This window comes from Mesorhizobium sp. WSM4810 (assembly GCF_055811235.1).
This window is the reverse complement of the sequence record NZ_JBVVQV010000023.1, coordinates 1-56954: the sequence shown is the minus strand read 5'-3', so window position 1 is coordinate 56954 and position 56954 is coordinate 1. Positions and strand designations below refer to the sequence as shown.

Genomic DNA, 56954 nt, shown 5'->3' with positions numbered 1-56954 from the left:
ATTTCCCCGGCTCGCTGATCGGCTGCGCGTCGCCATCGGAGTAGCGCGATATTCGGTCTGTCGACATCGCGCACAAAGATCTCGGCGTCTTCGATACCGAGCGATTTGAGGATGCGTTGCTGCATCTCTCGCCCAGCGGTCGCGGTGAACGCCAAGACGGGTGGCGCACCTAGCTTTTCGCGGACCTCCTTGAGGCGCCCGTATTCCCGCCGAAAGTCCCTACCCCATTGATCGACACAATGGGCCTCGTCCACGACGATGAACGATGGCCGCGTCTGCTTCAGGGAAGCACGTTCGTCCTCGCTCCTGACAAAGAAGCGCTCGGGAGCCAGATAGAGCAATTTGATCGCGCCCCGTCCCAGCAGCGAAAACCGGGTTTGCTTTTCGTCGACGCTCAGGTCGCTATTGATAAAGGTGGCCGGGATCTTCTTGGCCAACAGATCAGACACCTGTTCCGACATCAGAGTTTTCAGAGGACTAACAACCATGGTCAGACCGCAGCGAAGCACAGCAGGTAGTTGGAAGCAAAGGGTCTTGCCCGATCCAGTGGGACTGACGACCAGGACCGATTTTCCAGAGAGAGCTGCCAGCACAATCGGCAACTGGCCTTGCCGGAAGCGATCCATCTCGAACAGACGGAGGACCGGGCCGAAATTGCCGACGCCTTCTGAAACCTGGCCTTCAGTATCCAACCAACGGGCAAGCCTGACCGCCCATCGCTCAATAACGCGTCTCGCAAGACCACCCGCCAGGTTTGGGTGATGGACTGCATGGCAGCCATCACAGAGGGTAACCAGATTCGCGAGTTCGTCCGTTCCACCCATCGATCTGGGTAACAGGTGATGGACATCCGCTTGGGCCGACTTCACCGGGGTCGAGCACGAGACACAACGGTAGTTGTCACGCTTGAGAACCTGAAGGCGTATCTCCTGCCATGAATCGGCGGCAATAGGTTGATCCATTTCTACTCTTGTCCAAGTCCCCGAAACAACAGGAGTAGCAGAACAGGTTTATGAAAGTTTTATGAAAGGCTGACCATTGCTGCATTGATCAGGGGGGGAAGTTTGCTACAGAGTGCTTTGGGCAAAGGGGCTTGGGCTATGTGGCGGATTCTGTTCTGCGCTTTCGCGTTGCTGGTAACGGTGACCTCGGCAGAGGCAGCCGAGATCGAATTTCTCGATATTCCAGGTAATGTCGGGTTCATCAGCATCAAAGGCGAAATCGCCGGCGGCGATGGCGACCGCTTCTACGATCTGATCCAGGGTCATGATCGGATTTCGGTTATCCTTCAGAGCCCAGGCGGCCTTGTTAAGGAGTCTCTGCAGATCGGGGCGGAAATCCGGCTCCACAACTATGCGACTATGGTTTTACCGGATAGCGAGTGTTTTTCCGCCTGCGGCCTGATCTGGGTTGCGGGTGCCCGGCGATATATGTCGGCTTCTTCAAAGATCGGCTTCCATGCCGCCTACCGGGAGGAGAACGGCGAGTACAAGGAATCCGGAGTGGCCAATGCCGAGATCGGATCTTACCTGACGCACCTCGGTCTGCGCATCGAAGCGATCCGATTCTTCACGATTGCTGGGCCGAACGATTTCCTACTCCTGACGCCGGATCGAGCGCGGGCACTCGGAATCGACATCTTCGAACAAGACGGTTTGAAGGTTACCACACCAAGGGATGCACCGACGGTTGACATCTACGCGGATCGATTTGTGTCTTACGGCATGCTCCGCTCACGTTGCGAAGGATTCTTCCTATTCGACAAAGGAATCGTCGAGCGGGAGAACATGGAAGCGATCAAGACGGGTCAGCAGGTCGCGGGGAACGACATCTGGATCGATGTCTGGACGCCGATGCTCGAAGAAGCAAAGACGGAGCTGAACACCAAGGGAGCGCTCACGGTCTGTTTGGAGACGGAGGCTCATCTGCGAGACCAGGGTTTGCCGACAGGCATCGAAGGCCCGAGTTTCGATTGCCGGAAGGCGGTTACGCTAACGGAAAAAGTCCTATGCCGAGATGCCGGATTATGGGCGAAAGACCGAGCGATGAACGCGATCTATCTCTTCATGCGGAGCTACGACAACGCGAAGGTTCGCAAGGCACTGCTGGCAAACCAGCGCGATTGGATCAAGCAACGGAATTCCTGTGGCGGCAATTTGCTCTGCCTGAACCAATCCTATGACGACCGCTTCCAGCTGATGAAAGCCGTCGATGTCGGCCAGCCCGCAAACGGTGGCTAATCGGGCATCACTGCCTGCAGAACGAAAACCGCTCGACCTTGTAGGTCTCCTCGGAGACTTTCGTCAGGTTTCCCGATCCGATGTCGTAGTAGCTGCGGATGCACGTGTCGTAGTCGCCAACGGTCGTGTCCATCCAGTCCGCCTGCAGCAGGGTGCTGTCGATCCCGTATTTCATCTGGAGCTGGTAGTTCTCCTCACCGCCGAGCGGGAAATCGACCACCCTACCGTCCCTGGCGTCGATCAGAAACGCGAAGATGCAGGATGTGCCGCAGCCGATTTCGATCAGGGTGAAATGACCGCCGAAATTTGGCCCGGCCTTCATCTCGTTCCGGATGCGCGTCCTATAGTGAGCGCCGGAACCCGTGAATTTCGGCAATACGGATTTGCCCTTCAGATAAGTTTTCGTGGGATAGTCCGCGAAATGCGGTTCAGCCGATGCCGATGTCGCCGCAAGAAAGGTGGCGGCCAGCACCGCCGAAATCAGTCTCTTCATATTGCCCAAGTCCCGTTGATGGGACGGCAATGCCTCCGGCGGTCCGTCGTGTCAACAATGCCGCCCTACGAAGCAAAGCGAATGGCGGCGGGCCTGAGATCAATGTCTGCTCATCCGCTGCCACAACCTCTATGGTCGCTTAGGATGGCGGCTTCGGGAGGCGGCAAAATTGACCTCAACGTCCGACATGCTGCGCGAGGTGGCCCTCGCCCTGCGGAGCTCGAAAGTCGCATGCGGGTCACTTCGTTCCCTTGACCTCCCATCGGGGATGGTCCGCAAGGGGATCGACTCCCGTCGATTGGAAGCCCGCCACCTCCCTACTCAACGCTCCCGATCGTCGTCCAAAGAGCGTTGCGTGTCGCGGTTTTGACGTTCGACACGATCCGCCTGCTGCTCGGCCTTCTTTCCCGCTGTGGAGCCCGGTGCGGCCTGTTTGTCGGGCTGCCGTGGGTTCTGCTCGTTTGCGCGATCCTGCGTCTTGGCCTGGTGCTCTTTTTCGCCAAGAGAGCGGCCTTCGTCTCGCACCGTGTCCGTGACCCCGGTACCGCCAGTAACCGCCTGCACGCGCACATCATTCAGCCGTTCGTTCAACAGGCCGTTCATTTCCCCTCGTATGCCCGCGAGCTCCTGCTTGTCCTCCGGCTTCGACAAGGAGCTGTCGATCCGGTCGAAGGCCTTGTTCACATCCGCGATCCTCCGGCGAAGTTCGAGCGGCGACAATTCCATGCTCATGATCTCCTGTATACGGTTGGTCAGATCAATTAGAGTAACAACTTTTTCGACCGACGGCGATAGCGATCTCCCCTCCCCGCCTGACGCCGGCGCCGCGCGAAGTTCGGACCTCTGAACGGCCGCGACTTCGGCGATCGTGGCCGAAAACGCTGCTGCGCCGGCGTCCGCCTGCAACCCTGGCATAGCCTCGCGCACCATGGTGGCGGTCAGCTGCCAGCCGCGCGAGATCCGTGCCCCATAGGCGGCGATCGTCTTTGCCTCAAAAACGGCCTGGCGCTTCGCTTCGACGCGTTGCGCGATCGTCGGCGAAACAGAGTAACGTGTGTCCCGCTTCGATCGTTCGTACACACCGACCTGGCGCATGTTGAACGGCCGCGAAGCGGCAACGTCCATGCGGCTGGTCGCCACCATAGCAATCCCCTCCTGGCGGGCTTTTTCGGCGTAGGCCGCACGCCACTCGTAAAGGTCGGCCTTGCTGAAATGCAGCTGCCGGCCGCTTTCCGAGCGCGCAAGGATCATCGCGTGCACGTGGACGTGCCCGGTCTCCGGATGATGCGCGATCGCCCATTTGTGGTCAGGGACCTTTTCGGCAAGCACGTTCTCGGCCACGCGCAGCAACGCACGCGCGTCTGTGCCGGTCTTGGCCGAAAAGACGACGTGATAAACGTTGCGTGGCTCCACCGTCTTGAAATCCGTCTTCCACGACGCGTAGAGGGCTTGCGCGGCCTTGTCGGCGCGCTGGCCAGCGGACAGCTCGTCGCCGTCGGACTTGACCACGCCGGCATTGGCGCGAATGAATTTCTGCAGAAAGTATTGCCCGCCTCTCTCGGTCGAAACGGCCGCTTTGATCTCGGCCTTGCCGACAACACCGGCGCCCTTCAGCCGGGCAGCAATCCCGTCATCGGCCCATTGCAGAACACCTCCCCTGCCGTTTTCGTGGTCGAGCTTCTGCAATGCCTTTGCAAGTGCTGCCGCTTTCATGTCGGTGTAGGCATAGACCTTCACGGTGGTGCCTGCGCGCGCATAGACGAAGGGCCTGCTGCCGAACGCGGCATTCAACGCATCGTGCAGTTCCTCCCGCGATGGATCACTGGCGAGCTCGACGTCGACCTCGATAAAATTCGTGTTTTTGAACGGCTCGCGAAAGTCTTCCTGCCACTCCTCCAGAAGCGCCCGTCGCTGCTCGCGCGTTTCGACACTGAGCCCCGAGCTCGTGAAAACCTCGATATCGTGTTTCTTGCCGTCCTCATCGGGCCTGGTGCCGAGATATTCGAGCAAGGCGCCGGCAGCACCGTTCGTCGCGGCAGTCGAAACGACCTTGAACACCGCTGGCTGCGCGCCGGCCGCGATTCCCGCGCGCGCCGCGATTGCCTGCGCATGGCTTGGTCCGCGCGTGGCCTTTGCAACAGCGGTCGAAACCGGGTGGCCACCACCGCCACCACTGCCACCACCACCACCCCCTCCTCGTCGCCGTCTTTCATCCTCGTCATTGGCGACCGCCATTGCGGCGACTTTGGTGAAAACGGCGATCGGGTCATTTTGCCCGGTAAACGGCCGCAGAGCGGCAGTGATGGTTGCAGAGTCCATCGCGCCGGCAACTGCCGCCGCTGTGAGCGGCCCTGCGCTTGCGCTTGGCGTTGAATTTCCGGTAGCAGCGAATTTCACGGCCGCCGGCGCGGCCGGTTTCGCTTGCGCTGCAGCGGCTGGCCGCTGCGTGGATGAAATTTTTGCGCTGCCCTTCCCTATTCCCGCTGCACGCCCGGACGATCGCGTCGCCAGAGCATTGTCGGTGCCCAGTGTCGCTACCGGTGAGCTCCAGGCTGCCACAGTAGTGGCATAGGCCCGTCGCCGGATCTCCTCTGCCGACGACAGCTCGTCCGTTATCCCTGCCTCGACGGCCGGCGCGTTACCGCCAAGCATCTCATCGATGCTGAGCGCCAGCTCGGTGAAATACCCGCTCATGGATCCCGGCTCCGTCGTGCCCGGGCCGGCCGCGCCATTTCAGCAAGCCGCTTGTTCATCGGCTGCATCATTCCGAGAAGTGCTGCGAGGCTCTTGGCGAGCGCTGGTTCGTAGCCAACGCGGCCGGCATTCATGGCACGAACGGCCTGATTGAGATTGCCGCCGATCTTGCGCAACTGTTCTTGCAGCCCTTCGATCGCGGGTCGATCGACAGCGGCCACCGGCAGAAACAGCCCCGTTTCAGCACGCAGAAGACGGCGGACGACCTCGGATTCCGGCACGCCTTCGCGCTCGCTGACGGCGGCGAGCGCCGCCTTTTCGTCGGCACTAACGCGGAACCTGACAACTTCTCCGTAGCTGGCGGCTTGACGCGGCACGGTCTTGTTTGTCCCCCATGTTTTCCGACCTAAGCCCGCAACGCGGGCGCGCAAAAGGGATTTGTTCCACAAATCTCGCTATCCTGCCAAAGACGAGATACCTTAAACATGGGGGAAAAACAAGATCATGACATTGCCACCGTCAGAGCAATTCATTCTTTATCCAGTGCGCCGCTGCGCGCGCATTCTTTATAATTGAATGATGCTGTAGCTCTATAGCAGTATTACTCTATGCCGTTGTAGCGGAACAGCAACACGCCATCACAATGGCACAGCGTTACGACGGCACAACGCTGCAATTCATGGCGGCGTAACGTCATGCCGCCAAGGCTTCGCAGCGGCATAAATTAAAGTATCAAATTGCTTGAAAGTCGCAGCGCCGCAACGTTATAAATCAGAACGCTATAGCGCTTTCAGCGAAGGACGGAGCCTGATGATCATCACCGTTGCCGTGGCAAAAGGCGGCGTCGGAAAATCCACGCTCGTGCGTGCCTTGGCGAGTGTCGCCGCGCACCAAGGCCACCAAGTTTTTGTCATCGACGCCGACGAGCGCAGGAATATCGACCGCTGGTCGATGCTGCTCAATCGCTTCGGCAACAAGCCCGAAAATCTGGAGATCGTGGCGGTCACGACGCCCACCGACATCCTCGCGCTCGCCCAGGAACAGGATAGAAAGGGCAAGCTGGTCATCATCGACACCGAAGGCAAGACCAACGATGAGCTGACCGCTGCGCTTTTTGCTGCCGACATCGCCGTGGTGCCGGTGCATCTTGCGATGGACGATATTACCGCCGCTCATCAGCTTGTGAACGGCCACATTCCCCTGGTCGCCGAGAACCGCGGCTTTGCCCTGCCGGTGATGTATGTGTTCACGAACAACACCTTTATCGACAAGCGGGCAAGGGCGCTTGCCGACTTGCGGGAGATCATACAGCAAAACGGCACACGAATTGCCGGAGATGAAATGCCCTACCGCATTGCTTACAAGGACATGCAGACCGGCGCGACGCTCTACGCGGGCGGCCGAGTGGACCCGAAGGCGATAGTCGAATCCGAGGCGATATTTGCCGAGATTGTCCAGTATGTGATTGAGGCAAACCGGTCGGCCGCAGCGGAGTGACGTGATGGACAACAACGCCAAAAAGGACGCCCTGCTGAGCGTGATGCAGCCGGCTTCGCCTGCGCTTCCCAAGCTGAGCCGCCCGAAACTGGAACTGAGCGGCACCGATATCCGCAAGGTTAAGGAAGCGGGCGAAAAACGTGATCCTGTCGCTGGAAAATCGCTCCGGGAGGACAAGAAGGAGCCGACGACCATCTATGTCGCCGCCAAGGACAAGCGGCGCCTGCGCTTGCTCGCTGCTTCGGAAGGCAGGCGGGTCAACGACTACTATGTTGAAGCAGTCAACGATTTTCTCGAGAAGCACGCCGACCGCCTGCCGAAACTGTGACCGCGTTTCGCGCTGTCAAGGCAACCGATTCGCGGCGCACTGATCTGCGGCGCAGGTCCGCGCGACCTTGACAGTGCTCAAGCACGGTCACCGGGGCTTGGGAGCATCGACGGGCCATTCTGCCCGTCGATGTGGGCCGCACCTACAGCGCCAAAACCATATCTTCGCGCTTGACGCGTCGTTCGCCAACCCCAGGAGATCAGCGCAGGGCTGGTCGACCTTGGAGATTTCGGAAGCTGCTGGTGTACATCCGCCTCTTGTCAGAGCATGGAAGATCCTGAAATTGGTATCCGCGGCTATTTCCAGTGGATTGCCGACGAAATCCCACGATCCGTGAGTTCCATTGGCATGTTGTGATTGCCATAGGTAGGCGAGGATGATGCAGCAGAGGATATGCAGATCATGACGACAACAACCGAAATCGCCGACAAGATTGCCGCGGAGCAGAGCCTGAGCAAGGCGCAGGTCAAGGCTATCGTGGAAAGCGTGTTTAAGGAGATCTCGGACGCCGCCCGATCGGGGGCGGAAACCAGCATACCGGGCTTCGGCAAGTTCAAGGTCAAGGACACGCCGGCGCGTGAGGGACGCAACCCGTCGACCGGCGCCACGATCAAAATCGCCGCCTCGAGAAAGCTCACCTTCGCGCCGGCGAAGGCGGTGAAGGATACGTTGAACGGCTGACCGCTCTGGCGGCTCGTTTTCGGTGGGCCGAGATCGTCGAGAAATCGAAGGCCCGGTTCGCGAACTGCACCGAGTGGCGGAAAGCCGATGTTGTCAACCTCGGTGCCTCGGGGCGTGTGCCGGTCCCACGACCCTTCACGGGAATGAATCGATCCGGGTCCACCGATTCAAAGCTGTCATTGGACGGCGGACTCTGCCTGCGCGATCCTGTTGGCATGGTTGCGCAACGCTATCGCCTCTATATCGAACGCATGGACGTGAGTCGGAACATGGCCCGGTTCTACGCCATGTCTATCAATGAGACACTGTTCGGTCAGACATGCCTGATCCGCCGTTGGGGACGGATCGGGACGCGCGGACGGATGGTTCAGCACTCCTTCGACGAGGAGAGGGAAGCCGTCAGGTTGTTCCTGGAGCTGTTGCGCAGCAAGAGAAAGCGTGGCTATCGTCCGAGGCCGGCATCTCGACATGCAATAGCGGCCCCGTCTGGCGACGGGGCCGCTATTGGTGTCCGATCAGTCGCGGTTGGGCCGGGACCAGATGAGCTGGAGCCCTTCCTCGCCTTCCACCTCGATCAGGGTGGCGTAGATCGGAGCGGGGAAGCTCGGGTCGTCCAGCTTGACCGAGAGGTAGTCGCGCTCGGTTTCCCTGGAGACCTTCTGCCAAGCCGCACCCAGCTCGACATTGCCTGAGAAGATGCGGAAGTGCGGGCCCTTGTCGGAGGGGCTCTCGATGCGGACCAGCTTGGCCTTGACGTTGAGGTTGAGCGTCTTGATCGTGCCCGCAAAACCGTTGCCCGAGGAAGTGAAGGTGCCGATGGTAGCCATGATGTCGTCTCCGTGAGTTTCTCGGGCCGCGACCATCGCGACCTCGATGGCGGTCGACAGACCGGAGGCGATCGGCCCGCACCCCGCAGGGGACGCAACGCAGTGGAGGGCAGCCAGGGCGAGGCTTTCTTGTTCCGCGCGGAATGGCGGCGCAGCCGTCAGGGGAAGAAAGTCGCGACCGGCTGTTGCGGGTTTGAGAACGAGGCGTAGCGAAGCGAAGACGGCCTTCGGTCAGACAAGCCACATCGAGGACGCAGGTGGTGCGCCCTTTCATGAAATCGCCGGCCAGACGACAGGCGAACCCTATCGGCATGATCAGCGCAACCGGAGCCACGGTGAGGCGTCATCAAACACGTCCTCCCCGTCAGGCGCCATCGCATAACGACAGACCGTCCAACCGGAAGGGACGCACCGCCGCCTCCTATCCGGTCAAAGGACGACCGGCCGGCTGGCGAAAGTCCGGGTCCGGCGTCTGCCCTTCAAGATGGATGGCCGCTACACGGTCATGGAAATACCCGTCTCGGGCTGGACGTCGGCACGGGCCGGCTGATCCGACTCGGCCCGCTGGGCTACTGCCCGAAACTGACCGGTGCCATGGCGGGTCTTCAGCCTGGCTGCAGGGCGCCGGTGTGCTTGAAGCCACCGACGTGTGCCAGGCGGGACATTACAGACCGCACATGCCCTCGCATTCATTCGGCCAGAGGTCGAGCTGGCCGTGGTCGGCCGCTGTAGACAAATCGGCTTCATCGAGGGGAACGCCGGAGCGATGCAGGAAGACCTCGCCGCGTATGCCACGCAGGCCGGTTCGGATCGCCCGATCCACCTCCACGGCATCGTCCCACGCCGCCCGGTCGTTGTTCCGCATGGATCGCCACATGGCGTCACTGTGGAAGGGGCAGCCGATGCACGCGCTCTTCGGCGGTTTCGGATAGCCATGGCTTTTCAGCCAATCGAGACAGTCCTTCCGGGTCATGCGGCTCTCGATGAGGGGAAAGCGGTTGAGTTGCCACGCTGCCCGGCTCGGCTTCATGCGCACCACCTCGTCCATCGAGATGCCCAGCCACTGGTGAACGACGGGGTATGTCGGGGAGCGTTTGCGCGTGAGACCAGCCAGTTCCCGCACCTTGCGGCTGATCGGTTCGATCTTGCTGGTGGTTGTGCATTGTCGCCGTATCATGCCGATCGAGATATTACCGCGGCGGTCGACGGTGCGGGTGAAAGCCGGGATCGACGCCCATCTCTTGCCATTGCCAGCGTCAATCAGGCTCTCCCGAAGATTGCGGGCCGACACGATATGCACCGGGAATGGCAGGACGTTCGGCGACATCAGCCAGCGCAGATGCTCGTAGACTGCGGCTGGCTCCCAGCCGGTATCGGCGAAGATTGCACAATCCAATGAGCCGAAATGCCCATGGGCGGCCATCAGCGCGAGCGTGGTGGACTGGACCCCTGCCCCGAGGCTGAGCACACGAAGGCGGATGGGGGATGGCTCCGCGCCACCCCCGGCAACGATCGGAGAATGCAACATCATGCAGCCTCCGCGATCTGTGTCGCATTCGGCTCGAGATCATGCAGATAGTTGACCGCACGCTGGGCATGGGCCGCCGCGGCAAAGATGAAGCGCTTCTCGTTCCTGAGAATTTCGAGCCAGCTTGCCAGGTAGCTGGCATGATCCGGCCGCGGCTCGAGCTCTGGCACGATGCCGAGGTCAGCTGCTAAAAAGCAGCCGCCGAGGTCGGCCACGAGCTCTTCGTGGGCCCGGAACTCGCGATCCTTGTGATAACGGGAGAGGTTGCGATCGAGGCGCTTTTCCGACCCGACCCAATGGGTAATTTCGTGTCCGAGGGTTGCATAGTAGCCGGGCCCGTCGCGGAAACTCTCGAACGGCGGCATTTGCACAACGTCGAGAGCCGGATCAAAATACGCCTTGTCGCCACCGTGGCGGATGACGGCCCCGGTATTTGCGAAGAAGGCATCCGCATGTTCGATCCGCTCCACCGGATCGGACACCGGCGCGGGATTGCCGTAATACTGCGCCGGCAAGCCGTCGATCTGGTCGGCACAAAACACCGTATAGGCCTTGAGGAACGGGATCCCGCGCTCGACCTCTTCGCCATGGGCATCGGTTTCGGTGCGTACGATGCGGCTGGCATAGACAACCATCGAGCCGGTCTCGCCTTTGCGGACATGACCGCCGAGCTCGACGCTCTGCTTGAACGTCATCCAGGTTGGGGAAACAAAACCCCTCGAAACCGCCTCCGACCAGAGAAGCAGGGTATTGATCCCCTGATACGGCAATCCATTGTGGCGCAGCGGGCGCGTAATACGCCCCGTGGTGTTCGCCGCGCTCCACGGCTTCACCCACGGACGCACGCCCTTTTCCAGCTCCGCGACGATACGGTCGGTGATCTTCACGTAGATATCGACGCGGGGTTTGTTGCTTTTCCTGTCCATTTTCCGGACCTCCATTCGAGGCCGCGCCAATCGCGGCCGTCACGAGGTCCGACAGCGCAGGACCGCAGGCCCGCGAACCCGCAGAAGAGCAATCGGAAGGAAGGGACACGTCGCTTGAGGGCCACAACGTTAGTGGAGGACGGCGAAGCCGTTTCGCGGAACGAGGACCGGAGCAGGACCAACATTCGTGACGACCGCGGTTGGCACGGCCGCATCAGGTGGTCTGCCTGCTTGTTCTCATTTATTGCTTTTTGGCCCAGGGTGCCTGCTAGCGAATCGGGTGCCAGGCGCAGCAATGTTGATCAGGCTGGATACCGCGTGAGAGCTTTTGAACGACCGCTATTCATTGCATTTTCGTGCGCTTCTTTCTTTATCGTTGGTGTCGGAATCGTTCTGCCTGCCTGGATAGCTTTCCATGGTGGCGGCTCTCGGCTGGTGGGACTGGTGTTGCTTTCATCCAGTGTGGCAGGTCTGTTGCTTGCGCCGGTCGCGGGTCATCTGGTCGATCGGCACGATCGGCGGACCGTGACGGTGGCAGGGCAGATGATCAGGGCCTTAGGGCTGTTCCTTCTCGCTCCCACCGGAATTGTCGCAGAATCTCTGTCGCCAGTGCTTCTCATCGTTTCCGGCGTATTGGGAGCCTTCGGGTTCGCGCTTTTGGCGGGATCGTTGAGTGGTATTTTGCAGGCGATTGTCCCAGAAGCCCAGCGCATGGGATTCGCCCTTCGGCTCTCCCTCTTTAACCAGACTGGCATAGCGATCGGAACAGGTGCTGCCGGACTTGCCATCGACAGGCTCGGCAGTCCCATGTCTGCCCTATTGTTCGCACTGGTGGCGCTGGCCTGTCTTCCCATGCTGAAGATGATCACGTCGCATGGCGGCAATGTTCAATCGTCGCAGCGGCTCAGCCTCATTCCCGCTTCGAGGCAGGCGCTGAGCTATTTGCTCAACAACCCCCAAAGTCTCTCTGCGGCGGTAACTGTCGGCCTGGCCTTTGCCGTGATCCAGATCACCAATCTGCTCCTTCCAGGTTTTGTGACCCGATCGCTCAGCGGAGACAGCGGACTGTTCGGCCTGCTCGAAATGACAGCCGCTGTCGCTGGGATGCTCGCGTTGGCGGTTGTCGGCATTGCATCAATTGCCGAACGCCTCCGAAATCTTACGCCGACAATCCTGATTGCCGCGGGCGCCTCCCTGATTCTGTTCTCCCTGGCTACACGTCCGGCAGTCGCCGTTGTTCTTTATTGCGTGGCCGGCATGCTCTGGAACGTGGCCCGAGCGGCAGCCAATGGCCATCTTCTGACGGTTGTGGACACCACGATGATCGGCCGCGTGCAAGCCTTCACGACCCTGCTTACGAGTGGGTTTGGCCTTGCCATATATCTGCTGCCGACAATGGTGCCCGGAGCCTCCGAGGCGACCCTCTACATGGTGTGCGGCTTCGCCATTGCGGTCTGCGTTGGCGGCTTGTCCGTCTGGAGCAAAGCTCAAGAGCCGCGATGATCCTGGGACTTGCTACGTCACATGAGTTTGTCGCATAACCCGTCGCAGGCTTCGGGAATTTCGCGGCAAAAGCCCTCGGTTGGAAAAATGATCAATCCTGTAATTATCGTGCCGTATGATCCCGCATGGCCCGATGTTTTTGCTCAGATCAGAGATGAGATTGCGCCAGCTCTAGGGGCAACTGCGCTTGAGATTGAGCATATCGGAAGCACTTCGGTCGCCGGTTTAGCCGCAAAGCCGATAATCGACATGGACGTGGTGATTCCAACCGAAGCCGACCTTTCTCTTGCTATCAGTAAGCTGTCGAAAATTGGATATACGTATGAGGGTGAGAGGGGAATTGATGGGCGTCACGCCTTTACTCAGCCGAGCAGGTTGCCGGCGCATCACCTCTACGTATGTGCAGCGGCCAATCCAGAACTCGGGCGGCATATAGCTTTTCGCGACTACTTGCGCGCCAATCCCGACGTGACGAAAACATATGGGCTTCTCAAGAAGCGCCTTGCCGACAGGTTCGGCTCTGATCGGGAAGGCTACAGCAACGCCAAAACGGCGTTCATCGCTGAAGCGCTGTCAAAGCGATCGCGGAACTTCTGACTTCCCGGTCTGGACTACGGGTGGTGCGCTTCGCTGGCGGCAGATCGCGAATCTCGATGCACACGCACTTCCAGAAATTCCAGCATGATCGGCTCAACTTACCGAACTTGTCGGGCCTTGCCAGACCGAGGGCTGCCTCCAGCACGGCAACCGGACGGCAATCCGCTTCTGCGCGTCGGCGAGCGCATCGCAAACCCGCTGGTGCTTCGGGCTCGTCGGACAGGAGCGCGATGATGGCGCCAGCATCGACCAAGAAGGCCGGGCGGAGCCGAAGCTCCGCCCGGTGGCAGCTAGCCCAGAGCCGCCATCTGCACATCGGCCGCCTGCCGGCTGACGCCCTGGCCGGGGTTCTCGACCTGTCGCTCGTAGGGCCTCCAGCTCTCGCCGACGATGTGCTCGTAGGCGGTGACGGCGCCCTCGGCCGCCATGCGCAACGCGTGAGCTTGAAGGCCCATGTCGGCGGCGAACTCGCGCTTGCGCTGTGCATTGCTGTCGAAACCCACCGGGCCATCGAGGTCCTCATCGCGGGTATCGTTGGCGAGCCTGGCTGTGGCGTCCTTGGCCTCGGTGACGGCCTTCGAGTAGAACTGGCCTGCTCCATAAGCGGAGCCGACAAAGGAGCCGACGATCCTCTGCACGTGGATCTGCATCGCCTTGTCGGAAAGTCCCTCGGAGAGTGTGTCGGCGCCATCGATCAGGCTGCGCTCGTGGAATTCGCGGATGCCGTCGCTGTCGAGGACGGGAAGGCCGAAGCTTTCGGAGATGAGCGTGGCCTGATGGCCGTCGGGGCAGCAGAGCCGAACCATTTCGAGTGTCGTGCCCTTGCGAAGCTGGACGACGCGGGCCTTGGTCCTGGTGGAGCGGGTTGAACTGGACATTGAGCTTTCCTTTCTAGCGATGCCCTTCAGGTGTTCCGGCCCTTGCCGGTCTTCCCTGCGGGTGCGGTCGAAAGGAACCGGCGGAAGCTGGACGCTTCAGGGTCCGGGACCTGCCAGGCGAGCGGGGTCGGCTTGCGGAAAAGCGGGGGCCAGTCCTTCACTGGTCCCTGCGCAGGACGCGGGCCGGCCTTGCCGAGATCGGCGGGTTCCGGCCGCTCCGCGGCGCGATAGCGGCCTTGAAGCGGACAGCCGCCGGTTCAGACCGCAGCAAACCCGCCGGAAAGAGCGGCCAGGGATGAATTCGGACATCGGCATGCGGGAGGAAATGCACTGTTCAATTCCCGCCGCCACACGATCCGCCTGCCCGCTAGCTGCGCGAGGGACGGCGTTGAACATCGGCTCCTGCCGGTCTCGGAGATGTGCGCCGGTCCGCGCGATGCGGATCAGATCTTCGGCCTGCTCCCACGTCGGACTGACAACGCACTGGTTTCAATCCCGCCGCAATGACAGATCAGAACGACGACTACGTCTATGACGACGCGACAGGGGAATGGCGACCAGCGTCGGGATGGCCGCTATTGCAGCTACTGCCGGAAGCATCGAAGTGCGCGATGCGCCGGCAAGGTGCTGGCCGACCGCGACTCCGTCGCCCTCGTCAAGGACCTCAAGGTCAAAAGCGCGGGGCAGAGCCTGAAGCAGGGCACGGTGATCAAGTGGATCCGGCTCACCGACAATCCCGACGAAATCGACTGCCGGCATGACGCGATCAAGGGGCTGGTGTTGCGAACCGAATTCGTACGCAGGCGCCGAGCAGGCCGCAGTATCAGGCGCGCAGCAGATCCGGCGGCAGTCTGGCACGCAGCACCTCGATTGCAGCGTCCTGCCTTGCCAGTTTGCGAGATAGCGCATCGATCTCGTGCTGCCTTTCCTGTGTGATCGCGGCAAGGTTCGATCGATACCGTTCCAGAAAGGTCCTGGCATCGGCAGGTTTAAGGCGTCGGTGGCCGGTACGCTGGGGCTTGAGCTGCGGAATAATCGCCGTCATCCGCCTTATGATCTGCCGGTCGATCATATCGAGCTGGCGCTGTGTCTGGCGCCGTGCCTCCTCCATGCGAAAGAGCTGCGCGCGGCGATCGGGGACAGACATTATGTGTCGCTCCCCTGCCAATCCATGAAGCTCGATGGCCCGCCATAGACACGATGGCGCGTAACATCGATGACGAATCCAAAGCGGCCGACATGGTATTCGTCGATCGGAACGAGAAAGCGACGTTCCTCCGTGCCCGGTCCACGCTTGCCGCCAGGGGTCGCGATAACCTCGGTGGAACCCGCCTGATGCTCGCAACGGATCGCCGAGACCACGACCCAGTCATCGGTATGCTTCTCGAAAAATGCCCGCTCGTCCTTTTTCGCAGATTGGCCGGGTTCGAGCACCCTCCCGTGGATCGCCTCCCAGGCGTCCGGATACCAGTCGCGGATCGTCTTTTCCGCACACGCCATCTCGAAGTCGGTGAAGAGCTGCGGGAAGGCTTGGGCGACGGCCGCCCAATGGCAGTCCTCTTCATACCAGCCGCCATCGGCACGGAGCATGTCATGGACTTTGCGATTTCGTTCCGCCGACAGATGGAACCCGCCATGGCCTGCCGTTGAGTGAGCCACGACGCCCTCGGCATAGACGGTCGCTCCCTGCGACGTTCCCCATGGCGTGTGGGCGCGGGAATGGATTTGGCGACGGCCGAGCGCTGCGCGCTGCTGCTGGTGGAGGGCGTTCTCCTCGACATGCGCGCGAAACGCCGCCGCGTCGGCAAGCTCGCCGGCATGGCCGCAGAAATCGCTGCGCGTCCATTCGGCCATGGGCCGGCGGATACGCCAGCCCGTGACAAGATGATACCGGCCGTTCCGGGCCGGAACCATGGCGAACGCCGTTTCACCGACAAGCGCAACGGGATAGTTGTCGGCGCTGCGGCCAAAACAAACCCCCGGAAAACCGGGGGCCTCGTCGTCTCGTATCTGGGGACTGGCCGCGCTCATGCCGCCGCCCTCCCCTCGACGGTATCCGCGGCCACGGCTTCGGCCGTGATATCTTGCAGAACGGCTCGCGGATAGCCGTGCCGCGTCAGCCATTCCTCGGCATCCGCACGATGGCTGGCGAGATAGACAAGTTCGGCGTCTTCGCCGTCGCGGTCGAGCACCAGGACCGAGCCGATAGCGGGCCGCTCCTTGACCGCGAAGTTGAGATCGCTGTTCACCGAAAAGCTTTGGTGAACGCGCAGGACGATGGTGCCCTGACTGCCATAGTCACCCTTGTGCAGGGTAATGGACGCCGGCAGCGTGGTGTTGCCGACGCGGGTTTCAGCCTGCTTGCGGATCAGCCGGCCGCCGCTGTTGCGGTTCTCCCAGGCGGCGAGCTTCTTGCGATGCCGTTCGGGCGGGCGTGGTGCTCCATCGCGATAAGTTACGATCGAACCGAGTGGAACGAGGTCATAGATCAATTGAGCCGACATGATGGATCTCCGGTGTTTGGGGTGAATACGAAACCGCCGCCGGTGAGGTCACCGGCGGCGGTAATGCGATCGGAAGGACGAAGGCGCGCGCTGCTACTCGGCGGCCTCGCGGAAGCCTTCAGCGTCATCGTCGCCGACATAGTCGTGCGGCGGCTCGACGATCGCATCGCCGTCGAGCTCGTCCTGGTGCGCCGGCGTGCCGTCGTCCTCAGGCTGTTGCCTGGCCTCGTTCATCTTCAGCCAGGCGGTCAGCTTTTCCGGGGTGGGCGCAAACAGCGCCGACGGGTGGAGGAAGCGGCCTTCCTTGAAATGCTCGACCAGGGCCGCACGGGTGTCCTTGACCTTCTGACGGGGCAGGACGGATGTATCCGCGCAGGCCGCTTCCAATGCCTGCCGCGACAGGCATGACAGGAAGTCCTCCGTTCCCATGTTGGCTAAGAAGTTGTCGGCGGCGATGACGTCGCCGGCGACACGGGCGACAACGCCGCTGTCGGAGCGATTCTCCCTGCAGGACAGAACGTCGATCAGCAAGGACCGCACGGCGGTGCGCAGAGTGTCCATGTCGAACGCGAGCCTGCCCTCCTGGTCTAACAGGCGCGCGGCATGTTCGCCGAGGCCTGCGGCCCCGTAACAGGAGATGTCGCGGGCACCAGATGCCACTGTGACATTCTGGCCGGCGAAGGCGAGAACGAGCAGCGCCATCAGCGTGTCGTCCTCGATCGGTGCGCGCGACAGCGCCTCGTGCAGCGCGTCGGTACGCAGGTCGCCGATCATCTCTACGCCTTTGCGCGTCACGTCCGGACGCGGCTTTGCCGCAACGACGATATCATGGCCATCGGCCTCAACATCAGCGCCATCCCTGCCCTTGGGCTTTTTGGCCGCCGGCATGCGGTACGCGACCGACTGCACCTTGCCGTCGCGGTCGAGATACATGGCGGTGTGATCGGACTTCGACCGCTTACCGTACACACGCTCGGCCTTGGGCGGCAGCTTCGGCTCGCCCCACTGACCGGCTTCCACGATCACGCCGCGCTTGGGCAGAGTGTTTGCCATCCACTCCTGCTGCGCGCCAAGGAAGGCCTCGACATCCGTCGTATAGCGGCTGTCCTCGTCGGCCGGAGCGAACAGGTCCTCGCCCCAGGCAATGCCGTAGGCCTGAGCGAGATCGTCACCGAAGCTGGCGTCCCGCGCGTACATGCGGCGCTTCGTCAGGCCCTGCGCCACGCTCCACCACGACACCTGGGGATCGGTCTTGGACGGCTTGTGCTTCTTCCAGACCTCCGTCTGCTCATCAAGCGAAGCCGACGCGATGGTGCGCAACTGTTGCTCGTTGGGCATGTCGCCCTTGGCCATCTGGTCCAACATGGCCGGCAGAACGTTGGCGAGCAGGCGCAGCTTCCTGATCTGGCGGACGGGAAGCGCTAAAGCGAGGGCGATCGCTTCCTCGGTCCAGCCGAGCGCGACCAGCCGCTCAATCGCGCGCCATTGGTCGACGGGATTGAGCTGCTCATGCGCCAGCGTCTCGGCCAGCGACCGCATTGCACCACCATCCTCGGCGCGCTCGATCACCAGCACGGCGATCTCTTCCAAACCCGCGGCAATCGCCTGCCTCACACGACGATGTCCGGCATCAATGACATAGCCGTTGCCGCCATCCGCTTCCGGCGCCACGACAGGTGGCTGCACGATGCCGACGGCGCGAATGGTAGCCAGCAGCAGCGCGTCGGCCTGCGGGCTGGATTTCGAGCGTCGCGCCTGGTCCGGGTTATCCTTCAGCGCACGCGGATCGACAAACTTCAGTTCCATGGAGATGCTCCTTCAAGGGGGTTGCGGACACCGCCGTTCGCGGGTCCTTCCTCGTCTTCTTCCCGAAGACGTCCCCCGGGCCGCGGAGCGGACGGGCCGGTGCAACTGCGGCCGAGCATCCCTGCCGGGCAGATCAAGCGGGGCTCTTGAGCCCTGCGCAGAGCGATCGGCCGGGATCGCGAGCGGCGCGGTTGAGCGCCAGCGTCAGCGGCCCGCCCGATCTGCGAGCGGGCTTTATTCTTCGTCCGTTTTTCCTTTCCTCCTCCCCGCGACGTGGATCTAGAGCACGTCCAGTTTAATCGGGATCACAATCCTGCAGCCGGCAAGCTGCGCCATGAAGTTCTAATCGAAGCCCGATGGCCACTATCGTTCCGATCATGACCACCTAATCGAGGCTCTCCTGGCGTACGACCGACCGGTGATCTGCGGCTTCGAAGGCACGCGCGATTGTCACCCCATCGCATTGGCGCCTGGCTGATGCTGGTTTTTCGAGGTGCGGCTGGTGTAGTCGCTTGGGGGCTCGCCCGAACTCGGGGGGCCTGCACAACAGTTCGGACAAGAATGATCCTGGCAGCATTCTAGTGTTCAACGACCGAAAACTTCAGCCAAGTAGTCGATGAACACTCGTATCTTCTGCGGTGTATGGCGCCGTTGCGCATAAAAGGCGTAAATTGATTGCTCCACGGGTTCGTAGTTTGGCAGCAGCTGCACCAGACGGTTTTCTGCAAGGTCGTCTGCGACCATAAAATCCGGGAGCAATGAATAGCCGTATCCGGTCAGGCAAGCGTTTTTGACCGCACGTGCGGAGTTCATTGTAAAGTGTTGCGGAACTTCGAAATCGACGATTTCGCCTAAATACCTAAACTGGTGTGTTCGCCCCCATTCTCCGCTGACTTGCGTGACCGATGGATAGCTTCTGATTTCGTCGACTGATTTGGGCACCCCAAACCTTCGACAAAATCCAGGAGAGGCGACAAATACTATTCTTTGCGTATATATCTTCTGCGCGATCATAGATGAATTGCTTAATGGACCGACTCGAATTGCAACATCGTAATGCTCTTCGATAAGATCAACCAAGCGGTTGCCGAGATCGAGTGAGATGTCTAGCTGGGGAAACCTTCGCAAGAACTCAGGCAAGGCAGCTGCCAGGCATTCGTTGCCGAAAGCCATGACGCATGACACGCGCAACTGCCCGCGCGGAGTTTCGTGGCGCTCGCGAACCACGCTCCGGATAGTATCGAGCTCCTCAAGCATGCCAGAGCTTTTTTGCACGAACTCCATTCCTGCATCAGTTAGGTTGAGTTGACGGGTGGTCCGGTTGAAGAGACGCACCCCCAAATCGGCCTCCAACTCAGCCATGATTCGACTGACTGACGGCGCGGAAAGTCTCAACTCGCGGCTCGCTGCGGTAAAACTCCCATGGCGCGCAACCTCGATTGCGATGCGCATCGCCGTCACCATATCCACCCAGACACTCTTTCAAAATCTAAAACAATGTTTCTCCTAAATGCCTATTATCACGGCATGCAAACTGATGCATCAAGAAGCAAGTCGTTTGGTCATCAGGGTTTGAGGGACAGAACCCGACCCAGACATGGGAGCACCTGTGCTCGTAAGGAGACCGCCATGGCCAAGAATCCTAGTTGGGTACTACGGAGTTATCCGTCGGGAATGCCGACGGTCGGCAACTGGATGCTGGAAGATCGCCCGATTCCGGAACCCGCAGAGGGAGAACTGCTACTCAAGACCTTGTGGCTCTCGGTGGATCCGTACATGCGCGGCAGGATCAGTCCGGCGAAAAATTACGCCGCTGGCTTTGGTTTGGGGGATCTGATGTCGGGAGGCGGAATCGGGGAAGTGATCTCATCTGAATCTCCCGATTTCAAGCCGGGCGACATTGTCATGAGTGACTATTTTGGATGGCAGCCTTTTACGACCATTCCTGCGTCTTCAGCCAAGATTGTGACCGCGAGCGACGCCCCAGTGCAAGCCTCGCTCAGCTACCTAGGGATGCCGGGCCTGACGGCGTATTTTTCGCTTCTCAAGACCGGCAAGCCGAAAGAAGGCGAGACAGTCTTGATCTCGGCGGCCTCGGGTGCTGTGGGGCAGATTGCGGGGCAAATCGCGCGCATAAAGGGACTTGATCCGGTTGCTATTGTGGGCACGGACGCAAAACTCAAATGGTGCAAAGAGCTTGGGTATCGCCAAGGCATCAACCACCGAACGTCGATCGACCTGGTGGCCGATGTCGCCGCTGCCTGCCCGAACGGAGTGGACGTGTTTATCGATAATACTGCGGGACCGATCCATGATGCGGCGATGTTAAATCTCAATACGTTCGGTCGAGTTGTGATCGTCGGGACGATTGCTTTGGCTGATCGATTTGATCAGCCAGATATCGGTTTGCGACATCTCAGGAAAACTCTGATCACTCGTGCGCGGATCGAAGGTTTCTTGCTTGATGACCATGAACACGAATTTGAGACGGCAAAGGCCGACCTGTTATCCTGGTATAAACAGGGACTTCTTGAGACAAAAGAAGACGTCGCTGAAGGGATCGAAGCGGTACCTTATGCCTTTGTGCGCATGTTGAATGGGGAGAACTTTGGCAAGCAGTTAATAAAGCTGTGAAACCAAATGGTCTTTTGTCATTGATTGCGGCCGGGCAGCGTGAGCTCTTTATCCTCCTGAGTGGCCGGTTGGCACGAATGGCCCTGCTTGAAACTCCCGCGCGCAAGGAACCGATGTTGTCGAGGACTTGATTCCCGCGATTCTAGTCTAGAACCGAACGATCCGAGACGGGCGCCGCCACGATTTGTATGGCGGCTTCCGCACTGTGCTGACCGGATCGGCGCGCCTCCTGCATCGCGGCCCTTGAGCCGACCTCGAACGTTTGCGGCCGGTCAATGCCTGACACAATGACCGGCAGCTGTGTCGAGCCTGCTATGCGGCTGCACGCTGATCCTGGCCATCAATCGAAGACGCAAGATCGATTTCGATTTCCGCAAGCTGCCGGCGCTTCTCGGCCAGTTCACCGGAGAATCCGAACTCGCCGCCCTCACGCGAGCGATAGGAGGTGAGCCTGCGCTCGGCATCCTCAAGACGCTGGCGATATCGTTCCTGCTCGCCCTCGAAGCCGGCTAAGGCATGCTCGAGCCGGGCGATGGCGCCAAGCGGCGAGGTGGTGACGGGGAGCTCGATTTCATACTCGGCGCCGGTGCGCATCAGCATGGTGGCATAGCGATAGCCGTCCTTGCCGAAACGCTCGCCAGAATATTCGAAATCGAACCCGCCGATGGAGGCGATAGTAGTGGTTTCGCCTTGCTGCTGAAGCTGCACGAGAGTCAGGATTTCCTTCATCAGCGCACGACCGGCGAGTTTGCGCTCCGTGAACGCGTCGCCCCCGACCACCATGCTGAACCGATCGCCGGTCGTCGGCACGAGGCGCTCGATATCCTGCCCGACCTCGCTGAGGCGCCGGGTCGAGTATTCGATATCGCGCTCGGCATCGCGGATCTGCCGTCGAACGGCGTGCTCGTCATCAATGTGGGCCGCGCGAAGGCGCTCCAGACGGGCAATGTCTGCCTCCAGACCTGCCTTCTGCATCAGACGCGGATCGCCCGAGGCGATCGCCTTGGCCATCGCGAACTGGCTGGCCTGCCCCTCACCCATATCCTCCAACCGCCGGATGGATGTGTCTCCGGAAAGGGCGGCCGCGATGAACCGGGCCTTGCGCTCGTTGTTCTGCCACATCTGGGCGTCCATCGATCCTTCCGTGGCGTAGGCGAAGATGTCGATGACATCGTGCTGGTTGCCCTGCCGCAGTATACGGCCTTCGCGCTGTTCGATCTGGGAGGGAAGCCACGGCACGTCGAGATGATGCAGCGCCTTGAGGCGGAGCTGCGCGTTGACGCCGGTGCCCATCGTGTCGGAGGAGCCGATCAGGAACCGGACCTTGCCGGCCCGCACATCACCGAACAGGCGCTGCTTGGCTTGCGCCTTCTTGAAATCCTGCATAAAGGCGATCTCGGAGGGCGGAACGCCCATGCGGACCAGTTCGTCGCGAATCCAGCGATAGGCCGAGAAGCCTCTGGTTTTCTCGACGCCGATCGTGCCGAGATCTGAGAAGATCATCTGCGCTGCCCCCGGAAGCTCGAACAGCTTGCCGTCGGCGCGGACATAGCTGCTTTGCGCTGTTTCCTGCCAGATGCGGAAGACATTGCCGATGAGAGCGTTGAGCTTGTTCTCCGGCTCATCGTCATTGTCCGGATCGACCAGGCGCAGGTCGATCGCGGCGTGGCGGCCATCGCTGATGACCGAGAGCAGGATGTCGTCACCAGGTTCTGCCGGACGGTCGCGTTCCTCGATGGCCTTGATGCGGGCGTCAAGCACCATCTGGTAGCGCTTGAAGGCCGCAGACGGCTTGGCGGTGATGATCTGACGTGCGCCGGTCGAAAGCGCCGGCACCTTCACATATGCCCGAAGATCTTCCGGCATCACCACATCCGCGAACGAGCGGAACATGGCGATCAGCTCCGGCACGTTGACGAAGGTGGCGAAGCGCGTCACCGGCTTGTATTTGCCGGATGGCTGCAATTCGAGTTCAGTCGTGATGTCGCCGAAGGTCGAAGCCCAAGCGTCGAACTCGTGCAGGCCGCGCTGAAGCAGCGCCTCGTAACCGAGATAGCGCTGCACCGAGAACATCTCGCCAAGCGTATTGGTGATCGGCGTGCCGGAGGCCAGCACGAGCGCCCGGCCCGGATTCTTCGTCTCCACGAACCGGGATTTTACATAAAGGTCCCAGGCCCGCTGCGAGCCGTTCGGATCGACTCCCTTGAGCGTCGACATGTTGGTGGCGAAGCTGAGTTTCCTGAACTCCTGGGCTTCATCGACGATGATCTGGTCGACGCCGATCTCGGAGATGGTCAGCAGGTCGTCCTTGCGGGTCGCCAGCGCCTGCAGCCGTTCCCTGAGCCCCTCCTTCAGCCGCTCGAGGCGCTTGCGCGAGACGCGGTCGTCGCTCTGGACCTTGGTCAGCAGCGTCTCGTAGAGCTCGAGCTCGTCCTGGATCATCTGTTGCTCGAATGCCGACGGCACGCCGATGAAGCGGAAGGCGCTGTGCGTGATGATGATCGCGTCCCAGGCGGCGGTCGCCGCCCGTGACAGGAAGCGATGCCGCTTGTCCTTGGAAAAATTCGTCTCGTCGGCGACGAGGATCCGCGCGGTCGGATAGAGCGCCAGAAATTCGCGGGCCGCCTGTGCAAGGCAATGGCCGGGAACGACCAGCATGGCCTTGGCGATCAGGCCAAGCCGGCGCTGCTCCATGACGCCCGCGGCAATCGTCATGGTCTTGCCGGCGCCGACGGCATGGGCGAGATAGGTCGATCCGGCCGAGACGATGCGCCAGATGCCGCGCTTTTGGTGCCCATAAAGAGAAAAGGCGCCGGAGGCGCCTGGAAGTTGCAGGTGATCCCCGTTGAATCTTCGGGGGGCGATGTTGTTGAAGCGGTCATTATAGACCCGCGCCAGCCGGTCGGTCCGGTCGGGATCGGACCAGATCCAGTTCTGGAAAGCGGTCTTGATCTTCTGCAGCTTTTCCTTGGCGGCTTCCGTATCCACAACATTGAGCACGCGCTTTTCAGCATGGCCCTCCTTCACGGTGTCGAAGATCTGCGGCACCCGGCTGTTCAGCGCGTCGGCTATAAGCTCGCCGGCATGACGGCGATCGGTGCCCCATTCGGACGTGCCGGCCGCCATCCATCCCAATTGCCGCGCCTCGACGGTCCACGATGCCAGCTCCGGCATATGATGGATCCTGATCTCGGCACCCATCGCCTCCTTGACGAAGGCGACGACGTCAGCGGCTGGAATCCATGGCGCGCCGAGACGCGCGGTGATATCCGAGGGACGAAGATCGGCAGGCTGCACGCCCTGCAGCGCCGAGACGTTGCGCTCATAGGCGAAATCGAGGGCGGCAGCGGCTTCCGCGGCCTTCAACTTGTCGCGGACCTGACCGGAGAGATAGGCGTCGGCCGTTTGCCACGAACCGGTCTCCGGATCGCGGTAGATGGCGTCTCTCAGCTCGCCTATGACGTCATCGACATTCTCATGCAGCAATTCGGCGATGTGATCGATGTCAGTATAGCCGCGTTCGTTGAGCACGACGGCAAGCGCATCGGCAGCACTTGTGATGATGGGTGCTGCGGGCGGAGCGATGACGCGCTCGGTGAAAATCGGACCCGGCCGGGCGGTATTGGTCTCGAGATCGTAGTCCTCGATGGAGGCGACCAGCCAGCAATCGGGATCATCAAGGAAGGGCTGCAGGTTGGGGCGGCGATGTGTTTCGCGGACCGCCCCGGTCTCGGCGTCCTCGCTGGTGGAAACGACGGTCGTGTTGATCGGGCCGAAGTCGCGCACAAAATTCGACCAGGCGATGCGCAGCCTGACTTGGGCCGGTTTCCAGGGCCGGTCGAACTCCTGGGCCTTTAGGACTTCCCGCACGGCATCACGGATGGGGATCAGCTTGCTGATGATGCGTGCATGCTTTTCGGGGATGCCTTCGGCGGTGCGGCCCTTGCGTACGGTGATCGTCACAGCAGCGCCACCGATCATCTGCGCAAGGGCGGTATTTTTCGCGACGAAGAAACTGCCCTCGCGCACACTGGGGACTTCCGGCAGGGCATCCACGACATCGGCACTGTCATCGGCGTCATGATCAATCTCGTCCGGCTCGCCGTCATAAATGGCTTCCGGAAGGAGGGAGATCGCAGCCGTGAGCGCCCGCTCCAGATCGACACCGGGATGAGGCAGGCAGGAATAGGCCTCGCCGTAAGGCCCCGAGATAGTGGCATGCGTGCCGAGCACGAAATCCGGGTGGCGCGCGAACCAGCGGTTCACGCGGATCGCGCCTTCATCCTCCATCGCCTGGCGGACTTCCTCGATGTCGAGCCAGGAGAGATCACCTTCGGGCTCGGTCACCTTGCGCTTGCGGAAAAACAGCACGTCGACCACGACGTCCGTGCCGGCGTCGGCGCGGAAGCTGCCTGCGGGCAGACGGATGGCGGCGATCAGGTCCGCCGTTTTGGCGACATGCTCACGCGCGCAAGAATCCACCTTGTCCAAAGTGCCGGAGCTGGTGACGAAGGCGGCGATAGCGCCCGGCTTCAACAGGTCGACGGATCGGGCGATGAAGTAGTCGTGAAGACACAGCCCGAGCGAACGATAGGCCCGGTCGGAGCGCACCGTGCGATCGGAAAATGGCGGATTGCCGATGGCTAGATCGAAACTCGCCGGCAGCTCCGTGCGGGCGAAGTCGCCGGTGACGATCCATGCCCGGGGCTGCAACAGCCTTGTGATGCGTGCCGTGACCGGATCGAGTTCGATCCCGGTGACGTGTGACACATCGCGTAGCGCTTCGGGCATCAGCGCCGGAAACAGGCCCGTGCCGATCCCGGGCTCGAGCACACGGCCGCCGCGCCAGCCGAGCCGCTGCAGGCCTGACCACATCGCGCGGCCGATGAACTCCGGCGTGAAGTGGGCATACTGGGTGCAGCGGGCGAGCGAGGCGTAGTCGATCTCGCCGACGGCATCCTCCAGAGAAGAGCCGATCTCGTCCCAGCCTTTGTGGAAGTCGACCTCGCCGGGACGGCGGAAGACGCCATTGGCAAGGTCGGACGCGCCAAAGCCGGTGAAGCGGATCAGCCTCTCCTGCTCCTCGAGCGTGGCCGGGCGCTCGTCCGCTTCGATCTCGGCGGCGAGCCGGATCGCAGCGATATTGTCGCGCGCGCGCTCCTTCCAGCCCCGCGCCAAGCCACGGCGATCGGCGAGCTGGAAGTTCAGGCCGCGGGCGCGGCAGGCGGTCGATGGCCGCCGCACGACTGCCGCGACCGGCATCGCTGGCGCCGGCGACGACGGATCAGGATCGTCGTCGCCGTCGGGCTCGAGCTCGCCAGTATCGCCAAAAGCCGTCACGCCGAGTCCGAGGCCGGAGGAAAGCGCGGTGTTGCCGAAAAGGTCGATGGCGAAAGGATCGTCATGCGACATGGCTGGATCTCCTGAATAAGGGCGCACGTCGCCGTTCCGCTGGAAGGCTCCAGCCGGCCGGACGTGCGCGGGATGTGGGGGATTGGGATGTTGGACGGCCGCCGGACGGCGCCCGTCGACGGATCGCTAGTCTCGCTCGATCACGAAGAGCTGCATCGAGTCCTGTAGGAACGCGATGCGCAGATGCGTGCAGCCGGGACTGGCTGCGATCAGAGCCTCAAGGCCTTCGGCGTCGAGGAAATCCACGCCGTCGTCGCCGCCGAACGTCCGGCGTTTGACCTCGAACCAGTCGTCGTTTGTGCGCGGATCGCATTCCTCGGCGTAGGCGACGAGCGGCTTCGCCCCGTTGGCGAGTTCGCCGTTGGAGCATAGGTAGACGCCGTGGTCTCCGACGAGCCAGAGGCCGGGCTTCCGGTTGTCGGCGCTGGATAGTCCAAGGTGAGGATCGCGGAGACCGCCATTGGCTTTCGCGTCGGCAATCCCGCGAGCGATGACCTCGCGGACGGCGGTGATGGTGAACGTCAACATCATCTCAGGCCTCCGTCACGCCGCGATCGCGTCTGGGAGATAGCGCAGATGCACGGGCAGCTTCGCCGCGATCTCCGCATCGGTAAGGTCGTCCAGCAGCTTCAGCGTGGTGCCATGTCGGCCGCCATAAAACATCACCGTGCGCTTGCCGCGGTCGCGTTCCGGCCAGCGCTCACCGGCGTAGCCGCGATAGTCGTCGTGGGTGCTCGACCAGATGTGCTCCAGGCGCTCCTCGCGGGTCATCGCCCGAACGGGACGGGTTTCGCGTTCGACGATCGCATCGCGCATCCGCTCAGGCGAGCCCTTTTCGAGCAGGTCGCAATAGCCGTGGAAATACCGCATGCGGCCATCGATGTTCAGGGCGTAGAAGATGCTGGTGATGCGGTCGGTGAGAAACTCACGCAGCGCGAACATCTCGCCTCGCATCCAGAGCGGCGGCAGGATCTCGAACATGTAATCGTGCTCGGCCTCTGATGTCTCGAACCATTCGCCGCGGTACAAAGCACTGGCATCGTCCTGGAACCGATCAGGACGCTGAGCGTGGCGGTCGAACATGCGGAACATCTGCCGGCGATCGGCGATGCCGTGATAAACCTTGCGGACGGACAAGAGGGTCATGTGCGGGCTCCTTTCAGCCTCGTCGGGCTGGAGCGCGGCTCATCCACTCGATGTCGCCATCCTATTCCGCCCTTCCTGACCCCTCCTCCGCGGCCGCCTCTCCGTCCGGCCGGGTCAAGGGCCGCGAAGCGGGCGCAGCTTTACCCTTGACGCGGCCGGCGGGCATGCGGCAGCCAGGCTTTCTTATTGCCTCTTTTCTCCCTTTACCCGGTTCTTCACCCTTGCTTGAGCTCGGTATTCCAGTCCTCCTCGTGCGGGCGGAGACGTTCGAAGCCGCAGCTAGCCTCGCGGGCGACCGCTTCGAGGCGAACCGCGTAGGTGTCGCCCTGCGCGTTGTTGTCGGTGGCGGCGACCAGCAATAGGCCCTCCCGCGCCGCCAGCAGCCGGATAGCCGCATCGGTGGCAGGAGCCCAGCCACCCCCGGTACTGACATAGAGGCTATCGCGCCGAGTGCTCTCCAGCGCCGCGAGGCTCATGGCGTCGATCGCGGCCTCGGTGACGCAGAGACGGAGCGCATCGCAGAAGCCAAAGCGGAACAGCACCTTTGCGCCGCCGGTCGAGAAGCCGCGCCATTTCGGACCGCGTTCCTCGCAGCCTGTCACGACCCCCTCCCCGTCCCTGTGAGCGGCCCACATGCTGCCGCGAGGACCTTCGCGCAGGAGGTCGTGCCGGATAGCTGTGCTGATCACGGCTTCCGGAAGATGGCGGTCGTCGCGCAGGTAGCGCCATGTCATCGATCCCGGCCACGGCTTGCGGCGGGCGCTCCAGCGTTCGGCGACGCCGAGATCGGGCTTGCGATGCCGGGCCTGCCTCTTCCACACAGGCTCGCGCGGCTCGTAGCCGACCAGGCGGGCGACCAGCAACTTCGCCTCCCCGAAACGGACCCCATGCAGATGGGTCATCAGCGAGAACACATCCCCCTTCGAGTCGGAGAGCGGATCGAACCAGCCTCTTCCGTCATGGATCACGATGACGATCTCGTCGCCGCGCCGGTATTTGACCGCACGTCGGGTGCTCTCCTTCACGTCGATCGCGTAACCGGCCTGATCCAGCGCCGCCGCGCAGGCCACCCTTTGTCGAAGTTCATCGAGTTCGTCCTGTTCCATGTCCCTCTTTCGCGCGCCGCAGGCGCCCGCCTTTCTTCAGGTTTTCTTTCCCGCACCTTGCGGGACGCCTTCCGGATGCCGCGAAGAGCAAAGGCGGCAAGGGCGCGGCTGGCAATGTGTGTTTTTGCACCTCGCGCCGTCGCCCGCGGGCCAGCTGCGGCGCAGCTTCCCTTGCCGGCGCAAGCTCGCAAGTGGCCCCTCCGGGAGGAGGAAGCCGGCTCAATGAGCCGGCCCGTGTCCAAAGGGATCGTATTCGGCGAGGGTCTCGACCTCATCGTCGTCGAGTTCGGCGCTCGGCAGGACGCCTAATTCGTCGCCGGAGCGGAAGAGCGTGACAGGGACCATGAGGGTGCGGGCGAGCTCGAAGGCGTGGCTTTGGGCGAGGGAAAGATCTTGCGACATCTGAGGGCTCCGTCTTTGGAGCGGGCCAATTCCCGCTCGATGGCTCCTCAAAGGTCGGGCTCCGGGCGCGATCACCGCAAAGGCAAAGCCGGCGCGGCCGCAGCTTGCTAGCGGACCCCTTAAGGGGTTGATCGTGGAAGATCCGGAGCTGGACCAGGAAGCCATCTCAAGAGAGCGGGATTGGGCTGCGGGCCGAGCCCGCGGGCCGCCCGATCGGCTCGCACATTAAAGGGTCAGGACAAGAACTGTTCCCTTGAACGCGCTAAGACGAACAGAAAGCGAACACGGCGATCGGCATTGGCTTTCCCGAACGGGCTGCTTGGTAGCTGTGCTGCTCTGCGACCTCTGGGAACGTGACAATATCGACACTTCTCGGACCTTCCACCGAGGTGTTGAACGGGAAGCCCTGACGACCATCGGAGACCTTCTTCCTTCTCTATGCGAATGGCAGCACCTTTCTCGCCGTTCGAAGTGCAAAGCGCTAAGCCCGAAACCGGACGTTCGTTCAGTTTGCACTTGCTACTGATCGAACGATGGAAATGGATACTTATCAATCATTACGGAACTGAGCTTATTCACAACAGTCCTTGCGCTTGCGGCTTTGCCGCCGCCATGCTCGACTATCACGCAAGTATTGGGGGCACGACGCGGACATGAACGTTGCGATTGAGAATTCTACGGCGGCGGCTGCCGTGACAACCGGAGCCGGACTATGGCTGCCTCCGCAGGTCATTGCGGCCTTGCTCGCGCTTGCCGGCGTGATCGTCGGCCTGATCGCTCGCGACATCGTCATGGCAATCTATCTGGTGCGGCAGAAGCGCGGCCATGAGCTTGCCGACAGAAAAGAAGCCGAGAGCAAGCAGCATCAGGATCTGGTGCGTCTCTATTCGGATCCGCTCAAGGACGCGGTGACGAGCCTGAGGCATCGGCTCAAGGAGATCGTCGAGCAGAAGCAAGCCCGCTATCTGCTCGCAGAGGCCCCCAACATTCCCTTCCTCGACTATAAACGGATCAGCACCCTGTATCGGATCGCTGCCGTCCTGGGCTGGATCCGGGCGATCCGGCGCGAGCGCAGCTATCTCGATCCGCTACAGGCATCGGCCTCGGTCGAAATGCAGGCCATCGCCGCATTCGAAAAGGCGCTTGCGGATGGAACTCATGTCGAGCTGCAGCGGCTCGACGAGCTGTCCAATTTGTGGCGCGTTTCTACGATCGTCCCTTACCAGAAGGGCCATATCGCCAGCCTGATCGATGGCGAGCGTGCAGACTTTCTCGCCATGAAGAAAGCGCTCAGCGCAAGTGACCTTTCCGACTCGGACCAAGTCGAACTGGCGGAGCGGTGCGCCACGATCATCCGGCGGGAAGCCGGCATCGACATTCCAGCCAATCTCGTCGCGGCGACCGCGAAGCAGAGCACGGTCACCTTCGGCATCAAGGAAGCCTATATCTATCGCGACTGGCAGGTCGCGATCGGCGATATGATGCTCAAGGAAGACAAGGGGGGCACCCGCCATTTCTCGGTGCTCGGGTTCGGCGTTTTCGAGGATCTGGTTCTCGAAGCTCGCAAGGACACGCAGTCGCATGTGGCGCGCTGGATCGGGCGCCTAGAATGTCTCATCCATGATCTGGACATGACGCAGATAGGCATGTTCGACGCGAGGCGCGAGCAGTTGCGCAAGATCTACGACTGCGTGATCAGGCTCGAGGCCGGGCTTGAGGAGCGTATCCGTGGCACGACAGTGCTGTAGGCAGGCTAACCTGCGCTACACAGATCCTGCTTGGCCATACCAAGATCGAGAACACCGTGCGCTATCCCGGTGTTGACGTCGAGGATGCGCTGACCTTGGCTGAAAGAATTGAAATCTGACATTGGGGCGGTCATTCAGGGCATGCTGGATGGCCGCTTCCAACGCCAATTTCTTCTGCCGAAATGCCGGACCGGGGTGGAATACGGACAATCTGCTTTGAGCGCGGATGTCATGAAAGCAGAAGCATGCGGGGTCAGCTACTAAACGAATCCTTCGAAACTAAGTCGGTTGTGGAAGACGTTTCGCAGCGCTCCCAATAATGATGTGGATTATTCGACGCCGCATCACCGACTATTCGTTGGAAACGACGTACGGAACTCCTTGAAACGCTTATACGAATAATTAACTCTGGGAGAATTCCCTTGGCGTCCAAGACGATTCGGGGAAATGGGCACGGGAAGAGGGACCGATCAGACTCAGTCTGTCGGAGGGGGCTATGAACGCATTCACCGCATCGATCACGCCGCAAGCGGAGCGGCATCTGGAAGCACTGGCCGAGGAGCTGGAGATTCCTGCTAGCCGCTACGAGTCGGCCGAGCGCAGCTACAAGTCCTTCGGCGATTGGCTCCATCGGCCGACGTCAACCCTGCTGAGCTATGATCCCCAAGTCTACGTACAGGGGTCATTCCGTTTGGGGACCGCGATCAAACCCATCAGTGAGGCCGAAGACTACGACGTGGACTCGGTTTGTGAGTTCAAGACTTTGGGAAAGTCCTCGCTCAGCCAACGGAAGCTCAAGGCGAAACTGGGGGTCGAGGTCAAGGCCTACGCCCAAGCTCAGGGTATGAGCAAGCCCGTGGAGGAAGGGCGCCGCTGTTGGAAACTGCAATACGCCGACGGCGCGCAGTTCCACATGGATATCGTCCCCGCCCTTCCTAACGGCAACAGCATGCGACTGCTGCTCGAGCAAAAACAAATGGACACGAGCTGGACCAATACCGCCATCGCGATCACGGACAATCAGCACCCCTCCTATGAGCTAGTGAGCGAGGACTGGCCGCGCTCCAATCCCAAGGGATATGCGCAGTGGTTCCGCACCAAGGTCGTCGAGTTCAAAACCCGTCGCCTGACTGAGGATCGGGCGAAGGCCGAAGTCGAGGCGATGCCGACGTATAAGATCAAGACGCCGCTGCAATCTGCGATCATGATCCTCAAGCGGCATCGAGACTTGATGTTTGCGGACCGGTATGATGAACGTCCAATTTCGATTATCATCACCACCCTTTCCGCCCACGCCTACAAGGGCGAGGAAACGATCGGAAAGACGCTGATTTCCATCCTGACCGACATGGACCGCCATATTCGATGGGATGCCCAGGGCAATGCGGTGATCACGAACCCGACCGACCCGTTGGAGAATTTTGCCGACAAGTGGCCGCTGCACCCGGAACGCAAGCATGCTTTCGTCGAATGGTTGGAAGCTGCTCGGCGTGACTTCTTCGAGGCAGCCAAGCATTTCGACCGTCGGAAAATCACCGACGCGGTTGCACGTGGCGCCGGCCGCGCCATTGCCGAAAAGGCGGGCGACAAGGTTTTCGGCGTTGCCGCGCCGACCGTTTTGACCTCCGGCCTTGTCAGTTCGGCGGCCCAAGCAAAGGAGTCCGCAGTGAGGCTTGAGGGTGGCGGACGAAACGCGTAGGTCGAATTCCCAACTTCGGACACGTCACCGACAGGCACTGCTTGAAGTCGAGGACTGGCTTTATGCCAATTGTTCCGGCGTCACGTCCCTTAAGCGGGAGGATGTCGGCCGCATTCGCGTGGGCATGGTCGGCGGGTGGCGCCTGAAGCTGGAAACCGTGGGCGGCACCAGAGTGGTCGACGTAATGGTTTCGGCGTCGTTCCCCTTCCAACCTGCCCGCCTCCGGCTTGTCGATTTGCCGGAGGATGAGGATTGGCCGCACGTGGAAAAGGATAATGTCCTTTGCCTCGTATCCGAGACGGCGACATTCGACCCGGACGACCCGGCCGGCGGGGTCATCAATCTGTTGAACATGGTCATCGATCTTGCCGACCTGGTCGCTAGCGGCGGTGCCGACGGCGAGTTTCGAAGGGAGGTCCTGTCGTACTGGGGCCATCGCGTGCCAAGGGGGCGAAAATCGATCCTCAGCCTCGTCGAGCCGGCACCGACTTCGAGATTGGTTAGTGTCTGGGACGGCCCGGTTCAGCAGGTCATCGCGGATAACCACGACGATCTTCTGAAGTGGCTCGGAAACCGATATCTCGGTGTCCGTAAACTCCGCGTGGGCCTCGGTGCGCTTCTTTGGCTGGGTGATCCGCTGACGCCGGGCCGCTTCCCAAAGACGGCTGCCGATATACTCGAACACGCCAAATCCGTCGGCGCTCATGACGTCTTGGTCAAGGCTGCGACCTCCACGGCAGGCGATCTGACGGTCGCCTTGGGGATGGAGACCGACAATGGTGTCGCCATCGCCGGGTTGACCGTTCCGCGCCCGCGTGCAGTTCGTGGCCATGACCCCATTCATGACGGCTTTCGACTCGGAAGGACTGCCCCATGGCTTGTGGCGCGACGCTTTTTCGGCTCCGAAGCGATCCTTCGCGCAGACCTGAAGCGCGCTGACCATTCATGGATACATGGGCGCGACCAGGACAGCCGTGCGGGGGGGATCCGGCACAAGACCGTCGTTATTTTCGGGTGCGGGTCGATCGGGGCGCCCGTGGTGATAGCTTTGGCGCAGGCCGGCGTCAGCAAGTTCATTCTCGTCGACCCCGACGTGCTCAACCCGTCGAACTTGAGTCGGCATCCGTTGGGCGCGCAGTATCTGGGGCTGTACAAGTCTGAATCTTTGGCCGCCAAACTTAGGCAGGATCTGCCACACGTCTCCGCTCGCCCCGTAGTGGGTCGGATAGAAGACGTTCTCTTGACCGCCAAGGATCTGACCGAAGCTGACCTGATCGTCTCGGCAGTGGGCGATTGGGGCGCAGAGAGCATGCTCGACGCCTGGAGCGAGGCGAATGGTCGACCAGTCCCCATCGTCTACGGCTGGACCGAAGCGCATGCTTGCGCCGGTCATGCGGTGGCAGTGATGAAGGAGGGGCGATCTTTCCGGGACGGGTTTGATGCCACCGGCTTGCCCCATCTCCGAGTTACCGAATTTCCTCACTCGACCGTGAGGTACGAGCCCGCATGCGGAGCCGTCTATCAGCCGTATGGGCCGATTGAACTGCAGGGTACGCTCACGGTGATCGGTGAACTTGCCCTTGATGTCATGCTGCAGCCGCCGCCCCAATCGGTCCATCGTCTGTGGATTGGGCGTCAGCGGCAGCTGCGGCAAACCGGCGGCCAGTGGTCGGCAGCTTGGGCGAAATTGATGGGGAGCCGGACTGAAGGCGGGTTTCTCCATGATCGCCCTTGGGCTTCGACTCTCGAAGACAGGTCATTGGCAGCATGATGAGATATCCCATCGGCTCCTCGGGCCAGGACCTTGTCTTCACCCGCGACGTGATCGCTTATATCGAGCGTCATCGCCAGCTTCGATTCTGGCAAGCCGAAGCCGGTGGATCACTTTTCGCGCGCTTGTCCGACCGAGACGTTGTCGTCGAGGTGGCGACCGGCCCCAGGAAAACCGACCGCAGGACACGGTTCACCTACCGCCCCGATCGAAAGGCTGAACAGCGGGAAATCGACGAGATGCATCCCAAGAGGCTGCTGTTCGTCGGAACATGGCACAGTCACCCTGAACCCGTCCCGACCCCGTCCGCAATCGACCTGCACTCGCTGGCGGAATCCTACGTCATGTCACGACATCACTTAAACGCCTTCGTCTTAGCCATCATCGGTCAACGATCCGCGCCCGATGGTTTGCGTGTGGTCCTTGGGGACGGCCAGAACGTATTTCCGCTTGAACCCGCAAAAGCGCCTTCGGCGACCGCCGTTTTGAAACTGGAGCACGACATTGTCTAGTTCATACATTCCGCCCAAGACGCAAACGCAGCTTTGGGCGCTAGCAGCTGGTCGCTGCCAATTCGCCGGATGCAACAAACTTCTCATCGGAGACCTTGTTGCCGGTAAGGAGGACGGCAAGTTCGGCTTCATCGCACACATCGTCGCCGACAGCGAAAATGGCCCTCGAGGAGACAAGGTCCGCTCGCCCTTACTCGCGCGCGAGATCAGCAACCTGATGCTTATGTGCCCGATCCACCACAAGGAGATCGACGTCGATCATGCCGAAGACTACCCGGAGGACGTGCTTGCCGCGATGAAGCGCGAACATGAATCTCGGATCGAGATAGTCACGGACATGGACGCGGACCGAGCGGCGCATGTGCTCCGCTTCGCAGCCACGATCGGACAAATGGACTCTTTGGTGTCCACCAGGGCAATCTTCGCCGCCATGCCGCCCGATAGACATCCTGCCGAGCGACGTACGATCGACATCGAACTCAATTCAGAGGTCAAAGACGACGAGCCGTCCTACTGGGCTATGCAGAGTGAACATCTGCGGCGCCAGTTCGCCCGAAAGGTCAAGGAACGGATCGAACAGAAGGAAATTCTGCAGCTGAGCGTGTTCGCGCTTGCCCCGCAGCCTCTTCTTATCGAGCTGGGCACGCTTTTAGGCGACATTATGCCCGTTACCGTCCACCAGAAATACCGCGAGCCATCCACCTGGAAATGGCAACTGCACCAGCCCGCGATAAGCTTCAATGTCGGGGAATACTCCGGGCCCAAGGAAGTGTCGGTTGCCCTGAAGCTCGCGATCAGCGCGACGGTCGATGATCAGAGGATTCGTTCCGTATTGGGTGAAAACGCCGCGATCTGGTCGATCTCTGCCGACGAGCCCCACAATGACATCATGCGTCGACCGGAAGATCTGGCGATCTACAAGACGCAACTGCGTCGCCTGTTCGATCGCATCAAGGCGCACCACGGAGAAGACGCCGTAATCAATGTGTTTCTTGCAGTGCCCGTCTCCGTTGCTGTAGAGACAGGACGGGCAAGGATGCCCAAAGCGGACTTGCCTTTGATCATTTACGATCGAATACCGGAAAAGGGTTTCGTGTCGACAATCAAGATTGGTGGCTAGTAACCCGGAATTACGCCCCGAACACCTCGGGATGGCCGACAACGGCAGCTTTCAGGCGCGGACGGCCCGAAGACAAATAGCCGATATGGGGTCGTAGCCGAAAGGCTGCTTTTCGCAAATTGGGGCCAAAACCGGACAGACCGTTCTCGGCCCCGATTGAGACGTTCACAAACTCGTACCAGAGCGTCGGCAGTTGGCGCTCCGCTCCTTCTGGCGGGCGACAAGAAGGGCGACAGTCCGCCCTTCCGCGACCTTCCCAGCCGGCCTCCGCGATCAGACGCGCTCAGCAAACTTCGTCCTCTCAATTGATCGTCTGCCGGCTCGTGGCAAATTTTCGGGCCAAGACAGAAATGCTAGCTCCCCTCTTCAATTCTTCGAGTACCTGCTGCCTGTGTGTTCCATCGAGGCGCGGTGGACGGCCAAGGGCTTTTCCTTCTGCCCTTGCCCGTTTCAGCCTTGGTCCGAGGCGGGACACGCGCAGCAGCCGCCCGCAGTAGTAGTTGGCGCCGCGGCCGCGTTCAGCGCCGTTTACGATGAACATGAGACCCGCACCGCAGCCCAGAATCACGCGGGCCGCGAAAACCGGCCAGAAGTCCCGCAGGAAGGCCAGTGCAACGAGCGCCACCGCCAGCAGCCCCACACCTGCCAGCGCCGTTCGACCCGCGCCCAACCGGCGGGCGAGGCCGGGCACCAGCACCACGCCGGTCATGAGGCCGAGGCCGGTCGCTGCCGTATTCAGGCCGTTGAGCGCGCCTGACACGCGATCCGATAGCAAGAGACCCAGAAGCGGATAGGTGGTGCCCATCGCGAGGCCGTAGATCGTCACGCCGAGAATCAGCTCTACGATCATCCGGGTTTGGGGGTTCTGCGCTCGGGTCATGGCATCCTCCTGGCGATGGGGATCCCAGGAAATCGCGCGAAGTGAGCTTTCACTCAAACGACATTTTTTGCTGCAAGCGAACGCTTTTGTTATGCTGGTCTCATGCGCAAACTGCCCAACCTCAACGCCACCCGCGCCTTCGAAGCAGCTGCCCGGCATGGCAGCTTCGCTGCGGCGGCGGACGAACTGGGCGTCAGCCATGCTGCCGTCAGCCGCCACGTGCGCAATCTGGAGATGGAACTGGGCGTGGAACTTTTCGAGCGCCACGCCCGCCATGTCGTGCTGACCGGCGAAGGCAGCCTTTTCGCCCGCACCGTCGCCCGGTCCTTCGCCGATCTGGCGCTCGGCGTCGGGCGTCTGAAACGCGGCACCGCCAAGGGAACAGTGGTTCTGGATGTGGAAACCGATCTGGCGGTCGTGTGGCTCATGCCGCGCCTGACGGCGCAGGCTCATGCCGCGGCTGACGGCGGAGGCGCTGGACGCGCTGCAGCTCAACGTCGATCTGCGCTGCCGCCCGGACCCGCCGCGCAGCCTGCCGGGCGATGTCGATCTGGTGCTGACCTGGGGACCGGCGGCGCTGATCGGCTTTCGCTCCGAGCCCTTCCTTGATCTCAATGCGTTCCCGGTCGCGTCGACCGCATTGATCGCCAAGGGGCCAGATCCGGCCTCACCAGGCTTCTACGCCGCGCACAGGCTGATCCACGAGCGCGGACTCTACTGGTGGCGACGCTATTGCGAAGCGGCAGGCGTCATGCTGGACGACGTCGACAACCACCTGTTTTTCAACCGCACCCATCTGTGCATCGACGCGGCGCTGCGCGGCCTTGGCATTGCCATCGGAGACCATCTCTCCTGCGGCCAGCATCTGCGCTCGGGGCGTCTTGTTCAGCTTCCCGGCCCGGTGCTGCCGGGACGGGAACAGTATCATCTGCTGACCCCTGACACGGCGCACCTGTCCCGGCCGGCGCGACAAATGCGCGACTGGTTGAGGAAGGCAGCCCAGAACTGAACGGACAGGCTGAAAGAACCTCACCAACGTCTGGTCTGTCTGCAACTCGGTCGTTTAGCATGGGAGCTTTCGGTTGCCGCCCGCGACCCTGTGCTGCCCTTAATTGCTGCTGCTGGAAGGTCGTGATTCAAGCCGCCACGGGGGCTCCCCGCCGCACGCACTGCTTTTTTTCAAGCGCAAAGAGTGCGTGTTTATCAGGGACAGCATCACGTCCGACAGGACTGAGAATCGCCTGGCACGAGCGCCGCGAGCACAGCCGCCAACAGCCCGCACCCGGCGAAAAAAGCATGATGGAGAACCGCGCATAGGTTGCGTTGCCCTCCGTCAGGACGTTCCCTGTGATCGAGGAAAGGGCTGCGCCACCCGCAAGGGTCATAGCGCCTGCCAAGCCGGCTGCGCTTTCAGCCAGGTTCGGCCGCACCGAGAGCGCGCCGGCATTGGCGCTCGGCATGGTCAAGCCATTGCCGATGTCCGCTCGCCGCGGATTGCAGCAAGCGCAACTTTCGCCTTGAACTCAGGGCTGTGATTACGGCGGGGGCGTTTCGTCATGATCTCTCCTGTTCCCGGCTTCTATGCCGTGTTCAGGCAGAAATTCCACTTATAACCCCTGTCCAAATTTCCCGATCCAGCTCTCTAACTTGAACAACAAGCATGCCTTATTTGGCCGGGGCGCTGATGCCCAACGACCGCTTTTCGTCGCAAATATCCCGAAACCTTTGACACGTTTTGCGACTGCGACGAAAAGGTCCGCTTTGCGGGCTTAGCCGCGACGTGGCGCCTGGCGACTCGAAGCGGTCATCGTATCAAGGACCAGGCCGGGGGCACCTCTGGTTAGGCTGATGAAAAACAAGTCACTTCGCCATGCGCAAGATCACCATGGAGTCTCACGCCCTTATTTCAGCACTGCCGCTCGTCTGCCCTACTCGGCCGGGGTCAGCCTTCACCGCCAAACTGATGACGCGGCGACGTTCCTATTGGGTCAGGCGAAGCTTCTCGAAGGTGCCGCTCATCTCGTTGCCCTGGCCCGGTCAATCGCCCTCTCGGTCTCGCGATTGGCAGAGTTGCTCCTGAGGTGCGCGCCGGCGAGCTCGAGGAGCGCGTAGGCTATCTCGTCCTCGGTCCAGCCGGATTCCGCTGCCCGCTCAGCCAATTGCTGAAAGGCCGGTTCCAAGGCGAGCTGGCATTGAAGGCCGCGATCCGGATGGTCGGCAGGGCAGCTTGGTTCCACGATCACGACTTTTGATCGCTTCATTGCAGGCCATGGGCTCTCGCCCCTCTCCTTTTGCCACACGAGGCGCGCCAGCTCACGTGCCGTTGGTGCGCGCCACGGCAACCGCTTCATCTTGTCAACCAGCCGCTCCAGCGATCCGGCGCGCTCCAGCTCCGCAAAGAAATGATGCGGGGTGACGCTACCCAGCCGGTGCATCTCGGCCAGGTTCCACACATATGGATAGTCGACCTTGAAATCGGATCGAGGCGAGGCCTTGGACGGTTCAGCCTTGGTCAGGATGCCGCCGCCCACGAGCCGATCAGCCTTCTCGATGATTTGGCGCACCCTCGATTTCGACAGGCTATATTCCTGCGCCAGGTCGGCGAAACTCTTGCCTTTCAGAAAGCCTTCGACCAGGGCGACATTCCTATCGACGGTCGGGCTAAACGCCCAACAGGCGCGCAGTTTTTCCAGTATCATTCCGTTCGTTCATCCGGTTGTTCACGCCCCCCTTGCAAACCCTACCCGGCCAAATCAGCGCTTGGAAGACACGACTCACATCATGGCGTACGTTGCTGCGAAAACTGCCAACTGACATAAACGATTAGCGACTTCTGGTCTGATCTCGGCACCGATGCGGCCGACTGTGGCCATGTGAACACGAAAGATGCGGCGATCACCAGGATCGTTGCTGACCGCCGACCTCGCGAATGTCGGACCGGTAGCTCTCGGCTGACCACTTCAGTTTGAAGATGGTTGATTTGGTCATCGAGGCTCGATCCATCAGGATCGGTGTCGACGATTGTATATTTGAGGAACCCGAATTCGTTTGACTCGCGGAATTCGCTGTACGGTGGATCATCCCAAGCGCGGGGGGCGTGTATCCTAACTCTCCTGTGCATTGAGGGCTGAAATGAAAGCCAATCGGATCCACCTCTGCTACGATAGGCGGGCTCACACCTGCGGCCTATGCCGCCACGCTAACAGCAACACACGGCTGCGCAACTCGACCGGCATCGGCGATCGCCCGTTGCCCCATACGCGCTCAGGCGCGCAATTCTCAACCGAGGACTCTGGCGTCAGCCGGTGCCAAAGCTGGTCACAGCATTTTGTCCGAGTCCGATTGACGACAATCTGTGTTCAGATCCAGACATCCTAAGGGTTAGGATCAAGCCGGCCAGGGGGCGACTCCTCCGATTTGTGGTCGCTGCTCACAACCCGTTTGGTGGCATGCCAATTGCATATTCATAGCCATGATACGTGTTCCGACATGGCCCGTCGCGCAGTCTTTAGCCCAGGAGTTCACATGACATTCGTCCGAACGCAATACAGGCTGCGCATCCCATGGGACGCCCCAGCTCCGTTGGATCTCGCTGCGATCGGCACAGGACCGCTATCCCGCAGACCGCTTTCAGGCTGTTGTCAGCTAGGGCTGCCATAAGGGTTCTCGTAAAACAAACATTCAGGAGAACTTAGGTCTCGACCACATGAATATCGGCCGCTTCGCCGGCTCTCGCAACGGGACATAACACCAGATCCTCTTCAAATCCGTGATGATCCAAAAGGAAAATGAAAAATGCCTACCTCAGAAAAAGACGCTGTAGGGCGCTCGAAGCTCCAGAAATTGCGGTCTCACTGGCCACGAATCATACTTGCTGCCACGGCGTTGGCCATTGTAATGACCGCGCCAGCTCCGGCCGTCACCCAAGACGCTGACAAGCATTACTCCGACCAAAGCTTGGTTGCTGAAAGCTTGGATTGTATACTTCAGTGGTGCATTGGCCCTCCACCGGTGGAATGATCGCTATCGCAGGGGAATGGGCAGAGCGGCACAAGACGGCCGTTCGCGTCGGTCAAATACATAATCACCCATGTTTTTGGCGCCGAGGTGCAGGCGGGCGAGATGGTGGGGCGGTGAGGGACCTGTACCGCAGCAGCGAGGCCACGAGCAGCGACCCGAGCCATGCGCCACGCTGCAGGACCTCGATTTCGGGCCAAGCCTCAAGACAGCAACTCGCCTTGCTGCTCGGAAATCATAAGGCTTTGTGGGGCGGTTAAGCAGCGCGATATGGCCGCGGCGATCACGAAGTTTCATGATCTTTTCCCCTGTTCAGACGGTCAGGCTGCCTTCGCCGCCGGCTTGGCTGCCTTGACATGGGTTAATACTGCGGCGACCGTCGACGCTGACCGGAACGTCACCGTCAACCGTGGCGCGACGCACGACCCGGTGCTGGTCGCCATAGTCGTTGACCGCAAAATGCTGGGTAGCACGGTTGTCCCAGATAGCGACGTCGCCTACTTGCCAGCGCCACCGCACGGTATTTTCCGGGGCAGTGACGTAGGACTGGAACACCTCGTAGAGTTTGGCAGAATCGCTCTTGGAAAGGCCGACGAGGCGCTGCACGAAATTGCCGAGCAGCAGCGACTTCTCCCCGGTTTCCGGATGGACGCGCACGACCGGATGCTCGGTCTCGTAGATCGTCGATGTGAAGACTTCCTCGAAGTGCTTCTTCTCTTCGGCTGTGGCGCGCGGGCGCACGGCTGCGTAGTCGTAGGCATTGCTATGAATAGCCCACAGATTGTCCGCTAATATTTTAAGCGGCGCCGGCAGATTCTCGTACGCGGCGTGCGTGTTGGACCAGATCGTGTCGCCCCCCGCCGCCGGAATGACGACGCCACGTAGGACCGAGAATTTCGGATAGGCATCGACGAAAGTCACGTCGGTATGCCACTGGTCTGCCCTGCCACCGCCACGGCCGGAATCGAGATTGAGGATTGAGGCCGTGCCGGCTGCCGGCCCCTGCGTCGGATGAGGTACAAGGTCACCCAGACGCCTCGCGAACAATTCCTGCTCCGCATCGTCGAGATGCTCCTGGCCGCGGAAGAAGATCACCTTGTGTTTTAGAAGAAGCTGGTTGATGGCTGCTATCGCTGCGTCCGAAAGGTCTCCGCCAAGGCGGACGCCTCTGATTTCAGCTCCAACACGGCTGGTCAGCGGTACAACGTCGGAGTCAGGAATGGTCTGGTTGACAAGGACTGGATTGCTCAATGGGGATCTCCTGATTGATCTTGGAAGGGGACAGCAAGTCACATCCGGCCAGCGGATGTCGCGCGGCGTTGAAAGTCTCATCGCGAGTCAACAGAGCTATTGAACAAGATAATCGACTTAAACATAGAAACAATGTTCCAAATTAAACTGGCTCGACGAAAGAGCCGTCTCCGTTGCTGCGGTCTCGGTGTTGAGTTCTCTCTGGGCAAGGAAACGGCGCGAGATGGGGGTTGATGGTGCAGATTCAGCGCCGGATCAGGAAGGCCATCGCGGAAGCAACGGATCGCCTTGCTAGTGGACGCCTGGACCACTCTGCTGCTGAGGAGCGCGGGGGCTGCCGCCCATTCTCCGTTATCCCGCGAACAATTCCTTGTACCCTGTCGTCACCATCCAGTTCGCCCGATCAAGATGGCTTCGCGCGGCTTTGCGGGCGCGCTCCGGTTCCTGTAGCGGATCGATGCCGAGGATCTCCTGCGCCATCTCCTCATAGCTGGCATCATCGGCGGCCGCATCCAGGAACCTCAGGTACAGCGTGTGGTGCTGCTTATTTACGTGGTCAGGCTGTCGGACCATGGCACTTCTTCCTGGATTGCCGGTTTCGTTCCGACTTTCATGGCAGTTCGGTACTCCATCATTATTTCAGTGGGATATTCCTTCGACAGGTTAGCCAAAGCAGACAGCAATCATAGTCCTAAATGACAATCCCTGATCTCTCCGCAAATGTCCCGCCGCGGCCGTGCTTCGGGACAGCTTCAATATTCTGCCGCCCAGCCCAGGCTCAACGGCGGCAGATCCTCGAGTTCCCTCCGTGTGGGCGGCGTGCACGCGAGGCGCGGCAAACTTGCAGCGATGCCGAGATGAACGAAATTCATGAGCGCGCGTCCAAGCTCTCAATCGCTGCGCAGAATCTTTGCTTCGAGCGCGGCTGCCACAAAAGCACGCCGAGCGACTGGTGGATGAGCCTCACCTCGCAACACCTGCAGACAGGCGTCCATTGCTGCCTTGCGCTTCGCGGTCTGACGATGGAGATGCCACAGCAGGATGTTGGACGCGTCATTGACATCGAACACGACACGCTCCGAACTGTGACGGCTAACTTGAACAACGACTGGCCTTTCAAATCTGCTCGAGCCGGTCATCACTCCCCCTCTACGCCCAGCGGCGACAGCTCGCATTTATTTCCTTAGCCGAAAGATTCGGCTGCACCCTCGCAGCTAAACTTGGTCGCTGGCGTCCAAGCCATCGTCATGAGCGCTGTCTGGTTCATGTTGGGTGGCGCGGGATTTGGCTAGCTCGATCTCGACAATGTCGCCTTGCGCCAGTGTCGCAAAGTTTGTGGAAGCCTACGCCTGCACCTTTCCGCTGCCCGTCTTGCACGCAGCGATCCACTGCATGGCGGAGGTTGGGTCTTCCAATATCGCAACTCTTTTTGCAAAGCCGACAAAGGCATTGCTGGCAGCGTCTACCGGTATGTGCCCAGCATATGCATCACAACATGCCCTCAGGGCGGTCTCGTAGGTCAGGTCTCTGCGATCCTCGGGCCACTCATTGAGAAAATCGATAGCGTCCGCAAGACTGGCAATCTCTTGCACGATATAGCTGGCTCGCTTCACGAAAATGGGGCTGCTGAAAGCCTCAGCATTCATTCGTTCCCTCCCACCTGCTCCATAGCCAATTTGCGCGACGCCGGGCCGCATCGATGCCCGCCGATCATTGCAGCAATGTGCTATCAGGGCGATGACGATTCAAGAGGACGAAGATGCGTGATCTGCATCCTCGGTAACCAGTTCGGCTGCGCATCACCGCGAAGTCCGGCGAAGCCTGCTCAGGCATTTATCTTCCTTCCTGGCCTGATCTGAGAACATATCCCCTGGGTGCCGTCATTCTCTAACGGCGGATGAACCACACAAATTGAAAGGCCCCGTTTAACTGCCGACAATATGACCGCCTGCGACGCATGAACTGCCCGATGACCGCCGACGCAACCTCGCAGCTTCGTGAGATCTGACTGGCTGACAACTATTTGCCAAGACATTCCTGATGCGGCGGCTATGTACGGAACTGCGCATCTGTTCAGGGCCACGGTGTGCTATACGGCTTTGATGGCCATTGGTTCGATGTTGCGCCGGCGCTGGCTGCCGGAAAAGAGCTTTCCATCCTATGCGTATCTGCCGGGCAGGCAACCGCATCCCGTGCGCGACCCCGCGGGACATAGCTACAATAGCGAAGCCATGCCGTTGGCGGCAGAGGCGTCGCTGGACGCAGACATATTCCTTTGGGGTCTCGACCTCTTCAACCATGGTTATTACTGGGAAGCCCATGAGGCGTGGGAGGGTCTGTGGCAAGTTGCAGCCCGAGGCGCTCCGCTTCGGACGCTCTTCAAGGGATTGATCCTGTTATCGGCGGCCGGCGTGAAGATCCGCGAGGGCAAGCAGGCGGCGGCGATGCGTCATGCCGCACGCGCCGCGGCGCTCCTTCGTCGGCTGAACACGGCGGATCATACCTTCGAGCGTGCGCTCGGCATGTCACCCGCAGCGCTCGCCGAATACGCGGACGCCGCGGCACGGATCCCGGCAGCCTTGCAGGCGACAGCGCTCGGTCAGCCCCAACCCGTGTTTGACTTCATTCTCGGACCAAGCTCCGGCGAAGGGCCGATCAGCTGGCAAAAAACAAACAGTCATCCGTAGAAGTCGCCGGGAATAGACCGGACCCGTTGGGCCAACGTCACTGACGAACGACGAATGCCAGGTTCCACTCACCTGACCGTATTTTCTTGTAGCGCGGAATTTCGTCACGTTGTTTTCGGAATTAGAAAAGCTCAGACGGCATGGCTGCATATCGGTTCCGGCGCCTGGCAGCCGAAACGATTTCCGGGGCGAACGCCTATTAGCAAGGGCTTATGGCGATACTTATGCTGCTGAGACATTTATTGCCTTCAGCCACCACCATCACTATGTAGCAAGACTTCGCCTGCTGTCTTCAAGCCACCCGGAGAATTTCATGACAGAAGAAGCCGACCACAGCCTCGACGCCCTCATCGAGCTTACCGCCGATGTCGTCTCAGCCTATGTCTCGAACAATCCGGTCCCGGTGGGCGAGCTCCCCGCCCTGATCGGCCAAGTACATGCAGCACTGAAAGGAACGGCCGGCAGCGTTTCCGCAGAACAGCCGCAGGCTCTCAAGCCTGCTGTTCCGATCAAGAAGTCGGTGATGGCGGACTACATCATCTGCCTTGACGATGGAAAGAAGTTCAAATCGCTAAAGCGCCATCTGTCGACCCACTATGGCCTCACGCCGGACGAATATCGCGCCAAATGGGGCCTGCCGGTGAACTATCCCATGGTCGCGCCGAATTACGCCGCTGCGCGCTCGGCCTTGGCCAAGACCATTGGTCTCGGCCGCAAACCGAAAGAGTCGGAAACGCCGGCGCCGGCGAAGCGGACCGGCAAGAAGGTCGCAGCTTGACTTTATCTCTCGAGGGTCGTTCTGGAGCGCGCAGCTGCTATCGGCATGATCTGCGCAGAATAGGAAAAGGCGGGGACCAAACCACGCCTTACCTCGCGTTCATTCGCTCTTGCCGGGACGCAGGAGAAAATTTCAGCCAGTCTTCGCACAACCCACGCATCTACAAGGATCGCATCGTTGGCGACTAGGCTGGCACGCCACCACCATATCAGTGGCGGATCGACCGCAGTCCGGCATGAAGCTGCAAGCAAGGTTCCGTCACCGCGTACTCCAGCTGAACATCGACATCATGTGCGCCAACAGCCCGCAGGCCAAGGGCTGCCTCGAACGCGCCAACCTGACGCTGCCGTCTTGTGAAGAAGCTATGCCTGGCGACATCAGCACGATCGACGCGGCGAAACGCCTCCGGCCGAATTCGCTATTCCTTCGCCTCCCTCAATCCGCGCCATCGCGTCCGCCGCATCTCGACCGAAGCCGCAATCGTCAGCGGCCTCCCGCGCGAAAGGCCCGAGGATTGCATGTTGAAAGGCAGCGCATCGGCCTGGCACGCGCGCGCGCTCATGCTGCAGCCGGATCTGCTTGTCGCCGACGAGCGCCGGCGCTCGACGTTTCGATCCAGGCGCAGATCTGCCTCCTTGCGACAACGCAAAGGAGAGCAAAAATGACCAGCACCATCAATCTCTAGAGCCGCGAGCTACTGCAAGATTTGGTGGGTGGATCTTTCGAGACAATGTCGATGCTTACACGCAGGAACGCCTTCGCAAGTGCGATATGAAATTTGTGCATTGCAATATCTGCGGCGATCGATATGATCATGTTGTCGGCCATCTACTCCTCCCAGATGCGATGCCGGCGCTGAGTGCGGCGCACCTCCTCCCGCGCTGCATTTCAAATCGAGCCCACTGCCACCTCCTCCCGGCAGTGGGCTTTTTCTTTGTATGAGCGGCAATTTGGCCCTTGGCCAACATATTGGCTTTAGGCGAGGCGAATGCTCCGGACTTCCAGGCCTTTTTTGCCCTGCCCGCATTCGACAAACACGTTCTGTCCCTCCACCAGCACGCTGAGCCCTGAGCGGTTCAACGCGGTGGCATGAACGAAAACGTCTTTCTCACCGTTGTCGGGAGCAATGAAGCCTGGAATGCTTCACGGTCTCATGCTTGGCAAAACTCTCGCCTATGGCCATGAATGCCTTCGCCTCATCACTCATCAAATACGATCGCGACGACCAATGGCAGCACGCCTTTCAGGCACAGTGCGATGCCGCCATTGGCCCCTTGAACGGTCAAGTCGGACACGCGTAACATCGCCATCTGAATTGAGTCTGCTTCATTCGTCCGGGCTAATGTCCGGATTGGTCTGGGTATTTCCTTTGCGTACGGATGCAACCAGCGGCGCGGCGAAGCGCGGCAAATCGTTTGTCCATGTGGCGGAAGCCTCCTGGGGCAAAGGCCTCAGCACCCTGCTGCGTATCGTGCGAATGACGCTGCGCCATCCCTGGCAAGTCGCCATCACCATCGGTTCGACCTTCATTGCCGCGACGCTGCAGCTTTTCATTCCGAGCTTGCTGGGACGCGCCATCGATCAGGCGCAGGGCGTCTTGACTGCTGGTGCTGGTCCTGCGGCAGAGCGCGCGCTGTGGAACACGGCGCTCACGCTGCTCGTCGTCAGCATCCTGCGCGGCCTCTTCACCATGGCGCAGAACTACTATGGCGAGGCCGTCGGCCACCGGACCGGCTATGAACTGCGGCTGGCTTTCTATGAGAAGATCCAGCGCCTGAGCTTCTCCTTCCACGACCGGGTCCATACCGGCGATCTCATCACGCTCGGCCTGCTCGATCTCGACGGCGTGCGCATGTTCTTCTCCACCGGCATCCTGCGCGTCGTGCTGCTCGGGGTGCTGATCGGCGTCGGCGCTTATCTGCTGATCAGCACCGATCTCGTGCTCGGGCTGCTCAGCCTGAGCTTTGTGCCATTCGTCGCCTGGCGGTCCTCGGTCACGCAGCTGGCGCTGCGCAGCACCTGGCTGACGTTGCAAGAGCGGCTGTCGGTGCTGAGCCGGGTGATGGATGAGAACCTCGGTGGCATCCGTGTCGTGCGTGCTTTTGCGGCGCAGCGGCATGAGCTGGAAAAGTTCGACCGCGCCAAGCAGGATGCGCTGGACCTCGCCAATCAGCGCGTCGGCATCCGCGTCAGCAACACCAGCGCCATGAACTTCTCGTTCCTCGCCGCCATGGGCTTGGTGCTCTGGTTCGGCGGCCAGAAGGTGGTTGCGGGCCAGATCAGCGTCGGCACGCTGGCCCAGTTCCTCACCTTCATGACCATATTACAGATGCCAGTGCGCCAGCTCGGCCTGATGGTCAATTCATTCGCCCGCGCTTCGACCTGCGGCACGCGACTGTTCGAACTGCTGGACACCGAACTCGATATCGAGGACGCGCCCGACGCCAGGGACCTTGTCGTCACTGACGGTGTGCTGCGCTTCGACGATGTCGGCTTCCGCTACGCGGGCGCTGGCCGCCCGACGCTATCCGGGATCTCCTTCGAGGCAAGGTCCGGCGAAACCATCGGCATTGTCGGTCCGCCCGGCAGCGGCAAGTCGACCATCGCGCACCTGATCCCGCGCTTCTACGATGTGACGCCAGGCGCCATCACCATCGATGGCCAGGACATCAGGATGGTCACGCTGCAATCGCTGCGCAAGGCGGTCGGCGTGGTGCAGCAGGACGCATTCCTGTTCACCACCTCGATCGAGAACAACATCGCCTACGGCAATCCATGGGCGCGCGAGACCCGCATCGGGCAAGCCGCCGAGTATGCCCAATTGCACAACTACATCATCGGGCTTCCCGCCGGCTACACCACAGTCGTTGGCGAACGCGGCGCGTCGCTTTCCGGCGGCCAGCGCCAGCGCCTGACCATCGCGCGCAGCCTGATGCTGCGGCCATCGGTGCTGGTCTTCGACGATTCCACTGCTGCCATCGACGCCGGCACCGAGCAGCGGATCCGGGCAGCGATGAAACGCTTCGCCAACGACCGCGTGACGCTCATCGTCTCGCACCGGCTGAGTTCACTGATGCATGCCGACCATATCCTGTTCGTGGAGGGCGGCCGGATCGTCGAGCGCGGCACGCATGAGGAACTGCTGGCGCTCGGCGGACGCTACCGCGCCCTTTACGACCTGCAGCTGCGGCCGGACGACGACCGACCCGTTGTAACGGGAGCCGGGTGATGTCGACACATAGCGGCGACGAGAAGGAAGACACCAGCGGGCGGCCGACAAAGGCGGTCGTCGGCTCGCACCGCGACGAGGAAGAAGTCTTCGGCAAGGCCTATGATCCGCGTATCGTGCAGCGCATCTGGAGCTTCGTGGAACCGTATCGGGGCCGGATTTTCATCTCGGTCGCCGCGGTCCTGGTGTTCACGCTGACGCAGCTGGCGATCCCGCTGGTCATCCGCTACGCCATCGACCACGGCATGGCGGCGGGCAGGCTCGACCAATCGGTGATGATCTGGGCGACGGGCGCCTTCGCGACGATCATCCTCATCAACTACGGCGCCAGCTATGTGCAGGAGAGCGTCGTCGGCAAGGTGGCCGAAAACGTGCTCTCCGACCTGCGCCGCGCCATGTTCAGCCACCTGCAGCGGGTCTCGCTGGGCTTCATGGACAAGACCGAGGTCGGCCGGCTGATGTCGCGCCTGCAGGGCGACGTGAATTCGATGCAGGAATTCCTTGAAACGTCGGTGATGTCGGTGGGCGACATCGTGCTGTTGTTCGGCATCGTCAGCGTCCTGCTCTGGCTCGATTTCCGGCTCGGGCTGCTGACGCTGTCGACCATGCCGGTGCTGTTCATCGTGCGCCTGTTCTGGCTGCCGCGCGCCAAGGTCGCCTTCATGGCGGCGCATGAAACCAACTCGATCGCCAACGGTGCGCTGGCCGAAGGCATCCATGGCGTGCGCACGGTACAGAGCCTGGAACGCCAGCATGTCAATTTCGATCTTTATGACGAGAAGGTGCTGGCCAATCTCAACGCCCATCTGAGGTCGGCCAAGTATGCGCAGGTGATGGTGCCGATCGTCGACACGCTGACCGGGTTCGCCATGGCGACAGTCATCGTCGTGGGCGGCTCGATGGTGCTATCGCAAAACCTCGACGTCGGCATCATGGTGGCGTTCCTGTTCTACATCCAGCGCTTCTTCGACCCGATCCGCTCGCTCACCATGCAGTACAGCGTGATGCAGCGCGCCATGGCTTCGGGCCAGCGCATCTCCGAAGTGCTCGACGTGCCGGTGGACGTCAGCGATAAGGGCAATGCTGTTAAGCTGTCGCGCGACATGGACGGCTCGGTCGAGTTCAGGAACGTCACCTTCGGCTACCGGCAGAACCAGCCGGTGCTGAAGAACGTCTCCTTCCGCGTCAACCCGGGCGAGACTGTAGCACTTGTCGGCCCGACCGGATCGGGCAAGTCGAGCTCGATGGCGCTGGTGCACCGTTTCTACGATGTCTGGTCAGGCCAGGTCCTGGTCGGCGGGCACGATGTGCGCGACCTGACACAGGATTCGCTCGGAGAGCAGGTGGCAATGGTGCTGCAGGAGCCGTTCCTGTTCTCAGGAACGGTGCTGGAGAACATCCGCTATCATAAAACCGGCGCCAGCCGCGAGGAGGTGGTGCGCGCCGCACTGGCCGTCGGCGCGCACGACTTTATCGAGAACTTACCCGATGGCTACGACACCGAACTCGAACAGCGTGGCGGCAATCTCTCGCTCGGCCAGCGCCAGCTGATCAGTTTCGCGCGGGCGCTGGTCGCCGACGCCAAGATCCTTGTGCTCGACGAAGCCACGGCCAGCATCGATTCCTATACGGAGATGCTGATCCAGAAGGCGCTGATAAAACTGCTGGAAGGCCGGACAGGGCTGGTTATTGCCCATCGCCTGGCCACCATCCGCGGCGCCGACCGAATCATCGTGCTGCAGAACGGCGAGATCGTCGAAAGCGGCAACCACGAACAGCTGATGGCAAAAAAAGGCCTCTACGCCCGTCTCTACAACATGAACTACGCTTCGTTCGACGACATTTCCGAGGAAGAGATGGGAATGGACGCGGCCGTCGGCAAAGCGACGTGAGCAGGCCTCGCTGGGCCGGACAGATAGCCCCTGCCGCCTTCTGCTAAGTCGAAGTAATGACCGTGCACAGAGATTCTGACTTTCTGGCGTTGGCTTTGGGAGGCGACTTATTGGTGATAGCAACCCCACCGCCGCCGAAGCCGTAAATCGCCGTCCTGCACTTCCCCAGCATGAGCGGCGACGCCGAGCAGGAATATTTCGCCAAGCCGTCTTTCATAGCAATGGCGATTCAAGCCAGACTGCATCCGGGTGCGCGCATCGTTAGAATATCCGCCCATCCTTCTGCAATGCCTCGAGAATGGCGATATAGATCCTGTCGAGCGGCATTGTTCGTGTATCCTGCGAGAATTTCGATATCTCGCGCAAAAATTGTTGAAACTTGCTCTTTCGTGCAAGCCAGTTCGCAAACACTTGCGCAACGATTCGTGGTTGACTGCATCCATACAGGGAACGAGCCCAAAGGGCCGGATCAGGAGAAACAAATGCGCGTCGGCTGCCCTCGGGAAATCAAGAATCACGAATACCGCGTCGGCCTGACGCCGGGATCGGTCCGCGAATATGTCGCGCATGGCCACGAAGTGCTGGTCGAGACCGGCGCCGGCGCCGGCATCGGCGCCGACGACAACGCCTATCGCGCCGCCGGCGCCACCATCGCCAAGACGGCCGCCGACGTGTTTGCCAAGTCCGACATGATCGTCAAGGTCAAGGAGCCGCAGCCCAACGAATGGGTCCAGCTCCGTGACGGCCAGATCCTCTACACCTATCTCCATCTCGCTCCGGATCCGGAGCAGACCAAGGGCCTGCTTGCCTCGGGCGTGACGGCCATCGCCTATGAGACGGTCACCGACGACCGCGGCGGCCTGCCGCTGCTGGCGCCGATGTCGGAAGTCGCGGGCCGCCTGTCGATCCAGGCGGGCGCCACCGCGCTGCAGAAGGCCAATGGCGGCCGCGGCGTTCTGCTCGGCGGCGTGCCCGGCGTGCTGCCTGGCAAGGTCACTGTGCTCGGCGGCGGCGTTGTCGGCCTGCATGCCGCACGGATGGCGGCCGGCCTTGGCGCCGACGTCACCATCATCGACCGCTCGATCCCGCGGCTGCGCCAGCTCGACGACATCTTCGGCGGCCGCGTCCACACCCGCTACTCGACTGTCGAGGCGCTGGAAGAGGAATGTTTTTCGGCCGACATCGTCGTCGGCGCCGTGCTGATCCCGGGCGCCGCCGCGCCGAAACTCGTATCGCGCGAGATGCTGTCGGGCATGAAGAAAGGCTCGGTGCTTGTCGACGTCGCCATCGACCAAGGCGGCTGCTTCGAGACCTCGCACGCCACAACTCATGCCGCGCCGACCTATGAGGTCGACGGCGTCGTTCACTATTGCGTCGCCAATATGCCAGGTGCGGTGCCGGTCACTTCGGCCCACGCGCTCAACAACGCAACGCTTCACTACGGCCTGCAGCTCGCCGACAAGGGCCTGAAGGCGCTGATCGACGATCACCATCTGCGCAACGGCCTCAACGTCCACAAGGGCAAGATCACCAACCGCGCCGTCGCTGAAGCGCTGGGCTACGAAATGGCGGAGCCCAAAACGGCCCTAGCCGCCTGATATTCCAGGCCCGAAAGTTCCTCCTGCCTCGCCCGCCGGTTCCTGCCGGCGGGTTTTTTTCTTGGTGATGATTGGCAAGATGCGTCTTCCCCCTCCCCTTTCCGTCAATCTTGCGGTGCAGCCCGTCGGGGCGAAACGCTGGTCGACGAGGAAGCTGAACGCGCAATCCGAACCTGGACATCGCCAGCCGAAATCCCCGGCTTTCCTGATGCGACGATCACCAGGGCCCCTCCCCGCGCGTTCGACAGCGAAATGTGGACGAACCATCCTGAGCGCCATTGTCGGGCTAAATCCAAATCGCCCACGCAAGGGCTTTGAGGGAGTTTCGAAATTGGATTGTCTCCAGAGGATCGAGACGTTGATCGATGAGGCCAGCGTGGATGCGATCGATAAGGCGCGCGTTTTGCTGGATCGGTTCAAAGGTAGGTCAGAAACACTCGCCCAAGCTATCGATGACTTCCTGCTTGATCTTATGACCCTGGTGTTTGTCGTAGAATCCACCCGCGGGAGGTTCCACAACCCGGCGCGGCGATTGGCGCGTATGAGATTGACCAGGATCAGCCTGTTGTTGGCGTCGTAGTCTGAAGCTTAGGAGTCGGTCCCGGTCAGAGAGAGGTCGCACCAGGAAGAAGGCGCGCGACTGATTGTCGGCAAATCCGAGCGCACCAAACAGCTACGTTCTCTTGCGGCCGCTGGCCTGGTGGCAAAAAGATGTGCGCCGAGGAACGCTACGGGACTGGCCAGCAATTTTTGAGCCAGCACCGTGTCCGCGAGCCAGGGCCCAAGACTATGGTCGGCCTCCGGCAAGAGCCCGGCGTCGAGCACCTTCGCATGCCCCGCGTCGATCTTACTTCGGAAGTATTCCCGATGCCGAGCTATCGGTGGCGCGCCGGATCGTTGATCGGCGCGTGCTGCATCTGCTCAAGATGTGGCAGGAGATGCCCGGTCGAAGAAACCGATGATCGGGCCGGAAGACACGCACGGCCAAGGTGCGGGATCCGTCTCGGCCGTATTCAACAGCACGACCTTGTAGCCCTCCTTGTCAAGCATTTCGAGTGTGCGCGGGTAATAGGCGCTGGCGAACACGACGTCGCTGACCCGCAGCACGTTCGCTGCCGGTTCTTCTCCTTCGGGGACGACGATCTTGCGCAAACCCTCAAAAGCGCCGCGCACCAGCGCCATTTCGGCGGCCATGGCATCATCGGCCGTGGTAAGAATTGCGGGCTTACTCATCGCGAACCGATCTCTAGTCAAACAGGGTTCGCCCCTGGATTGGATGCGCCTGCGGCAAAAAGTTCCCGAACCTGCGCTGTTAGGCGGCCGCTATGCCACTGCTTTGAGCGGCGACTTGTCTGTCACCTGCACGCGCGCCGCCGCCGCCAGCAGGTCGGTCTGGGTGATCAGGCCGAGGATGCGCCGCTCGGCATCGACGATGACGACGGCATGGCTGCGGCCGTCGGTGAGCACGGGAAGCAGGCTCATCGCCGGCGTCTCGGGCGAGGCGGTGCCTGCCTTCGAGATCACGCCCTTCACCGTTTCGGTCGTCTGCGTCAGCTCGCGCAGACCGACGGCGCCGACCAGCTTTGCCTCGGCATCGGCCACTGGCAAGGTGCGGATGTTGTGGTCGAGAAGCTGCTTTCGGGCCTCGTCGGCGGTGGCATTTTCCGGCACCGAAATCACGTCGCGGGACATGATGTCCCGGCACAGCAGCGTGCGGTGCGAGCGCACCATCGCCTGCAGCTCGACCTGCCGCAGCAGCCTCTCAAGGTCGTCACGGCCAATGTCGAAAGTTTCGTCCAAAGCAGCGAGTGCCGCATCGACATCCTCGGGACGGAAGCCGACGCGCTTCGCGGGCGGCGGATCGGCGGTGCCGTGGCTGCTGGCGGCGAGTGCATGGACATGCGGATAGTTGCGCCGTGACAGCCGGTGGAAAACCAAGCCGAGCGCCACCAAAATTGTCGAGTTCAGCGCCACCGGCACCAACGGGAACAGGAAGCCGAAGCTGAGCACGGCCGGTCCGCCGAGCACGGCCGTCAGCGCCGCGGCACCGCCCGGCGGATGCAGGCTACGCGTGAATGACATGGCGGCGATCGCCAGCGCCACAGCGAGGCCCGACGCGATCACCGGGTCGTGCACGAAATGCGCCACCGTCACGCCGACCATTGCAGAGATCGAATTGCCGCCGATGATCGACCAGGGCTGCGCGAGCGGGCTCGACGGCACGGCAAAGAGCAGGACGGCGGAGGCGCCCATCGGGGCCACCAGCAGCGCCACATGTGGCCCGCCGCCCATGGCGAGCCCGCTGATCACACCGGTCAGCGCAATGCCGATCGTGGCGCCGATGCAGGCGAGCAGCCGCTCGCGCAACGTCGCGCCGGCGAGGATTGGGACGAAGAGGCGAGACCCCATGCTAAGCCTTGGAACGAGTGGAACTCTGCGCTGTCCGCAATGCCGCCGAAGCCACGGATTTGAAAGTCAAACAAATCCGAATGTTCGCGGCCAGGGAGAATATTATTGCGCGCAGCAAGGTGGGCAGTCCGCCGCCAGCGGCTTGTGCCTTTCAAATTGCGCCAGAGCCTTGGCGCGAAGAAACTTCTACCGCAAAAGGATAGTATCGACTTCCTCCCGGCATGGCGGAACGCTCTCGCTTACCGCTGATCGTTCCGGGGAAGAATTCGCGTGAGCATTGGATCTTCGCTCAGTAACAGCGAGATGCGCCGACGACGATTCTCAAAAACTCAGCAACCGTCCCTGCGCTTTCGCTCGCTAGCAACATCAGTTCGGGCGCGCTCGCCTGTCCATGACAAGCAGCGCCTCGTCCTCGAAGGGACCCCGTGACAGAGTTAATTACACCGTGCTCATCGGTTGCGCGAGAGCTGCCCCGACGCGAAGATGAACGAATCCTTTGGGCCAGCATCCCAGGATTTAATCGCAGCGCAGGATCTTTGCTTCGAGCGCGGCTGCCACGAAAGCTCTTCGAGCAGTTGGTGGATGAGCATTACCACGCAATACCTGCAGACAGGCGTCCATCGCTACCCTCCGTTTCTCGGTCTCACGATGAAGATCTCGCAGCAGGATAGCCGCCGCCTCATTGACATCGAATACAATATGCTCTGAGCTGCGGCGGCCAACCTGAACAACAACCGGCCTCTCAAATCTCTGCAAGCCGGTCATCTCTCCGCCCCCCAAAGGCGATCATGCGTAAATAGGCCCAGTTCGACCTCTTTGCCGAGCAGAGCCGGTTCCGCTGCCAACTGTGAACTGTCGAAACAATGCCCTCTTGACCAGCCCGCGCCAGCCTCACACGGGTCGCCGACGCCTAGGCTCGCACTTTTCCACTGCCCGACTTGCAGGCAGCGAGCTACTGCATGGCGGAGGTTGCATCTTCCAAAATCGCGGCCCGCTTTGCAAAGCCGAAAAAGGCGTTGCGCGCTGCACTCACAGGTTTTCGCCGATCGTATGCATCAAAGCACGCCTTGAGGGCGGCTTCGTGGATCAGATCTCTGCGATCATGTGGCCATTCGTTGAGGAAATCGACAGCGTCCGCAAGACTGGCGATCTCTTGCACGATGTACGCTGCACGTCTCGCGAAAAGCGGGCTGCTGAAAGCCTCAGAGTTCATTCGATCCTCCCGACCTGCTGAACAGTGGTTTGCGTGAACAGGCACCTCATCGACATCCGCCGACCTAGCAAAGTGTGTTGTCAGGGCGATGACGATCTCCAAGAGAAAGTAGCGGCGAGAAATCCCGGTAGGCGAGCAAGCCGACTCCGCTAGTGCGGTGGACGCACCAAGTGGCATATCTTACATGGTCCCTACGAAGAACCTGGAACATCGTCCGGCTTTGACCTGCCACCAGAACACGGCTTCATCTTCTCCGACTTGCTGCGGCGGCCAAGTATGACGAGCGGCCGCCGCTGACCTGCATGGCCACGCACAGACGCATCGGCGCAGCGAATCTTCTGCCTGTACGAGGAGCGGAGCTTGACAATGGATAGACGTCAGCGGAAGCCTGCAATCCCGCAGGCCCGGATGTCATGCCATTCTTGTGGCGGACGCCGTGATCACGTCTGAATCAAGCAGCGTGTGTCGCCGCCCGTTCACCCTCATTTACGCGAACAACTCCTTGTAACCGGTCGTCACCATCCAGTTCGCCCGATCGAGATGGCTTCGCAGCTTTCCGCGCGCGCACCGGCTCTTCCGCCGGATCGATGCCGAGGATGACCTGCGCCATCTCCTCATAACTGGCATCGTCGGCGGAGGCGTCCAGGAATCTCAAGTAGGTCTTGAAGTGCTCCTTGTCGTAGGCGGTCAGGCTTTCCCCAGGGGACTTCATCTTCAAGACCTGGTTCAACGTCTGTGTATTTCATCACGATATCGGGCTCCGGAAACAACTGGTCGAAGATTTCGATTCGATAGGCTACCCGAACCCGAGGGGAATATCGTCTCAACACGACATTCCGATCATGGTCTGCAAGTGCCTGCCGAAGCGATGAGCGCTCCTTTTGGCGATGCCACTCAGGTTATGATGAATTGCAAAAAGCTCAAGACTGTTCGGCTGGCCGTCGATTC

Annotated in this window: 51 protein-coding genes and 5 pseudogenes (1 of these 56 running past the window's edge); 24 read left to right on the top strand and 32 right to left on the bottom strand. The window is 61.1% G+C overall.

The annotated features are described in order from the left end of the window. Nucleotides 1-962: the 5' portion of a RecQ family ATP-dependent DNA helicase gene (locus AC0L3O_RS26660; protein WP_473617044.1), read on the bottom strand. 715 nt of this gene lie to the left of the window's left edge; 962 of the gene's 1677 nt are visible here — the first part of the coding sequence; its start codon is at nt 960-962; the stop codon falls past the left edge of the window. A 138-nt stretch (nt 963-1100) separates the two neighbouring features. On the opposite strand from AC0L3O_RS26660, the gene AC0L3O_RS26655 reads away from it, so the two are divergent. Next, nucleotides 1101-2240 (top strand): hypothetical protein, encoded by a 1140-nt coding sequence (locus AC0L3O_RS26655; protein WP_473617043.1) that lies wholly within the window; start codon nt 1101-1103, stop codon nt 2238-2240. 7 nt (nt 2241-2247) lie between these two features. Here AC0L3O_RS26655 and AC0L3O_RS26650 read toward each other — a convergent pair whose 3' ends face one another. After that, nucleotides 2248-2733 (bottom strand): hypothetical protein, encoded by a 486-nt coding sequence (locus AC0L3O_RS26650; protein ID WP_473617042.1) that lies wholly within the window; start codon nt 2731-2733, stop codon nt 2248-2250. 321 nt (nt 2734-3054) lie between these two features. Next, nucleotides 3055-4242 (bottom strand): relaxase/mobilization nuclease domain-containing protein, encoded by a 1188-nt coding sequence (locus AC0L3O_RS26645; RefSeq protein WP_473617040.1) that lies wholly within the window; start codon nt 4240-4242, stop codon nt 3055-3057. Here AC0L3O_RS26645 and AC0L3O_RS26640 point away from each other — a divergent pair. Continuing rightward, nucleotides 4183-5106, top strand: coding sequence for a hypothetical protein (locus tag AC0L3O_RS26640; protein ID WP_473617039.1), 924 nt, complete (start codon nt 4183-4185; stop codon nt 5104-5106). The genes AC0L3O_RS26645 and AC0L3O_RS26640 overlap by 60 nt on opposite strands. 317 nt (nt 5107-5423) lie before the next feature. On the opposite strand, the gene AC0L3O_RS26635 is transcribed toward AC0L3O_RS26640, so the two are convergent. Next, nucleotides 5424-5804: a hypothetical protein gene (locus AC0L3O_RS26635; RefSeq protein WP_473617037.1), complete on the bottom strand. Its 381-nt coding sequence runs from the start codon at nt 5802-5804 to the stop codon at nt 5424-5426. A gap of 433 nt (nt 5805-6237) precedes the next feature. On the opposite strand from AC0L3O_RS26635, the gene AC0L3O_RS26630 reads away from it, so the two are divergent. The 4 genes and pseudogenes from AC0L3O_RS26630 to AC0L3O_RS26615 all read left to right on the top strand — a co-directional run. Then, nucleotides 6238-6924 carry a ParA family protein gene (locus tag AC0L3O_RS26630; RefSeq protein ID WP_123150432.1) on the top strand — a complete coding sequence of 229 codons (687 nt, stop codon included), beginning with the start codon at nt 6238-6240 and terminating at the stop codon, nt 6922-6924. Between the two features lie 4 nt (nt 6925-6928). Next, a complete protein-coding gene (locus tag AC0L3O_RS26625; protein ID WP_473617036.1) occupies nt 6929-7252 on the top strand; it encodes a hypothetical protein in 324 nt (107 codons plus the stop codon). A gap of 402 nt (nt 7253-7654) precedes the next feature. Then, entirely contained in the window at nt 7655-7933 is a 279-nt protein-coding gene (locus AC0L3O_RS26620) for an HU family DNA-binding protein (RefSeq protein ID WP_473617035.1), read from the top strand. 143 nt (nt 7934-8076) lie between these two features. After that, nucleotides 8077-8379, top strand: a pseudogene (locus tag AC0L3O_RS26615) (WGR domain-containing protein); the annotation flags it as partial. A gap of 69 nt (nt 8380-8448) precedes the next feature. Here the strand turns inward: AC0L3O_RS26615 and AC0L3O_RS26610 are convergent. The 3 genes from AC0L3O_RS26610 to AC0L3O_RS26600 form a co-directional block, all read right to left on the bottom strand. Beyond that, a complete protein-coding gene (locus AC0L3O_RS26610; RefSeq protein ID WP_095482589.1) occupies nt 8449-8760 on the bottom strand; it encodes a DUF736 domain-containing protein in 312 nt (103 codons plus the stop codon). Between the two features lie 664 nt (nt 8761-9424). Next, nucleotides 9425-10288, bottom strand: coding sequence for a hypothetical protein (locus AC0L3O_RS26605; protein ID WP_473617100.1), 864 nt, complete (start codon nt 10286-10288; stop codon nt 9425-9427). Beyond that, nucleotides 10288-11214 carry an ArdC family protein gene (locus tag AC0L3O_RS26600; protein ID WP_473617033.1) on the bottom strand — a complete coding sequence of 309 codons (927 nt, stop codon included), beginning with the start codon at nt 11212-11214 and terminating at the stop codon, nt 10288-10290. The genes AC0L3O_RS26605 and AC0L3O_RS26600 overlap by 1 nt, the downstream gene beginning before the upstream one ends. Before the next feature lie 318 nt (nt 11215-11532). Between AC0L3O_RS26600 and AC0L3O_RS26595 the strand changes: the two genes are divergently transcribed. Continuing rightward, nucleotides 11533-12717, top strand: coding sequence for an MFS transporter (locus tag AC0L3O_RS26595; protein WP_473617032.1), 1185 nt, complete (start codon nt 11533-11535; stop codon nt 12715-12717). Between the two features lie 21 nt (nt 12718-12738). Further along, entirely contained in the window at nt 12739-13314 is a 576-nt protein-coding gene (locus AC0L3O_RS26590; RefSeq protein WP_473617030.1) for a GrpB family protein, read from the top strand. A 290-nt stretch (nt 13315-13604) separates the two neighbouring features. Here AC0L3O_RS26590 and AC0L3O_RS26585 read toward each other — a convergent pair whose 3' ends face one another. After that, nucleotides 13605-14192 (bottom strand): hypothetical protein, encoded by a 588-nt coding sequence (locus AC0L3O_RS26585; protein ID WP_473617029.1) that lies wholly within the window; start codon nt 14190-14192, stop codon nt 13605-13607. Nucleotides 14193-14695: 503 nt separating this feature from the next. On the opposite strand from AC0L3O_RS26585, the pseudogene AC0L3O_RS26580 reads away from it, so the two are divergent. After that, nucleotides 14696-14999: pseudogene (locus tag AC0L3O_RS26580) on the top strand (alkylphosphonate utilization protein); the annotation flags it as partial. A 16-nt stretch (nt 15000-15015) separates the two neighbouring features. Here the strand turns inward: AC0L3O_RS26580 and AC0L3O_RS26575 are convergent. The 5 genes from AC0L3O_RS26575 to AC0L3O_RS26555 form a co-directional block, all read right to left on the bottom strand. Next, complete coding sequence (locus tag AC0L3O_RS26575; RefSeq protein ID WP_473617028.1) at nt 15016-15339, bottom strand: hypothetical protein; 324 nt, start codon at nt 15337-15339, stop codon at nt 15016-15018. Beyond that, a complete protein-coding gene (locus AC0L3O_RS26570; RefSeq protein ID WP_473617027.1) occupies nt 15339-16223 on the bottom strand; it encodes a DUF7007 domain-containing protein in 885 nt (294 codons plus the stop codon). Before AC0L3O_RS26570 ends, AC0L3O_RS26575 begins: the two co-directional genes overlap by 1 nt. Next, nucleotides 16220-16696 (bottom strand): hypothetical protein, encoded by a 477-nt coding sequence (locus tag AC0L3O_RS26565; RefSeq protein ID WP_473617026.1) that lies wholly within the window; start codon nt 16694-16696, stop codon nt 16220-16222. Before AC0L3O_RS26565 ends, AC0L3O_RS26570 begins: the two co-directional genes overlap by 4 nt. Nucleotides 16697-16789: 93 nt before the next feature. Next, nucleotides 16790-18502, bottom strand: coding sequence for a ParB N-terminal domain-containing protein (locus AC0L3O_RS26560; protein WP_473617024.1), 1713 nt, complete (start codon nt 18500-18502; stop codon nt 16790-16792). 585 nt (nt 18503-19087) lie between these two features. Continuing rightward, nucleotides 19088-19954 (bottom strand): LysR family transcriptional regulator, encoded by an 867-nt coding sequence (locus AC0L3O_RS26555; RefSeq protein WP_473617023.1) that lies wholly within the window; start codon nt 19952-19954, stop codon nt 19088-19090. Nucleotides 19955-20131: 177 nt separating this feature from the next. Between AC0L3O_RS26555 and AC0L3O_RS26550 the strand changes: the two genes are divergently transcribed. Beyond that, nucleotides 20132-21136, top strand: a complete 1005-nt coding sequence (locus AC0L3O_RS26550) for an NADP-dependent oxidoreductase (RefSeq protein WP_473617022.1) — start codon at nt 20132-20134, stop codon at nt 21134-21136. A 312-nt stretch (nt 21137-21448) separates the two neighbouring features. Here the strand turns inward: AC0L3O_RS26550 and AC0L3O_RS26545 are convergent, their stop codons facing one another. The 5 genes from AC0L3O_RS26545 to AC0L3O_RS26525 all read right to left on the bottom strand — a co-directional run bounded on the left by AC0L3O_RS26545 (nt 21449) and on the right by AC0L3O_RS26525 (nt 29202). After that, nucleotides 21449-26548, bottom strand: a complete 5100-nt coding sequence (locus AC0L3O_RS26545) for a lactate dehydrogenase (protein WP_473617021.1) — start codon at nt 26546-26548, stop codon at nt 21449-21451. A gap of 126 nt (nt 26549-26674) precedes the next feature. Then, a complete protein-coding gene (locus AC0L3O_RS26540; protein ID WP_473617098.1) occupies nt 26675-27076 on the bottom strand; it encodes a DUF3085 domain-containing protein in 402 nt (133 codons plus the stop codon). Nucleotides 27077-27091: 15 nt separating this feature from the next. Further along, complete coding sequence (locus AC0L3O_RS26535; RefSeq protein WP_473617019.1) at nt 27092-27694, bottom strand: DUF1419 domain-containing protein; 603 nt, start codon at nt 27692-27694, stop codon at nt 27092-27094. A gap of 215 nt (nt 27695-27909) precedes the next feature. Further along, nucleotides 27910-28800: a DUF3991 and toprim domain-containing protein gene (locus tag AC0L3O_RS26530; protein WP_473617018.1), complete on the bottom strand. Its 891-nt coding sequence runs from the start codon at nt 28798-28800 to the stop codon at nt 27910-27912. Between the two features lie 219 nt (nt 28801-29019). Next, nucleotides 29020-29202 (bottom strand): hypothetical protein, encoded by a 183-nt coding sequence (locus AC0L3O_RS26525; RefSeq protein ID WP_473481954.1) that lies wholly within the window; start codon nt 29200-29202, stop codon nt 29020-29022. 653 nt (nt 29203-29855) lie between these two features. Between AC0L3O_RS26525 and AC0L3O_RS26520 the strand changes: the two genes are divergently transcribed. From AC0L3O_RS26520 to AC0L3O_RS26500, 5 genes are all read left to right on the top strand, one after another. Next, nucleotides 29856-30950 carry a hypothetical protein gene (locus tag AC0L3O_RS26520; protein ID WP_473617017.1) on the top strand — a complete coding sequence of 365 codons (1095 nt, stop codon included), beginning with the start codon at nt 29856-29858 and terminating at the stop codon, nt 30948-30950. Nucleotides 30951-31446: 496 nt separating this feature from the next. Next, nucleotides 31447-32649, top strand: a complete 1203-nt coding sequence (locus tag AC0L3O_RS26515; protein WP_473617016.1) for a nucleotidyltransferase domain-containing protein — start codon at nt 31447-31449, stop codon at nt 32647-32649. Continuing rightward, the gene (locus AC0L3O_RS26510) at nt 32630-34420 is read left to right on the top strand and encodes a ThiF family adenylyltransferase (RefSeq protein WP_473481960.1); all 1791 of its coding nucleotides are present in this window, start codon (nt 32630-32632) and stop codon (nt 34418-34420) included. Before AC0L3O_RS26515 ends, AC0L3O_RS26510 begins: the two co-directional genes overlap by 20 nt. Then, nucleotides 34420-34932, top strand: coding sequence for a Mov34/MPN/PAD-1 family protein (locus AC0L3O_RS26505; protein WP_473617014.1), 513 nt, complete (start codon nt 34420-34422; stop codon nt 34930-34932). Before AC0L3O_RS26510 ends, AC0L3O_RS26505 begins: the two co-directional genes overlap by 1 nt. After that, nucleotides 34925-36052, top strand: coding sequence for an SAVED domain-containing protein (locus AC0L3O_RS26500; RefSeq protein WP_473617013.1), 1128 nt, complete (start codon nt 34925-34927; stop codon nt 36050-36052). The genes AC0L3O_RS26505 and AC0L3O_RS26500 overlap by 8 nt, the downstream gene beginning before the upstream one ends. Before the next feature lie 301 nt (nt 36053-36353). On the opposite strand, the gene AC0L3O_RS26495 is transcribed toward AC0L3O_RS26500, so the two are convergent. Then, nucleotides 36354-36932 (bottom strand): hypothetical protein, encoded by a 579-nt coding sequence (locus AC0L3O_RS26495; protein ID WP_473617012.1) that lies wholly within the window; start codon nt 36930-36932, stop codon nt 36354-36356. 102 nt (nt 36933-37034) lie between these two features. Here AC0L3O_RS26495 and AC0L3O_RS26490 point away from each other — a divergent pair. After that, nucleotides 37035-37169, top strand: a pseudogene (locus tag AC0L3O_RS26490) (LysR family transcriptional regulator); the annotation flags it as partial. A 214-nt stretch (nt 37170-37383) separates the two neighbouring features. After that, nucleotides 37384-37941, top strand: coding sequence for a LysR substrate-binding domain-containing protein (locus tag AC0L3O_RS26485; RefSeq protein ID WP_473617010.1), 558 nt, complete (start codon nt 37384-37386; stop codon nt 37939-37941). Nucleotides 37942-38947: 1006 nt separating this feature from the next. Here the strand turns inward: AC0L3O_RS26485 and AC0L3O_RS26480 are convergent. The 6 genes and pseudogenes from AC0L3O_RS26480 to AC0L3O_RS26455 all read right to left on the bottom strand — a co-directional run bounded on the left by AC0L3O_RS26480 (nt 38948) and on the right by AC0L3O_RS26455 (nt 43846). Further along, complete coding sequence (locus tag AC0L3O_RS26480; RefSeq protein ID WP_473481971.1) at nt 38948-39631, bottom strand: hypothetical protein; 684 nt, start codon at nt 39629-39631, stop codon at nt 38948-38950. 1385 nt (nt 39632-41016) lie between these two features. Beyond that, nucleotides 41017-41130, bottom strand: coding sequence for a hypothetical protein (locus AC0L3O_RS26475; protein ID WP_287342370.1), 114 nt, complete (start codon nt 41128-41130; stop codon nt 41017-41019). Between the two features lie 139 nt (nt 41131-41269). Then, nucleotides 41270-42200 (bottom strand): annotated as a pseudogene (locus AC0L3O_RS26470) (TauD/TfdA dioxygenase family protein). A 351-nt stretch (nt 42201-42551) separates the two neighbouring features. Next, a pseudogene (locus AC0L3O_RS26465) lies at nt 42552-42832 on the bottom strand (DNA -binding domain-containing protein). Nucleotides 42833-43090: 258 nt separating this feature from the next. Continuing rightward, nucleotides 43091-43339 (bottom strand): DUF982 domain-containing protein, encoded by a 249-nt coding sequence (locus AC0L3O_RS26460; RefSeq protein ID WP_473617009.1) that lies wholly within the window; start codon nt 43337-43339, stop codon nt 43091-43093. Between the two features lie 204 nt (nt 43340-43543). Further along, nucleotides 43544-43846, bottom strand: coding sequence for a DUF982 domain-containing protein (locus tag AC0L3O_RS26455; protein WP_473617007.1), 303 nt, complete (start codon nt 43844-43846; stop codon nt 43544-43546). Between the two features lie 405 nt (nt 43847-44251). Here AC0L3O_RS26455 and AC0L3O_RS26450 point away from each other — a divergent pair, with 405 nt between their 5' ends. From AC0L3O_RS26450 to AC0L3O_RS26440, 3 genes are all read left to right on the top strand, one after another. Then, nucleotides 44252-44887, top strand: a complete 636-nt coding sequence (locus tag AC0L3O_RS26450; RefSeq protein WP_473617006.1) for a DUF309 domain-containing protein — start codon at nt 44252-44254, stop codon at nt 44885-44887. Between the two features lie 313 nt (nt 44888-45200). After that, complete coding sequence (locus tag AC0L3O_RS26445; RefSeq protein WP_473617005.1) at nt 45201-45665, top strand: Ros/MucR family transcriptional regulator; 465 nt, start codon at nt 45201-45203, stop codon at nt 45663-45665. 235 nt (nt 45666-45900) lie between these two features. Beyond that, nucleotides 45901-46350: a hypothetical protein gene (locus AC0L3O_RS26440; RefSeq protein WP_473617003.1), complete on the top strand. Its 450-nt coding sequence runs from the start codon at nt 45901-45903 to the stop codon at nt 46348-46350. Here the strand turns inward: AC0L3O_RS26440 and AC0L3O_RS26435 are convergent. Both AC0L3O_RS26435 and AC0L3O_RS26430 read right to left on the bottom strand, forming a co-directional pair. Then, nucleotides 46347-46493: a hypothetical protein gene (locus AC0L3O_RS26435; RefSeq protein WP_189407548.1), complete on the bottom strand. Its 147-nt coding sequence runs from the start codon at nt 46491-46493 to the stop codon at nt 46347-46349. The genes AC0L3O_RS26440 and AC0L3O_RS26435 overlap by 4 nt on opposite strands. Before the next feature lie 147 nt (nt 46494-46640). Next, nucleotides 46641-46793, bottom strand: coding sequence for a cold-shock protein (locus AC0L3O_RS26430; RefSeq protein WP_473533623.1), 153 nt, complete (start codon nt 46791-46793; stop codon nt 46641-46643). A gap of 214 nt (nt 46794-47007) precedes the next feature. Between AC0L3O_RS26430 and AC0L3O_RS26425 the strand changes: the two genes are divergently transcribed. The 4 genes from AC0L3O_RS26425 (at nt 47008) to AC0L3O_RS26410 (ending at nt 52964) form a co-directional block, all read left to right on the top strand. Further along, entirely contained in the window at nt 47008-48894 is a 1887-nt protein-coding gene (locus tag AC0L3O_RS26425; RefSeq protein ID WP_473617002.1) for an ABC transporter ATP-binding protein, read from the top strand. Continuing rightward, nucleotides 48894-50786: an ABC transporter ATP-binding protein gene (locus AC0L3O_RS26420; protein ID WP_473617001.1), complete on the top strand. Its 1893-nt coding sequence runs from the start codon at nt 48894-48896 to the stop codon at nt 50784-50786. Before AC0L3O_RS26425 ends, AC0L3O_RS26420 begins: the two co-directional genes overlap by 1 nt. Before the next feature lie 482 nt (nt 50787-51268). Beyond that, nucleotides 51269-52384 (top strand): alanine dehydrogenase, encoded by a 1116-nt coding sequence (gene ald / locus AC0L3O_RS26415; RefSeq protein ID WP_473616999.1) that lies wholly within the window; start codon nt 51269-51271, stop codon nt 52382-52384. A gap of 358 nt (nt 52385-52742) precedes the next feature. After that, nucleotides 52743-52964: a hypothetical protein gene (locus AC0L3O_RS26410; protein ID WP_473616998.1), complete on the top strand. Its 222-nt coding sequence runs from the start codon at nt 52743-52745 to the stop codon at nt 52962-52964. A gap of 341 nt (nt 52965-53305) precedes the next feature. Here AC0L3O_RS26410 and AC0L3O_RS26405 read toward each other — a convergent pair whose 3' ends face one another. The 5 genes from AC0L3O_RS26405 to AC0L3O_RS26385 all read right to left on the bottom strand — a co-directional run bounded on the left by AC0L3O_RS26405 (nt 53306) and on the right by AC0L3O_RS26385 (nt 56736). Beyond that, nucleotides 53306-53578 (bottom strand): hypothetical protein, encoded by a 273-nt coding sequence (locus AC0L3O_RS26405; RefSeq protein ID WP_473616997.1) that lies wholly within the window; start codon nt 53576-53578, stop codon nt 53306-53308. Between the two features lie 129 nt (nt 53579-53707). Then, on the bottom strand, nt 53708-54793 hold the full coding sequence (locus AC0L3O_RS26400; protein ID WP_473616996.1) for an HPP family protein: 1086 nt from the start codon (nt 54791-54793) through the stop codon (nt 53708-53710). Between the two features lie 516 nt (nt 54794-55309). Beyond that, complete coding sequence (locus tag AC0L3O_RS26395; protein ID WP_473616994.1) at nt 55310-55558, bottom strand: DUF982 domain-containing protein; 249 nt, start codon at nt 55556-55558, stop codon at nt 55310-55312. Nucleotides 55559-55745: 187 nt separating this feature from the next. Further along, nucleotides 55746-56006 (bottom strand): DUF982 domain-containing protein, encoded by a 261-nt coding sequence (locus tag AC0L3O_RS26390; RefSeq protein ID WP_473616993.1) that lies wholly within the window; start codon nt 56004-56006, stop codon nt 55746-55748. A gap of 451 nt (nt 56007-56457) precedes the next feature. Then, nucleotides 56458-56736: a hypothetical protein gene (locus AC0L3O_RS26385; RefSeq protein WP_473616992.1), complete on the bottom strand. Its 279-nt coding sequence runs from the start codon at nt 56734-56736 to the stop codon at nt 56458-56460. Nucleotides 56737-56954: the final 218 nt, after the last annotated feature.

What these genes read in the sequence shown, in the direction of transcription:
- AC0L3O_RS26520 (WP_473617017.1), top strand. Translation starts at nt 29,856, where the DNA reads ATGAACGTTGCGATTGAGAATTCTACGGCGGCGGCTGCCGTGACAACC.
- AC0L3O_RS26390 (WP_473616993.1), bottom strand. Translation starts at nt 56,006, where the DNA reads ATGAACTCTGAGGCTTTCAGCAGCCCGCTTTTCGCGAGACGTGCAGCG.
- AC0L3O_RS26420 (WP_473617001.1), top strand. Translation starts at nt 48,894, where the DNA reads ATGTCGACACATAGCGGCGACGAGAAGGAAGACACCAGCGGGCGGCCG.
- AC0L3O_RS26565 (WP_473617026.1), bottom strand. Translation starts at nt 16,696, where the DNA reads ATGTCGGCTCAATTGATCTATGACCTCGTTCCACTCGGTTCGATCGTA.
- AC0L3O_RS26610 (WP_095482589.1), bottom strand. Translation starts at nt 8,760, where the DNA reads ATGGCTACCATCGGCACCTTCACTTCCTCGGGCAACGGTTTTGCGGGC.
- AC0L3O_RS26395 (WP_473616994.1), bottom strand. Translation starts at nt 55,558, where the DNA reads ATGACCGGCTTGCAGAGATTTGAGAGGCCGGTTGTTGTTCAGGTTGGC.
- ald (WP_473616999.1), top strand. Translation starts at nt 51,269, where the DNA reads ATGCGCGTCGGCTGCCCTCGGGAAATCAAGAATCACGAATACCGCGTC.
- AC0L3O_RS26590 (WP_473617030.1), top strand. Translation starts at nt 12,739, where the DNA reads ATGAGTTTGTCGCATAACCCGTCGCAGGCTTCGGGAATTTCGCGGCAA.
- AC0L3O_RS26585 (WP_473617029.1), bottom strand. Translation starts at nt 14,192, where the DNA reads ATGTCCAGTTCAACCCGCTCCACCAGGACCAAGGCCCGCGTCGTCCAG.
- AC0L3O_RS26535 (WP_473617019.1), bottom strand. Translation starts at nt 27,694, where the DNA reads ATGACCCTCTTGTCCGTCCGCAAGGTTTATCACGGCATCGCCGATCGC.
- AC0L3O_RS26650 (WP_473617042.1), bottom strand. Translation starts at nt 2,733, where the DNA reads ATGAAGAGACTGATTTCGGCGGTGCTGGCCGCCACCTTTCTTGCGGCG.
- AC0L3O_RS26575 (WP_473617028.1), bottom strand. Translation starts at nt 15,339, where the DNA reads ATGTCTGTCCCCGATCGCCGCGCGCAGCTCTTTCGCATGGAGGAGGCA.
- AC0L3O_RS26560 (WP_473617024.1), bottom strand. Translation starts at nt 18,502, where the DNA reads ATGGAACTGAAGTTTGTCGATCCGCGTGCGCTGAAGGATAACCCGGAC.
- AC0L3O_RS26625 (WP_473617036.1), top strand. Translation starts at nt 6,929, where the DNA reads ATGGACAACAACGCCAAAAAGGACGCCCTGCTGAGCGTGATGCAGCCG.
- AC0L3O_RS26655 (WP_473617043.1), top strand. Translation starts at nt 1,101, where the DNA reads ATGTGGCGGATTCTGTTCTGCGCTTTCGCGTTGCTGGTAACGGTGACC.
- AC0L3O_RS26450 (WP_473617006.1), top strand. Translation starts at nt 44,252, where the DNA reads ATGTACGGAACTGCGCATCTGTTCAGGGCCACGGTGTGCTATACGGCT.
- AC0L3O_RS26480 (WP_473481971.1), bottom strand. Translation starts at nt 39,631, where the DNA reads ATGATACTGGAAAAACTGCGCGCCTGTTGGGCGTTTAGCCCGACCGTC.
- AC0L3O_RS26555 (WP_473617023.1), bottom strand. Translation starts at nt 19,954, where the DNA reads ATGCGCATCGCAATCGAGGTTGCGCGCCATGGGAGTTTTACCGCAGCG.
- AC0L3O_RS26600 (WP_473617033.1), bottom strand. Translation starts at nt 11,214, where the DNA reads ATGGACAGGAAAAGCAACAAACCCCGCGTCGATATCTACGTGAAGATC.
- AC0L3O_RS26550 (WP_473617022.1), top strand. Translation starts at nt 20,132, where the DNA reads ATGGCCAAGAATCCTAGTTGGGTACTACGGAGTTATCCGTCGGGAATG.
- AC0L3O_RS26405 (WP_473616997.1), bottom strand. Translation starts at nt 53,578, where the DNA reads ATGGCCGCCGAAATGGCGCTGGTGCGCGGCGCTTTTGAGGGTTTGCGC.
- AC0L3O_RS26440 (WP_473617003.1), top strand. Translation starts at nt 45,901, where the DNA reads ATGAAGCTGCAAGCAAGGTTCCGTCACCGCGTACTCCAGCTGAACATC.
- AC0L3O_RS26455 (WP_473617007.1), bottom strand. Translation starts at nt 43,846, where the DNA reads ATGAATGCTGAGGCTTTCAGCAGCCCCATTTTCGTGAAGCGAGCCAGC.
- AC0L3O_RS26425 (WP_473617002.1), top strand. Translation starts at nt 47,008, where the DNA reads ATGTCCGGATTGGTCTGGGTATTTCCTTTGCGTACGGATGCAACCAGC.
- AC0L3O_RS26570 (WP_473617027.1), bottom strand. Translation starts at nt 16,223, where the DNA reads ATGAGCGCGGCCAGTCCCCAGATACGAGACGACGAGGCCCCCGGTTTT.
- AC0L3O_RS26630 (WP_123150432.1), top strand. Translation starts at nt 6,238, where the DNA reads ATGATCATCACCGTTGCCGTGGCAAAAGGCGGCGTCGGAAAATCCACG.
- AC0L3O_RS26495 (WP_473617012.1), bottom strand. Translation starts at nt 36,932, where the DNA reads ATGACCCGAGCGCAGAACCCCCAAACCCGGATGATCGTAGAGCTGATT.
- AC0L3O_RS26445 (WP_473617005.1), top strand. Translation starts at nt 45,201, where the DNA reads ATGACAGAAGAAGCCGACCACAGCCTCGACGCCCTCATCGAGCTTACC.
- AC0L3O_RS26605 (WP_473617100.1), bottom strand. Translation starts at nt 10,288, where the DNA reads ATGTTGCATTCTCCGATCGTTGCCGGGGGTGGCGCGGAGCCATCCCCC.
- AC0L3O_RS26435 (WP_189407548.1), bottom strand. Translation starts at nt 46,493, where the DNA reads ATGGCCGACAACATGATCATATCGATCGCCGCAGATATTGCAATGCAC.
- AC0L3O_RS26530 (WP_473617018.1), bottom strand. Translation starts at nt 28,800, where the DNA reads ATGGAACAGGACGAACTCGATGAACTTCGACAAAGGGTGGCCTGCGCG.
- AC0L3O_RS26485 (WP_473617010.1), top strand. Translation starts at nt 37,384, where the DNA reads ATGCCGCGGCTGACGGCGGAGGCGCTGGACGCGCTGCAGCTCAACGTC.
- AC0L3O_RS26545 (WP_473617021.1), bottom strand. Translation starts at nt 26,548, where the DNA reads ATGTCGCATGACGATCCTTTCGCCATCGACCTTTTCGGCAACACCGCG.
- AC0L3O_RS26400 (WP_473616996.1), bottom strand. Translation starts at nt 54,793, where the DNA reads ATGGGGTCTCGCCTCTTCGTCCCAATCCTCGCCGGCGCGACGTTGCGC.
- AC0L3O_RS26525 (WP_473481954.1), bottom strand. Translation starts at nt 29,202, where the DNA reads ATGTCGCAAGATCTTTCCCTCGCCCAAAGCCACGCCTTCGAGCTCGCC.
- AC0L3O_RS26540 (WP_473617098.1), bottom strand. Translation starts at nt 27,076, where the DNA reads ATGTTGACGTTCACCATCACCGCCGTCCGCGAGGTCATCGCTCGCGGG.
- AC0L3O_RS26460 (WP_473617009.1), bottom strand. Translation starts at nt 43,339, where the DNA reads ATGACCGGCTCGAGCAGATTTGAAAGGCCAGTCGTTGTTCAAGTTAGC.
- AC0L3O_RS26515 (WP_473617016.1), top strand. Translation starts at nt 31,447, where the DNA reads ATGAACGCATTCACCGCATCGATCACGCCGCAAGCGGAGCGGCATCTG.
- AC0L3O_RS26505 (WP_473617014.1), top strand. Translation starts at nt 34,420, where the DNA reads ATGAGATATCCCATCGGCTCCTCGGGCCAGGACCTTGTCTTCACCCGC.
- AC0L3O_RS26620 (WP_473617035.1), top strand. Translation starts at nt 7,655, where the DNA reads ATGACGACAACAACCGAAATCGCCGACAAGATTGCCGCGGAGCAGAGC.